Annotated in this window: 48 protein-coding genes and 1 pseudogene (1 of these 49 running past the window's edge); 15 read left to right on the top strand and 34 right to left on the bottom strand. The window is 71.4% G+C overall.

Annotation, left to right across the window (positions count from 1 at the left end; genetic code table 11):
* The 3 genes from ACGFR7_RS34040 to ahcY form a co-directional block, all read left to right on the top strand.
* Nucleotides 1-448, top strand: the 3' end of a protein-coding gene (locus tag ACGFR7_RS34040) for a PLP-dependent aminotransferase family protein (protein WP_393326887.1). It extends 767 nt beyond the left edge of the window; only the last 448 of its 1215 coding nucleotides appear in the window; the start codon falls outside the window, past its left edge; it ends in the stop codon at nt 446-448.
* A 47-nt stretch (nt 449-495) separates the two neighbouring features.
* A complete protein-coding gene (locus ACGFR7_RS34035) occupies nt 496-1176 on the top strand; it encodes an RraA family protein (protein ID WP_393326884.1) in 681 nt (226 codons plus the stop codon).
* A 117-nt stretch (nt 1177-1293) separates the two neighbouring features.
* Entirely contained in the window at nt 1294-2763 is a 1470-nt protein-coding gene (gene ahcY / locus ACGFR7_RS34030; protein WP_393326881.1) for an adenosylhomocysteinase, read from the top strand.
* A gap of 184 nt (nt 2764-2947) precedes the next feature.
* Here the strand turns inward: ahcY and ACGFR7_RS34025 are convergent, their stop codons facing one another.
* Both ACGFR7_RS34025 and ACGFR7_RS34020 read right to left on the bottom strand, forming a co-directional pair.
* A complete protein-coding gene (locus tag ACGFR7_RS34025; protein ID WP_393326878.1) occupies nt 2948-5461 on the bottom strand; it encodes an ABC transporter permease in 2514 nt (837 codons plus the stop codon).
* Nucleotides 5461-6204: an ABC transporter ATP-binding protein gene (locus ACGFR7_RS34020; RefSeq protein WP_393326875.1), complete on the bottom strand. Its 744-nt coding sequence runs from the start codon at nt 6202-6204 to the stop codon at nt 5461-5463. Before ACGFR7_RS34020 ends, ACGFR7_RS34025 begins: the two co-directional genes overlap by 1 nt.
* 152 nt (nt 6205-6356) lie before the next feature.
* Between ACGFR7_RS34020 and ACGFR7_RS34015 the strand changes: the two genes are divergently transcribed.
* Both ACGFR7_RS34015 and ACGFR7_RS34010 read left to right on the top strand, forming a co-directional pair.
* Nucleotides 6357-7598, top strand: a complete 1242-nt coding sequence (locus tag ACGFR7_RS34015) for a sensor histidine kinase (RefSeq protein ID WP_393326872.1) — start codon at nt 6357-6359, stop codon at nt 7596-7598.
* Nucleotides 7576-8223, top strand: coding sequence for a response regulator (locus ACGFR7_RS34010; RefSeq protein WP_393326870.1), 648 nt, complete (start codon nt 7576-7578; stop codon nt 8221-8223). The genes ACGFR7_RS34015 and ACGFR7_RS34010 overlap by 23 nt, the downstream gene beginning before the upstream one ends.
* A 136-nt stretch (nt 8224-8359) precedes the next feature.
* On the opposite strand, the gene ACGFR7_RS34005 is transcribed toward ACGFR7_RS34010, so the two are convergent.
* The 7 genes from ACGFR7_RS34005 to ACGFR7_RS33975 are packed head-to-tail and all read right to left on the bottom strand — an operon-like array spanning nt 8360 to nt 16012.
* Nucleotides 8360-9712: an NADase-type glycan-binding domain-containing protein gene (locus ACGFR7_RS34005; protein ID WP_393326867.1), complete on the bottom strand. Its 1353-nt coding sequence runs from the start codon at nt 9710-9712 to the stop codon at nt 8360-8362.
* Between the two features lie 3 nt (nt 9713-9715).
* Nucleotides 9716-10273: a phage tail protein gene (locus tag ACGFR7_RS34000; RefSeq protein ID WP_393326864.1), complete on the bottom strand. Its 558-nt coding sequence runs from the start codon at nt 10271-10273 to the stop codon at nt 9716-9718.
* Nucleotides 10270-12297, bottom strand: a complete 2028-nt coding sequence (locus ACGFR7_RS33995; protein WP_393326861.1) for a putative baseplate assembly protein — start codon at nt 12295-12297, stop codon at nt 10270-10272. The genes ACGFR7_RS34000 and ACGFR7_RS33995 overlap by 4 nt, the downstream gene beginning before the upstream one ends.
* Nucleotides 12297-12737 carry a GPW/gp25 family protein gene (locus tag ACGFR7_RS33990; RefSeq protein ID WP_393326859.1) on the bottom strand — a complete coding sequence of 147 codons (441 nt, stop codon included), beginning with the start codon at nt 12735-12737 and terminating at the stop codon, nt 12297-12299. The genes ACGFR7_RS33995 and ACGFR7_RS33990 overlap by 1 nt, the downstream gene beginning before the upstream one ends.
* A gap of 57 nt (nt 12738-12794) precedes the next feature.
* Nucleotides 12795-14714, bottom strand: a complete 1920-nt coding sequence (locus ACGFR7_RS33985; protein ID WP_393326856.1) for a VgrG-related protein — start codon at nt 14712-14714, stop codon at nt 12795-12797.
* Between the two features lie 16 nt (nt 14715-14730).
* A complete protein-coding gene (locus tag ACGFR7_RS33980) occupies nt 14731-15573 on the bottom strand; it encodes a LysM peptidoglycan-binding domain-containing protein (RefSeq protein ID WP_393326853.1) in 843 nt (280 codons plus the stop codon).
* A gap of 1 nt (nt 15574) precedes the next feature.
* Nucleotides 15575-16012 carry a phage tail protein gene (locus ACGFR7_RS33975; RefSeq protein ID WP_042160550.1) on the bottom strand — a complete coding sequence of 146 codons (438 nt, stop codon included), beginning with the start codon at nt 16010-16012 and terminating at the stop codon, nt 15575-15577.
* A 3070-nt stretch (nt 16013-19082) separates the two neighbouring features.
* Here ACGFR7_RS33975 and ACGFR7_RS33970 point away from each other — a divergent pair.
* A complete protein-coding gene (locus ACGFR7_RS33970; protein WP_393326850.1) occupies nt 19083-19391 on the top strand; it encodes a hypothetical protein in 309 nt (102 codons plus the stop codon).
* 222 nt (nt 19392-19613) lie between these two features.
* On the opposite strand, the gene ACGFR7_RS33965 is transcribed toward ACGFR7_RS33970, so the two are convergent.
* From ACGFR7_RS33965 to ACGFR7_RS33940, 6 genes are all read right to left on the bottom strand, one after another.
* Nucleotides 19614-19772: a DUF6760 family protein gene (locus ACGFR7_RS33965; protein WP_085927347.1), complete on the bottom strand. Its 159-nt coding sequence runs from the start codon at nt 19770-19772 to the stop codon at nt 19614-19616.
* Nucleotides 19769-20182 carry a hypothetical protein gene (locus tag ACGFR7_RS33960; RefSeq protein WP_393326847.1) on the bottom strand — a complete coding sequence of 138 codons (414 nt, stop codon included), beginning with the start codon at nt 20180-20182 and terminating at the stop codon, nt 19769-19771. The genes ACGFR7_RS33965 and ACGFR7_RS33960 overlap by 4 nt, the downstream gene beginning before the upstream one ends.
* Nucleotides 20182-20625 (bottom strand): phage tail protein, encoded by a 444-nt coding sequence (locus ACGFR7_RS33955; protein WP_018087540.1) that lies wholly within the window; start codon nt 20623-20625, stop codon nt 20182-20184. Before ACGFR7_RS33955 ends, ACGFR7_RS33960 begins: the two co-directional genes overlap by 1 nt.
* Nucleotides 20626-20769: 144 nt before the next feature.
* Nucleotides 20770-22350, bottom strand: a complete 1581-nt coding sequence (locus tag ACGFR7_RS33950) for a phage tail sheath family protein (protein ID WP_393326844.1) — start codon at nt 22348-22350, stop codon at nt 20770-20772.
* Nucleotides 22351-22446: 96 nt separating this feature from the next.
* Nucleotides 22447-22989 carry a DUF4157 domain-containing protein gene (locus ACGFR7_RS33945; RefSeq protein ID WP_393326842.1) on the bottom strand — a complete coding sequence of 181 codons (543 nt, stop codon included), beginning with the start codon at nt 22987-22989 and terminating at the stop codon, nt 22447-22449.
* A 122-nt stretch (nt 22990-23111) separates the two neighbouring features.
* Nucleotides 23112-24398 (bottom strand): hypothetical protein, encoded by a 1287-nt coding sequence (locus ACGFR7_RS33940; RefSeq protein ID WP_393326839.1) that lies wholly within the window; start codon nt 24396-24398, stop codon nt 23112-23114.
* Between the two features lie 347 nt (nt 24399-24745).
* On the opposite strand from ACGFR7_RS33940, the gene ACGFR7_RS33935 reads away from it, so the two are divergent.
* A complete protein-coding gene (locus tag ACGFR7_RS33935) occupies nt 24746-27925 on the top strand; it encodes a BTAD domain-containing putative transcriptional regulator (protein WP_393326836.1) in 3180 nt (1059 codons plus the stop codon).
* A gap of 74 nt (nt 27926-27999) precedes the next feature.
* Nucleotides 28000-29364: a hydrogenase expression protein gene (locus ACGFR7_RS33930; RefSeq protein ID WP_393326833.1), complete on the top strand. Its 1365-nt coding sequence runs from the start codon at nt 28000-28002 to the stop codon at nt 29362-29364.
* 52 nt (nt 29365-29416) lie between these two features.
* Here the strand turns inward: ACGFR7_RS33930 and ACGFR7_RS33925 are convergent, their stop codons facing one another.
* The 7 genes from ACGFR7_RS33925 to ACGFR7_RS33895 all read right to left on the bottom strand — a co-directional run bounded on the left by ACGFR7_RS33925 (nt 29417) and on the right by ACGFR7_RS33895 (nt 37453).
* Nucleotides 29417-31636, bottom strand: a complete 2220-nt coding sequence (locus ACGFR7_RS33925; RefSeq protein WP_393326830.1) for an ATP-binding protein — start codon at nt 31634-31636, stop codon at nt 29417-29419.
* On the bottom strand, nt 31633-32292 hold the full coding sequence (locus ACGFR7_RS33920) for a DUF4255 domain-containing protein (RefSeq protein ID WP_393326827.1): 660 nt from the start codon (nt 32290-32292) through the stop codon (nt 31633-31635). Before ACGFR7_RS33920 ends, ACGFR7_RS33925 begins: the two co-directional genes overlap by 4 nt.
* Nucleotides 32293-32527: 235 nt before the next feature.
* Nucleotides 32528-33229: a LuxR C-terminal-related transcriptional regulator gene (locus ACGFR7_RS33915; protein ID WP_393326824.1), complete on the bottom strand. Its 702-nt coding sequence runs from the start codon at nt 33227-33229 to the stop codon at nt 32528-32530.
* A gap of 131 nt (nt 33230-33360) precedes the next feature.
* Nucleotides 33361-33975, bottom strand: a complete 615-nt coding sequence (locus ACGFR7_RS33910; protein ID WP_393326821.1) for an ATP/GTP-binding protein — start codon at nt 33973-33975, stop codon at nt 33361-33363.
* Entirely contained in the window at nt 33923-34408 is a 486-nt protein-coding gene (locus tag ACGFR7_RS33905) for a DUF742 domain-containing protein (RefSeq protein WP_393326818.1), read from the bottom strand. The genes ACGFR7_RS33910 and ACGFR7_RS33905 overlap by 53 nt, the downstream gene beginning before the upstream one ends.
* A 47-nt stretch (nt 34409-34455) precedes the next feature.
* On the bottom strand, nt 34456-34932 hold the full coding sequence (locus tag ACGFR7_RS33900) for a roadblock/LC7 domain-containing protein (protein WP_393326815.1): 477 nt from the start codon (nt 34930-34932) through the stop codon (nt 34456-34458).
* Entirely contained in the window at nt 34913-37453 is a 2541-nt protein-coding gene (locus tag ACGFR7_RS33895) for an ATP-binding protein (RefSeq protein WP_393326940.1), read from the bottom strand. Before ACGFR7_RS33895 ends, ACGFR7_RS33900 begins: the two co-directional genes overlap by 20 nt.
* A gap of 573 nt (nt 37454-38026) precedes the next feature.
* Here ACGFR7_RS33895 and ACGFR7_RS33890 point away from each other — a divergent pair.
* A complete protein-coding gene (locus tag ACGFR7_RS33890) occupies nt 38027-39163 on the top strand; it encodes a substrate-binding domain-containing protein (protein ID WP_393326813.1) in 1137 nt (378 codons plus the stop codon).
* Nucleotides 39164-39323: 160 nt separating this feature from the next.
* A complete protein-coding gene (locus ACGFR7_RS33885) occupies nt 39324-39866 on the top strand; it encodes a putative immunity protein (protein WP_393326811.1) in 543 nt (180 codons plus the stop codon).
* Between the two features lie 211 nt (nt 39867-40077).
* On the opposite strand, the gene ACGFR7_RS33880 is transcribed toward ACGFR7_RS33885, so the two are convergent.
* Entirely contained in the window at nt 40078-41598 is a 1521-nt protein-coding gene (locus ACGFR7_RS33880) for an amino acid permease (protein ID WP_393326808.1), read from the bottom strand.
* An 80-nt stretch (nt 41599-41678) separates the two neighbouring features.
* Complete coding sequence (locus ACGFR7_RS33875) at nt 41679-42620, bottom strand: hypothetical protein (RefSeq protein ID WP_393326806.1); 942 nt, start codon at nt 42618-42620, stop codon at nt 41679-41681.
* 1250 nt (nt 42621-43870) lie between these two features.
* Between ACGFR7_RS33875 and ACGFR7_RS33870 the strand changes: the two genes are divergently transcribed.
* Nucleotides 43871-44641, top strand: a complete 771-nt coding sequence (locus ACGFR7_RS33870; protein ID WP_393326803.1) for a DUF3761 domain-containing protein — start codon at nt 43871-43873, stop codon at nt 44639-44641.
* A 629-nt stretch (nt 44642-45270) separates the two neighbouring features.
* Nucleotides 45271-45417 carry a hypothetical protein gene (locus ACGFR7_RS33865; protein ID WP_393326801.1) on the top strand — a complete coding sequence of 49 codons (147 nt, stop codon included), beginning with the start codon at nt 45271-45273 and terminating at the stop codon, nt 45415-45417.
* A gap of 90 nt (nt 45418-45507) precedes the next feature.
* On the opposite strand, the pseudogene ACGFR7_RS33860 reads toward ACGFR7_RS33865, so the two are convergent.
* Nucleotides 45508-45969: pseudogene (locus tag ACGFR7_RS33860) on the bottom strand (SDR family NAD(P)-dependent oxidoreductase); the annotation flags it as partial.
* Nucleotides 45970-46444: 475 nt separating this feature from the next.
* Here ACGFR7_RS33860 and ACGFR7_RS33855 point away from each other — a divergent pair.
* On the top strand, nt 46445-48664 hold the full coding sequence (locus ACGFR7_RS33855) for an NADP-dependent isocitrate dehydrogenase (protein ID WP_393326798.1): 2220 nt from the start codon (nt 46445-46447) through the stop codon (nt 48662-48664).
* 183 nt (nt 48665-48847) lie between these two features.
* Nucleotides 48848-49246: a VOC family protein gene (locus ACGFR7_RS33850; protein WP_393326795.1), complete on the top strand. Its 399-nt coding sequence runs from the start codon at nt 48848-48850 to the stop codon at nt 49244-49246.
* 40 nt (nt 49247-49286) lie between these two features.
* Here the strand turns inward: ACGFR7_RS33850 and ACGFR7_RS33845 are convergent, their stop codons facing one another.
* The 5 genes from ACGFR7_RS33845 to ACGFR7_RS33825 form a co-directional block, all read right to left on the bottom strand.
* Complete coding sequence (locus ACGFR7_RS33845) at nt 49287-49994, bottom strand: HAD family hydrolase (RefSeq protein WP_393326792.1); 708 nt, start codon at nt 49992-49994, stop codon at nt 49287-49289.
* A complete protein-coding gene (locus tag ACGFR7_RS33840; RefSeq protein ID WP_393326790.1) occupies nt 49991-50728 on the bottom strand; it encodes a phosphatase PAP2 family protein in 738 nt (245 codons plus the stop codon). The genes ACGFR7_RS33845 and ACGFR7_RS33840 overlap by 4 nt, the downstream gene beginning before the upstream one ends.
* A 142-nt stretch (nt 50729-50870) precedes the next feature.
* Nucleotides 50871-51806 carry a M56 family metallopeptidase gene (locus ACGFR7_RS33835; RefSeq protein WP_393326787.1) on the bottom strand — a complete coding sequence of 312 codons (936 nt, stop codon included), beginning with the start codon at nt 51804-51806 and terminating at the stop codon, nt 50871-50873.
* Between the two features lie 184 nt (nt 51807-51990).
* Nucleotides 51991-52590, bottom strand: a complete 600-nt coding sequence (locus ACGFR7_RS33830) for a DUF5134 domain-containing protein (RefSeq protein ID WP_393326784.1) — start codon at nt 52588-52590, stop codon at nt 51991-51993.
* Nucleotides 52591-52704: 114 nt separating this feature from the next.
* A complete protein-coding gene (locus ACGFR7_RS33825; protein ID WP_393326781.1) occupies nt 52705-53091 on the bottom strand; it encodes a VOC family protein in 387 nt (128 codons plus the stop codon).
* A 140-nt stretch (nt 53092-53231) separates the two neighbouring features.
* Here ACGFR7_RS33825 and ACGFR7_RS33820 point away from each other — a divergent pair, with 140 nt between their 5' ends.
* Complete coding sequence (locus tag ACGFR7_RS33820; RefSeq protein WP_393326778.1) at nt 53232-53780, top strand: GNAT family N-acetyltransferase; 549 nt, start codon at nt 53232-53234, stop codon at nt 53778-53780.
* Nucleotides 53781-53784: 4 nt separating this feature from the next.
* On the opposite strand, the gene ACGFR7_RS33815 is transcribed toward ACGFR7_RS33820, so the two are convergent.
* From ACGFR7_RS33815 to ACGFR7_RS33800, 4 genes are all read right to left on the bottom strand, one after another.
* The gene (locus tag ACGFR7_RS33815; protein WP_393326775.1) at nt 53785-54597 is read right to left on the bottom strand and encodes an amino acid ABC transporter ATP-binding protein; all 813 of its coding nucleotides are present in this window, start codon (nt 54595-54597) and stop codon (nt 53785-53787) included.
* A complete protein-coding gene (locus ACGFR7_RS33810) occupies nt 54594-55490 on the bottom strand; it encodes an amino acid ABC transporter permease (protein WP_393326772.1) in 897 nt (298 codons plus the stop codon). The genes ACGFR7_RS33815 and ACGFR7_RS33810 overlap by 4 nt, the downstream gene beginning before the upstream one ends.
* A gap of 14 nt (nt 55491-55504) precedes the next feature.
* Entirely contained in the window at nt 55505-56386 is an 882-nt protein-coding gene (locus tag ACGFR7_RS33805; RefSeq protein WP_393326768.1) for an ABC transporter substrate-binding protein, read from the bottom strand.
* A gap of 250 nt (nt 56387-56636) precedes the next feature.
* Nucleotides 56637-57320, bottom strand: coding sequence for a glycerophosphodiester phosphodiesterase family protein (locus ACGFR7_RS33800; protein ID WP_311623889.1), 684 nt, complete (start codon nt 57318-57320; stop codon nt 56637-56639).
* Nucleotides 57321-57671 lie beyond the last annotated feature (351 nt).

Raw genomic sequence — 57671 nt, 5'->3', positions numbered from 1 at the left:
GGCCGCGCCGGCCGAGCTCGTCGGCCAGCTGCTGCGCGCCAAACAGAACACGGACCAGTGCACAGGAGCGCTGGGGCAGTTGCTGCTGGAGGACTACGGGCGCTCGGGCAGGTTCGACCAGGGGATCGCCTTCTCGCGGAAGTTCTACCGTGAACGGCGCGACATCATGGTGGACGCGTTGCGCACGCATCTCCCCGAGAGCATGACCTTCACCCGTCCCCTGGGCGGCTTCTTCAGCTGGATCACGGCGCCCGCTCACCTGGACACCGTGGCGCTCCAGAAGCAGGCACTCGCCGAGAAGGTCACCTATGTCCCCGGCGCCGCGTTCTATCCGGACGGCCGTGGCCACAACCAGCTGAGGCTGGCGTACAGCCGGGTTCCCGACGAGAAGATCACCGAGGGAGTGCGCAAACTGGCGGGCGTGCTCGACCGGGCGGGCGGGGCGTAGTGCACCCGGCAGCGGGACATCCGGCACCGAACGGAGAGGACGTAAAGATGCAGACCGTTCACCATGAGCTCGTTCGGCCGGCCCAGGAGAAGGTCGACGCGCTGCGGGCGCTGCTGTTGCCCGAGTACAGCCCGAGCTGCCTGGTCGCCGATGCCGGGCCACGGATCGGCGCGATCGGCGGACTGCTGTCGGTCAAGCGGGAACACCGCGCCATCGGCCCCGCGCTCACGATCGACCTTCCGGAAGACGGCCTGGTCGACATTCTGCCGGTGCTGCCGACGGCGAAGCCCGGCGACATCATCGTGCTCGCCTGCCACGGCAACACCCGGATGGCGATGTGGGGCGGGCTGATGGCGACCCTTTCGCAGATGGCCGGAATCGCCGGTGCCGTCGTCGATGGTGCCATTCGCGATGTCGACGAATTGCGGGACCTCGACTTCCCGATCTGGTACCGGGCCACCATGCCGCGTCGCTGCCCTCCCGCGGCACCGCCGGACGCCGACGGGCCCGTGCAGGTCAATGTGCCGGTCCGCATCGGCGGGGAACTGGTCGAACCCGGCGACATCGTGGTGGCCGAGGAGAACGGGGTGGGCGTGGTTCCGCCGCAGCTCACCGACGAGGTGATTGCGGCGACAAAGCAGCTTCTCGCCAAGGAAAGCAGCATCCGGGACCAGATCAACGACGGCGCCACACTGGCCGAACTCCTCGCTCAATTCGGCCATCTTTAACTGCCGATCTCGTAGTGTCCTCGGGCGGCGCCCTATGCCATGCTCGCAGGTGCAACGTGCTTGTCAGGAAGATGAATTGATGGGACATCACTCGTGTTACGAGACAAGGAGAATGACGTGACGGCTAGCTTGACCGTCGACAGCGCCGGATCGGTCACCGACTTCAAGGTTGCCGATCTCTCCCTTGCGGCGCTCGGCCGCAAGGAGATCGAACTCGCCGAGCACGAGATGCCCGGACTGATGGCGCTGCGCCGGGAGTTCGGCCCTGAGCAGCCGCTGGCCGGCAAGAAGATCGCCGGCTCGCTGCACATGACCGTCCAGACAGCGGTGCTCATCGAGACGCTGGCCGCGCTCGGCGCCGATGTCCGCTGGGCGAGCTGCAACATCTTCTCCACACAGGACCAGGCCGCCGCCGCGGTGGTGGTCGGCCCGGACGGCACCGTGGACGAGCCGGCGGGCAGCGCCGTGTTCGCCTGGAAGGGCGAGACGCTGGAGGAGTACTGGTGGTGCCTGGAGCAGGTGATGACCTGGCCGGACGGCTCGGGGCCGCACTCCATCGTCGACGATGGTGGTGACGCCACCCTGCTGGTGCATCTCGGGGCCGAGTACGAGGCGTCGGGTGTGGTGCCCTCCGCCGACGAGAACGACCCGGAGGACCACCGGCTCCTGCTCGACACCCTGCGCCGTTCGCTGGCCGACAACCCCACGAAGTACCGGGAGATGGCCAAGAGCATCGTCGGTGTCACCGAGGAGACCACCAACGGCGTCAACCGGCTGTACCAGCTGGCGCGGGAGCACAAGCTGCTGTTCACCGGGATCAACGTCAACGACTCGGTGACCAAGAGCAAGTTCGACAACAAGTACGGCATCCGGCATTCCCTGGTCGACGGCATCAACCGGGGCACGGACGTGATGATCGCCGGCAAGCTCGCGGTGGTCTGCGGTTACGGCGACGTCGGCAAGGGTGCCGTCGCTTCGCTGCGCGGCCAGGGCGCGCGCGTGGTCGTCACGGAGGCCGACCCGATCTGCGCGCTGCAGGCCGCGATGGACGGGCTGCAGGTCGTCACGCTGGACGACGTGATTTCCTCCGGTGACATCTTCATCACCACGACGGGCAACCGCGACATCATCATGGCCGACAGCATGGCCAAGATGAAGCACAACGCGATCATCGGAAACGTCGGGCACTTCGACAACGAGATCGATATGGCCGGTCTCGCCAAGGTCTCCGGCATCAAGAAGATCGAGATCAAGCCGCAGGTGCACGAGTGGGTCTTCCCCACCGGCAAGTCGATCATCGTGCTGAGCGAGGGCCGGCTGCTCAACCTGGGCAATGCGACCGGACACCCGAGCTTCGTGATGTCCTGCTCGTTCGCGAACCAGACGCTGGCGCAGGTCGCGCTGCACACCAAGGGCGAAGAGTACGAGACCAAGGTCTACACGCTGCCCAAGCATCTTGACGAGAAGGTCGCGCGCTTCCACCTCCCCGCTCTCGGCGCCAAGCTCACGGTGCTCACCAAGGTGCAGGCCGAATACGTCGGCGTCGACGTGGAGGGCCCCTTCAAGCCGGATCATTACCGCTACTGAGCCGATGCGTTCGTGCATAGGTGCATAGGTGCATAGGTGCATAGGTGCATAGGTGCATAGGAGACTCCTGCGCCGGTCGCTGCACAAGGGAACGTCCGTTTCCGGTTTGCCGGGAGCGGACGTTCCCTTGTCGCTGTGGGCTCCGCTCATCCGCTCAAGGCCGCTGCAGCATGCGCGACGAGCACTACTCGGTGGCGATCGCGGCCGGCATGTTCGTACGGGCCGCGCTGCGGGCCGGCCACATTGCGGCCAGTACCGCGGCGATGGCGATACCTGTCAGCGACAGTCCGATGACTCCGGTGGGGAGCGAGAAGTCCCACAACTGCTGTCCGAACATGGCGTGTTGCATCACGGCACCCGCGGGGACACCCACCACCACGCCGAGCAGGGCACCGAAGAGCGATATCACGATGCTTTCGGCCCGGATGGACCTGCGGACCAGGAGGCGGGTGGCGCCCACCGCCCGGATCACCCCGATCTCCCGGGTGCGCTCCATGACCGAGAGCACCAGAGTGTTGACGACACCGAACACCGCGATCAGGATCGCGACGCCGAACATCGCGTACATCAGGGTGAAGGCCAGCGACTGCTGGTCGACGCCCTGCTTGACCAAGGTCTCACGGTCTCCGAGGGACACGTCCGGACGGTCGTGGAAGGCTGCCCGGATGCTGTCCCGCGCCGCGGCCGGGTCGGGCCCGGAGGCGTACAGCGTGGTGATCTGCTTCCGGAGCGACGCGGGTGCCTTGGCCACGTCCAGGTAGATGCTGGCCTGGAGTTCGGTGGCATCGTAGATCCCCACCACGGTCTGGGTGACCGAGTGCGTGGCATCCAGATGCAGCGTGATCGTGTCGTTCATACCCAGGTCCATCATGTCGGCCTGGTTCTGTGAGATAACCACGCCACGCTTCAGGTCGGGGCTGCCTGCCGTGATGTTCGGGGTGAGCACACCCTTCAGGCCGGCGGGCTCGATGGCGGAGATCCGACGCTCGGTCCTGCCGCCCTTGTAGGTCAGCCCGACCAGTGCCTCGCGGCTCCCGGCCACCTGGGAGACTCCCCGCAGCTTCTTGACCCGGTCGGCCTCGGCGGGGGTGAGCGACGACTCGCCTCCGGCCGCGGACTGCAGGACCGTGGTCGTCGTGGGCACATTCGCCCGGGTCGTCGAGGCGATCAGCGCGGAGAACGACGCACTGAGGGTGGCGAAGGCACAGACCAGAGCCAGGCCGACGGTGATGGCGGTCGCCGTACCCGAGGTGCGCCGCGGGTCGCCCCCGGCGTTGCGCAGCCCGAGTCGGACAGCCGGCCGCGACTCTGTCCCAAGGAGGCGCGTGAGCGGCCGCAGCAGCACCCCGGCGAAGAAGGGCGCGAGTGCGATCGCGCCGATCACCCCGAGGACGGCCCCCACCAGCGCGATGATGCGCGCGAGGTTGGACGCACTGGGGTCCGCCGTCCCGGCGACCATCACCATGGCGACGACGACGCAGCTCAGACCTATGACGTTACGTCTCCGCTTCGTCTCGCGCGGCACCACCGCGTCGGTGCGTAAGGCGGCGACCGGCGGTACGGCCGCAGCCCGTCGGGCGGAGTGGTATGCGGCCGGCACGGTCACCAGCAGGGCGACGCCGTAGCCGAGCAGGACGGCCACCGGACTGACGGTGAAGTCGACGTCGGCACCCGGACGCATCACGGAGATCATCGACGGTCCCAGCGCCACACCCGCCGGCATGCCGAGGGTGCCGCCGGCCACTCCGAGCACAGCGGCCTCGGCGATGATGCCCTTGCGCACCTGGCTCTTGCGGGCACCGACCGCCCTCAGCAGCGCGAACTGCCGGGTCCGCCGGCTCACCAGCATGGTGAAGGTATTGGCGATGACAAACACGCCGACCAGGAGCGCGACCGCCGCGAAGGGCAGCATCGTCATACGCAGTTCCTGCGCCTCGGACTCCGACTGCTGCACGGCCGCGTCGTTCAGGGCTGCCCCCGTCTCGACCAGGTAGTCGCCGGGTACGGCATGCCGCACGGCGGCCTTGATCGCGCCGGCACTCGCGCCGGCTGCGGCGGTCAGCTCGATGCGGTGGAAGCGCCTACCGAGCAGCTTCCCGGCGGTGGCCGTGTCGTACGCCATCACCGGCTCCGCGTCGGATACCCCATGGGAGTTTGAGGTGGCCTCGGGGCCCAGACGGCGGTACGTGAACAGGGCGCTCACCTCGGGGCTGTCCGAACGGCCGTCGGACAGCAGCACATGGACGGTGTCACCCACCTTGATACCGGCGCTGTCGGCATCGGCCTTGCTGAGAGCGACCTGGCCCGGACCGGCAGGCGGCCTGCCCGCGTTCACGACGAAGCGCTTGTCGTTGCTCCAGTTCGTGCCGGCCCGGTCCAGAACCGTCGTGGTCTTGACGAACTTGCCGCCACGGCCGACCAGTCCGGCGCGGCCGACGATCACACCGTCGGCGCGCCCGACGCCGGGCGTCCTGGCCAGCCGCTCCCGGTCCGCGGAGGTGAGCAACGGCTCCTTTCCGGGGCTCTGTACCGACACTCCTACGTCGTTGCGGGTCTCCTGACCCGCGAGCGTGGCGGCGATGGAATCGCTCACCACCCAGCTTCCGACCGTGGCGGTCACGCCCAGAGCGATGGCGATGAGCGTCATCACCACACGGCCTTTGTGCGCCAGCAGGTCGCGCAGCATCGCATGGAGCATCAGGCGGCCGCCTTTTCGAGGGACTTCATACGCTCCAGCACGCTGTCGGCGGTCGGTGCATGGATCTCGTCCACCAGGTGGCCGTCTTTGAGGAAGAGCACCCGGTCCGCGTAGGCGGCCGCACTCGGCTCATGGGTCACCATCGCCACCGTCCTGCCGAGAGCGTCGACGCTGCGGCGCAGGAACCCGAGCAGTTCCGCGGAGGAGGAGGAGTCCAGTGCGCCGGTCGGTTCATCGGCGAACACCACCTCGGGCCGGGTGACCAGCGCCCGGGCGCAGGCCACACGCTGCTGCTGGCCGCCGGAGAGCTGGCTGGGCCGGTGGTGCAGCCGGCTGTGCAGGTCCAGCGCGGCAACGACCGTGTCCAGCGCCTTCCGGTCGGGCTGACGGCCGGCCAGATCGAAAGGGAGCGTGATGTTCTCGAGGGCGGTGAGCGTGGGGAGAAGATTGAACGCCTGAAAGATGAATCCGACGCGGTCACGGCGCAGATGAGTGAGCGCGTCATCACGCAGGCCGGTCACCTCGGTGTCCCCGATCCACACCGTGCCCTCGTCCGCCCGATCGAGGCCCGCGACGCAGTGCATGAGCGTCGATTTGCCCGAGCCGGACGGCCCCATGATCGCGGTGAACTCACCGCGTCGGAACTCCACATCGACACCTGCGAGAGCGACCACACGGGAGTCGCCCGCGCCATGACGTTTGGTGAGCCCGGTGGCCCGGACGGCAGCTGTTGTCTCTGTCATGGAAGGAATTCTGTGAGCGCGGACCACGTCGGCACCTCGCCAAAAAGTCCATGAATTCGGTGACTTGAGTTGAGGCAGCCCTGAACCTTGGTGGGGTCAGGAGCAGACGAACGACAGAAGCCGGGACCATCGTGACCAACTAGGCTCCACATGTGGCACAAAGCATGGAGAAAGCACTCCGTCAGCGCCTGCGACGCATCGTGGACCGTTGGAGCAGGAAGAGCCTGGCGGCGGTGGTCGCCGTCGGCGCCTTCCTGCCGATCGATGGCCGCCCGATCCCTCTTCTGCAGGCCGGGTGGGGCGTCACCCCGATGCTCGCTCTCGTCCTGTCAGTGGTCGTGGCGGTAGGGTCCGCCACCGCGGTCCTTCTGCTGTCGCGCATACGGTGGCCGCTGATCAGCATGGGACTTCTCGCCTGGATGCTGCTGTCGGTGTGGGTGACGCTGGGCGTGGGGTCCTATGTCGTGGCCCGCAGTGCACGCAGACCGCTGTATCCGGTCTGCTACCTCGTGGGTGCCGGCACGGTCGCCGTCCTGCCGATGACCACGGGCGTGGCGATCGGGATACCGGGCCCGGACCGGGAAGACCTGCTTTCCTCGCTCGGCGGTGCCGTGCTGTTCGTCTGGCTGCCCGCGGTGCTGGGCCTGTGGAGCAAGGCACGCCGCGAGGTGATCGAAGGGCTGGAGGAGCGCGCCGCGCACCTGGAGCGGGAGCAGGCCGCCCGCGCCGAGCAGGCACGGGCGCAGGAGCGCGCCCGGATCGCCCGGGACATGCACGATGTGGTCGCGCACCGGGTGTCGCTCATGGTGCTGCACGCAGGCGCGCTGGAGGTCAACGCAAAGGACGAGGAGACAGCCGCCGCGGCCGAACTCATCCGCACCACGGGCAGGGAAGCGCTCACCCAGCTCAGGGACGTCATCGGCGTCCTCAAGAGCGCGAGCGACGAGCACGGACCCAGCCTGGGGCCGCAGCCGACTCTGGTGGATCTCGACCGGCTGCTCGATCAGTCCCGGGCCGCGGGAATACCCGTGGAACGCCACGACGAGGGGACGGCGCAACGGCTGCCGACCCTGCTGGAACACGCCGCCTTCCGTGTCGTGCAGGAGGCCCTGACGAATGTCCACAAGCATGCCGGTACGGCCCACACCGATGTCGTCGTGCGCTACCTGGACTCGGACCTGGAAATCACGGTGTCCAATGCGGCCCCGTCAGCCCCCGTCGAGTCTCTGCCGGGCAGCGGCAGGGGACTCGTCGGTCTGCGTGAGCGGGTCGCACTGCTCGACGGCGAGTTCGTGGCCACGGCCTGCCAGGGCGGCGGATTCACCGTGTCGGCCCGGTTTCCCCTCTCCCCGGATGCCTGGAGGAACACGCGTGATCCGCGTCCTGTTGGTTGATGACGAAGCGTTGGTCCGGACCGGTCTGCGCATGATCCTGGAACCGGCCGAGGGCATCGAGGTGGTCGCCGAGGCGTGCGACGGCGGCGAAGCCCTCACCGCCGTCGCCGAACACCGCCCGGACGTCGTTCTCATGGACGTCAGGATGGCGGGTATGGACGGGCTGACCGCCCTCAAGGAGCTGCGGCGCTCGTTGCGCGCCCCCAAAGTGATCATGTTGACCACGTTCGATCTCGATGACTATGTGCACACCGCACTGCGCAACGGCGCGGCCGGTTTTCTCCTCAAGGACACCTCCCCGCGTGAGCTGGCCCATGCCGTCCGTACGGTCGCGGAGGGCAGCGCCATGCTGACGCCGAGGGTCACCAAACGCCTGATCGACACCTTCGCGGAACTGGAGTCGGAGGGCGCCGCCGAGGCACGTCGGCGACTGGCGGAGCTGACCGACCGGGAGGGAGAAGTGGTCCGGTCCGTGGCGAGAGGACACTCGAACGCCGAGATCGGGCGCGAGCTGGCCATGAGCGAGGGCACGGTGAAAGCACATGTCAGCCGTGCGCTCGCCAAACTGAATCTGTCCAACCGGGTGCAGATGGCACTGCTGGTCCGTGACGCGGGGATGAAGTAGCCGTCGACCGGGTGGCGGCCAACATTGCGGGGCCGCGCGCGACGCGCGTCGCGCGCGGCACCACCCCTCGGCACGGCTCTCCCGCCTCCGCGCAGACTCTCCCGCCTTCGCGCCGGTTCTCCTGCGTCCGCGCCGGCTATCCCGCCGACCGGCCGAAGAACTCCATCTCGGCGATGGCCACTTGCTTTTCGTCGGTGGCGCCGTACGCGGTGTGCAGCACCAGCCGTACGGTCATCGCATCCCGTACCGCCGCATCGATGCTCTGTGCCCCGCCGTCATTGAGCCGGTGTTGCGAGACGTGCTGTTTGCCCGCCGAGTCGGTCACGATCAGGTCGAACTCGCGCGGACGGGCCGGGTCGGCGGCCTGCGGGGTGCGTCCCGAAGCTCCGGAGGTGATCACTATGTTGAGGAGGTCGGTGGGCTGGCCGAATCCGGCCTCCAGGTACTGGCCGTCGGACGTGCCCGAATAGCCCGTCCCCCACCAGGTGTTGGAGTAGCCGTCGAACGCGAGCTTCACGCCGTGCTGGGCGCCGGAGTGCGACGCCCTCCAGGTGGCGGGGGCCACGGGGACGCGCTCGGCGAAGTGGTCCTGTACGGCCCGCGCGGCCGGCGGCCCCCCGATGATTCCCCCGGCCACGGCGGCCGCGATCACCACCGCCACCACTGCCCGGGTGATCCACCGGGCGCGGTTGTGATGCAGCCGCGGCCGCTCCCCGGCATACGGGCCTTCGGCGGCCTCCGGCGTGGTGTCGGTGAGGAGGGTGGCGCAGCTCCGGCAGAAGTGCCGGCCCGGTGCGTTGAGCGTTCCACAGCTCCGGCACGGTGCGCCGTGCTCGGGCTCGGGGGCCGCCTGCGGGGTACGCACCCGGGGGCGCGCCGCATCGGGCCGTCCCGGTAGCACGCTCCCGGGTGCCCCGGGGGACGGGATGGGGGAGGCGTCCGGCACGGGGACCAGGAGGGCGCGGATGCCGGTCTCGGAGATGCCCCTCCCGCCGGCCGGACGGGGGGCGGACGGGCTGTTCGGGTTGGGCGGGCTGTCCTGGCTGCCGTGGCCGTCCCGGCTGTCCGGGACACCCGGGGTGCGCTGCGACCGGCCCGCGCCCCCGTCACTCGCGGAGGTTGACGGAAGCGGGACGGTCGGCTCCGCGGCGGTGCCCTGCTGCGGGACGGCGGCCGGGTGCGGACTGTGGCCGGTGGCGGGAGCCGGAGTGGCCGTGGGGGCGGAGGGGCCCGCTGCGGGTGGGGTGGCGTCGGACCGTGCAGGGCGATCCGTGGCGCCCTGGCCGGGGGCGGATTCCGGGACGTCCGCCCCGGCGGGGGCGGGGGGAGCCGGCTGCGCCGCGGCGGCCGTACGTCCCCGGTCCGCGGCGGGCGAAGGGTGCGCCGGCCGGTCCCAGCGCAGGAAGGCACCGCAGGAGTCGCAGAAGGACTGGTCGGACTGGGGGGCGGGGGCGCCGCAGTCGGGGCAGGTGAGGTGGTCGGTGGGCATGGGTCAGGTTCCTCGATGAGTGAGCAGGTGGGTCACCTCGGCCGTGAAGGGGAGGTGGGCGGGGCGGGCCGCGGCGACGACGGCGTGCAGACGGTGCGGGTCGAGGGCGGACGGATCGTGGACCCGCAGGATCACCCGCAGACCGGGGCTCGGTGAGCCGGGGAAGGGGCCGAGGGGGCGCGCGGACCAGGTCGCGCCGCCGCTCTCGGTGATCTCCGGGCGTACCCCGAAAGCCAGTTGGACGGCGTTGGACAGGCCGCGCCGGGTGCCGCGTACACGGTGCAGCGAGACGGCCTCGGCCACCGCGATGCGGCGGGTGGCCAGCGGTTCCGTCCCGTCGAGTTCGGTGCCGACCCAGGTGGTCAGCCAGTCGACGAAGTCCTCGGGCGCGAGGGCGGGCGTGAAGTAGCTCTCCAGGCAGTCCAGGACGTTGAAGAGGGGGGCGAGGACGACATCGAGACCTTCGACGAAGCGCTGGGCGAAGTCGTCGTCGGCGTAGACGGCGGGGAGCTGACCGCCCAGTGGGTGCGGGGAGGCCATCCCCGCGGGCGTGCCCCTCATCGGGCCTCGATGACGCGGACGCGGTGGTCGAAGGGGAACAGGAGGGCGGACGGGGCCAGCTCGATGCGGTCGGTGGCGTCGCCGCGGCGGCCGGTGAGCGGATCGGCGGGGTGCAGAAGGACCTCGTCGACGAGTTCCACGCCGGGTACCCGCTGCAGGGCCGCGAAGATCTCACCGGAGCGCAGCGGACGGCCGAAGGGCCAGCCGTCGCCATGGGCTCCGCCGGTCAGCGGATCGAGGTAGGCGTAGAGCGCGTCCAGAGCCTCGGACCGTACCCGGTCGGCCCGCGCCGCCCGGAAGGAGTGCAGCGTCGCGACCACCGTGACGCCCTGGTAGAAGGGCGGCCCGACCGCGAGGCGAGTGCCCAGGGGGCGCCGCTCGTCGAGGAATTGCGTGACCCGTCCCAACAACTCCTCACCGGGCACCAGCTGTTCGAAGCGGAGCCGGCCGCCGCGGTCGGGGACGGCCTGGGGGACCACCAGGACCCGGACGGCGTTCTGCCCGGTCTGACCTGCCTGCTCGGGGTGACCGTTCTGACCGGTCGGGCCCGCACCCGCGCCTGTCCCGCCCGCGGCGCCCGCGGCGGGATCGACCGCGAGACAGGCGATACGGGCGGCCTCGGGGGCCGCGCGCCGCGCCAGCTCCTCGTAGTCGCGGGCAGTCACGGCCCGTTCCTGCGCGCGCAGCGCGATCGGCGCGCGCACCTTCGCCTCCTGCACCGTCTCGCCGTCGACCCCGCCGCGCGCCGCCTCCCGGTTCTCCACGCGCGCCACATAGGGGATCGAGCTGCGCAGTACCTGGATCGCGCCGCGCGCCACATTGCCTGACCGCCCGCCGCCGGTGCGGTAGTGCGGCGCCCGGATCACCGAGCCCTTGACCGGTACGCCTCCGAACTGGCGCACTGACCCGTCGGGTTGGCGCACCGAGGGGCCGAACGCGATCTCGCCGGTCGCCTCTTCCAGAGTGATGTGCCGGTCGTGCGGGCCGGAGGACGCGAAGTCGGCGACGACCTGCCACTCCTGCCAGCCGTCCCCGTCCGAGACCTCCAGCCGCAGCGGCGGGCGGTCGGCGACGACGGGCGCGTGCGCCAGGCGCAGCCGCTGGCCGGGCACGCCCGTGGACTCGCCGAGCGGCTCGTCCCGTACCACCTCGGCGTGCGCGACCCTCGTCGTGCCCCCGATGGTGAACGCGGAGGCGGCCCGTACGGTCGGTGAGGCGCTGTAGAACGGCTGGCCGGGCGCTGCCTCGACGACCCGGCAGCGCAGCCACGCGGCATCCGCCCTGCCGACGCGGGAGACGGTGTGCCCGGCCGGGATGTGCAGCACGACCTCACCGGGCCGGTTGAGGCCGCCGGTGGAATCCTCCGCGACCTCGCACTCCGCCCATCCGTCGGCGGTCCATGCCTCCCAGCGCAGCGGCGGCTGGCGCGGGTCGACGCCGACCCCGTCCACCCGGCTGTCCAGCCGCAATACCGCCGCGCACCGCGGTACCGCCGCCGACAGCCCGAACAGGAGGGTGTCGCCCGGCTGCGGGGCGGCCGCGAAGACGGCCACATCGCGGCCGCCGAAGACATCCTGGCCGCAGTCCTCGGGGGTGGTCCCCGACTCCTGCCGCAGTACGGCCTCCAGCTCGCAGGGCACGACGGTCAGATCGTCCTCGGTGGCGAAGGCCACCGCCTCCTCGGTCTCGGTCCGGCCGGTGGCCACCTCCGTCCCGGCGGGCAGCACGACCGGCTCGGCCTGCGGGGCGGAGAGCCAGAAGGTGACGTCGGCGCGGGCGGCCGAGGGCGGGAAGAGGGTGACACCCAGCAGGTCGAGGAAGGCCAGATGGTTCTTCTCCGGCACCCGGTTGAGCCGGTAGACGATCTGGTCGGCCATGTGCGCGACGGCCTCGATCAGGGTGACCCCGGGGTCCGAGACGTTGTGGTCGGTCCACTCGGGGCAGCGCTGTTGGATATAGCGCTTGGCGTCGTCGACGAACTGCTGAAAGCGACGGTCGTCGAGATGGGGTGCGGGCAGGGCCATCAGGCTTCGCTTTCGGTGGACGCGGCGGACGCGGTGGAGGGCGATTCCGAGGACGGGATCACATAGAAGGGGAAGACGAGGCTGCGCGGGTTGTTGGTGCCGCGCACGCTGTAGCGCACGTCGATGAACAGCACGGACGGATCGTCGGGCGCCGGGGTGACCTCGACGTCCTGCACCTCGATCCGCGGCTCCCAGCGATCGAGCGAGGACCGCACCTCGTAGCGGATGCGCCCGGCAGTCGCCTCGTTGACGGGGGCGAAGACCATGTCGTGGACGGCACAGCCGAACTCCGGCCGCATCGGGCGCTCGCCGGGCGCGGTGGCGAGGACGAGCCGGATCGACTCCTCGATCTCGCGCTCGCGGCGGGCCAGGGCGATACCGCCGGCCGCGTCCGTACGCAGCGGAAACGTCCAGCCCGCGCCGACGAACTGTTCACTCATGTCCGGTGACCCCCCTTGAGATGCATGTCCCTCAACTCCCTCAACTCCCTCAAGCCCCTAGAAAGGAATGCCGTTGCGCAGGACGGCCGGTGCGTTCAGCGTGACCGTGGCCGGCGAGTTGATGGCTGCCGCGGCGCCCGCATTGACGGCCACCGCGCCGACCGCGGAGACGGAGACCGCGCCGACCGAGTTGACGGCCACCGCGCCGGCCGACTTGAGGCTGATGGCGCCCGTCGCGTTGATGTCCGCCACGGCGCCTGCCATGACGCCGAACTTCGCGCCCGCCTTGATGTCGACCGCCCCGCCGGCGCTCATCGTCAGCGAGCCGCCCGCGGCCAGCGACAGGTTGCCGCCCGCCTTGATGCTCACATTCCGGGTCCCGGTGATGGAGACGGAGCCGTCGCTGCGGATGGTGACCTGGGTGCGCGTCTCGTCCATGTGGACGGTGAGCCTGCCGTTGCCGGTCTGCAGCCGGATCCCGCTCTTCATCCGGGACTTGGCGTCCAGCAGCTCGACGGTGTGCCCGCTGCGCGAGGAGAAGCTGCGCCAGTTGACCCGCCCGCTGGTCGGGTCGACCGCGGGGAGACCGTCCGGCTCCCGGGGCGGCTTGTCCTGGCCGTTGTAGAGCCCGGCGAGGACGTACGGATGCTCCAGCGAGCCCCGGTCGAAGGCGCACAGCACCTCGTCGCCGACCTCCGGCAGGACCAGCCCGCCGCCCCGTACGCCGCCCAGCTGCGCCACCCGGCACCAGTCGCTCTCGTAGGTGTCCGACAGCCAGGGGAAGCGCAGCCTGACCCGGCCCAGTCTCAGCGGGTCCTTGGCATTGCTGACCAGGGCCATCGCCACGCCCGGCATGGGCGGCGCGGCTTCCGCACCGCCGGACGCGAGCCCGTACAGGGAGCGGAACTGCCGCCCCGAGACGGTCAGCCAGGTGGTGAACTGCCGCCCGGATTCGAAGACATGGCGGACGCCGGTCGCGGTGTACTTGCCCTCGAAGGGGAAGCCGGCGCCCTTGAGCGCGACGGGCAGGCCCGGCTTCAGCTTCGGATTCCCGGTGACCGCCACCTCCAGCTCCGCGAAGGAGCCCGCCACATCGTCGGCAAGCGCGCGGGCCGCGTGGGTGACCTGGGCCTGCGTGGTGAACGGCGTCTCCGTGGCCGTCAGTTCGGCCATCCCGAAGGGCTTGCTGAGCGCCGCGGGCGCGATATCGGCGACGATGTCCTTGCTCGTCGTGGCCGGGGACTGTGCGGACAGCGCGCGCTTGGCCCGCATGTCCCAGCCCCGCGCGCCCGCCTTGTTGACCTGCCCGGCGGCGGTGACGGCGATCCGGCTGTGCAACGCGTTGTGGCCGAACTCCAGGATGTACGGGCTCTGCGCGGCCGGTGTGGTGTCGGCGGGCGCGGACGCGGCCGGGGCCAGCTTGCCGAACTGCAGCTTTCCCTTCGGGTCGAAGGAGAGATGGACGTCGTTCTCCTGGGCCAGACGGGTCAGGAAGTCCCAGTCGGTGATATTGGGCTGGGTGGCCAGCTCGTAAACGGTCCGGGTGGCCTCCACCTTGCCGAGGGAGAGCCTGTTGAGGCCGGCGAGACGGCGCACGATGTCGCTCGCGGTCATGTTGGGGTAGCCCGCGACGCGGTGATTGCGCAGCAGCCGGTGCCCCGGGTCGTATCCCCGTACGACCAGCGACTTGCCGCTCGCGTCCGCGTCGACTTCGAGAGCGGTGACCTCGCCGGTCAGCATGGGGGTGCCGCGCTGCCCGTCCGTGAAGGGGGACAGCACCACCTTGGCGCCGATCTTGATCTGCGGGAACGTTTTGAGGATGTCCGAACCCGTGTCACTGAAGGTGAGCTGGAAGGCGGACGGCACATTGACGCTCGCGTCCACCCAGCCTTCGGTGAGGAGGGCGGCGAGCTTGTCGGGCAGCGGCGTGCCGCCGATCTCGGCGTGCAGGACGCTGGTGTACGTCTTCTCGCTCATCGGATGCTCTCGCTGGTCATCTGGCGGCCTCCTGGGTTGTCGGGCGACCGGTGGGGTGGCCGGTGGAACTGTGCGCGGGACGGCTTCGGGGCCGGTCTTCAGACCTGGCTTCGGGCCGGTCCTCGGGCCGGCCTTCGGGCGGGGCCTCGTCGGCGGCGGGCAGCAGCAGCTCCGTGCCCGGCCGGAGCCGCATCGGGTCGTCGATCTCGTTCGCCTCCGCGATCAGCCGCCAGCGGGTCGCGTCCCCGTACTCCCGCCAGGCCAGCGAGGCGAGCGAGTCACCCGCGACCGTGCGGTGGATGCGGCGTGCGGAGAGCGCGCCTGAGGTGGGGTTCTGGCCCTTGGTGGGCATGGCCACCTCGGTGAGGGACAGGGTGCAGGTGGCACGGATCGGTTCGCCGGTGGGGTTGAAGAGGGTGTACGTGGCGCTGACGCTCGTCACGTACGCCACGAACTGGACCGTGTTGAACGACCCCCAGGAAAACCGGACCCAAGGCGGCGACGGCCGCTTGGAATTGACGCTCTGTGCCGTCACCTCGCAGCAGGACAGGAGCAGTTCGATCTGCTTCTGCACCTTCCCGGAATTCGGGGTGCCGGAGGCGTCCAGAAACACCTCCAACTGGAGTGTGGCGGGCCGGGTGCCGGTGAACTTGGGCGGTGCACCCCGCATATAGGCGACCGCGGCCTGGGTGTGCCACTCCGCCTCCCGCCCCAGTTGCAGCTGGGTGGGATTGAACTGGAACTCCACCTCACCGATGCGGCCGCCCATGGAACCACCCAGGTCGGTCGGTGGCTGATGGATCGCCAACGCGGCCCGTACGAGGCTGGCGCCCGCCTTCCCGCCGGTCGGTGCGGCCACCTCAGGCACCTCCCGCGTCGGTGAACCCGTGGTGTGCGATCTCCAGCGTCTCGGTCGCCACGCCCGGGCTGGCCGGGTCCAGGCTCGGCCCCTGCCAGCGCACGGGCAGCACCTCCACCAGGCCCCACTGCGCGACGACCGAGCCGTCGGCGCGGAGGGCGGCGATCTGGGCGGTGGGCCTGCTGATGCCGGTGGCGAGCGACGAAATCCAGGCGGCCACCCGGGAGGTGTCGGCGGTGAGGGGGCGGGTGAGACGGATGGTGGAGAACGTCACGCGGGTGGGCAACTGCCAGACGAAACCGTTGTTGCCGCCCTCCTGCCGCTGCTCCACCTCCACCTCGGAGGCCAGGCCGTCACAGCCGTTGAACAGGCCGAGGTCCTGGCCGTCGATGGTCAGCTTGAAGAAGACGGTGGAACCGGGGTCCTGGGCCTGGGGCATGGTGGGTGGTCTTTCAGGTGGGGTGGTGTGGTGTGGTGTGGCGAGGCTGGATGGGGGTGGTAGGGACGGGTGCGAGCGGTGTGAGCGGTGTGAGCGGTGCGAGCGGGTGTGGGTCGGAGGCGGGCGCGGGTCAGCGGCCGTGATCGCGTAGTCGGCCGATGCGTTCGCGGTCGCCGCGCAACTCGGCGCGGAGCAGCCGTGAGAGAGGGGCTACGAGCCGGCGGGCCAGGGCGTCCAGGGCGGCGGGGTCGGTGGGGTCGGCGGGGTTGGCCGGGATGGTGGGGTTGGCTCCTGCGGGTGTTGGCGGCGTGGGAGCGGATGCGGAGGAGCTGCCGGCGGCGCGCTGGATCGGCCGGGAGGCTCCTGCAGGGGTGGGGCCGGGGGCGGTCGCTGACGGCGAGGGACGGGGGACGGCGGGTGGCGCTAGGGGCCGAGGAGCCGGAGCCCGAGTCGCGACCGGAGCCGGGGCAGGGGTCTGGGGCGGAGCGGGGGCCGGGGCCGGAGCCCCGGGAGCGGCTGGTGCACGCTGCACCATGGGCATGCCGGGGACGACCGGGGCGGTCCGGACCGTACGAGGCGGAGTGAGCGACCGGCCCGGTGTCCGTGCCGGGGTCAGTGGTGCCGGTGCCGGTGCCGGTGCCCGTGGCGGTTTCTGTAGGGGGACGGCCGGGACACTCGCTCGTAGGGGCGCCGGCCTTCTTGCGCCCGCTGTGCTTGCTGTGCCTGCTGTACTGGCTATGCCTGCCGTGCCTGTTGTGACTGCTGTGCTCGTTGTGCCCACCGCGTCGACTGTGCGCGCCGCGGTGCGTAGGGGGACGGCCGGTGCGGGCTGCACACTTGACCGCTGTACCGCAGCGGGGCCGGCGGGCTCCGGTGCCGTCTGCCCGGTGGGCCGCTGCCGGGCGGACGGGTCCAGCGCACGTGCCGACGCGAGCGGCGCTCGCCGGACGGCGAGTGGAGTGGGGGCGCTGGTCGTCAGCGCTCGACGCGTCGGCATACGGGCTTCCCCGAGGGGGGATTCCCCAGGGTGGGACTCCGCCGTACGGGATTCCGGGGTGCCGCTCTCCGGTGTATGCCTCTCCGAGGTGTGTGTCGTCACCAACGGGCTTGAGGACACGGGAAGTTCGATGGACGCCGCGGAAGGCTGCTCTTGGGCCCGGGCCGTGGCCGGGGCCGTGGCCGTTGCTGGGGTTGAAGTTGTCGTCGGTGCTCGGTTCGGTGTCGAAGCCGGAGTATGGGCCGTTGCAGGGGCAGGGGCAGGGGCAGGGGCAGGGGCAGGGGCAGGGGCAGGGGTTGGTGCTTGAGCCGTCGCCGGCGTCGTTGTCCCTGTACGCGTCGGCGTCGGCGTCGGGGCAGGGTCCTGGCGTCGGATCGCGGTGGACTCGACAGGTGCGCCGATCAGTGGCTTGCGTTGGACCGTGGGCTGCGTGGGCTGCGTGGGCTGCGTGGGCTGCGTGGGCTGCGTGGGCTGCGTGGGCTGTCCAGGGCCACGTGTGCGGCCGTTGGCGGGCCGAGGCTGGTCCGGCTGTGCGTCGGCCGCAACCGGCACGTCCTTGGCCGGGTCACCGGGGCCCGCGGTCGGGAGCAGCGGAGCACCAAGTCCCAGGCGCTGACCACCCATTCCCGTGGACCGTCGCGCGGGCCGCTGCGCAGGTTGTCCAACTGCTCGCTCTACTGGCTGGCGCGCTTGGTCGCCGGAGCTCGTGGACGGTCCCGCGGACGACCTCGGGGCCAGGTGATCGCTGGTGCCGGCGTCCGCACGCGGGCGTGTGTTCTCGGACGAGGAGGTATGCGAGGCCGGTCGTGGGGTGAGGGCGGGGCCCGCGCTGGGCGGTGTACCTGGAGCCGGCGAGGCCGCGTCACCACTGGGCGCCGGCGCGACGCCGGGTGCCGTGTCCCTGCTCGAAACCTCCTCCGATGCGCTGCTTTGCTTCGGGGAAGCAGGCCGAGCCGGGCCAACGGCACGCCGTTGTACTGACCGTTGGGGGACGTCCGGTCGTACGGATGCGGTGGCCGGTGCGGCTGCACCCTCGCCCGTCGGCTCGGCGGCAGAGGTGCGGCGGGGCGAGGAAGAAGCAGGGGGCGGCGCCGTTTCGGACCTCGTGGTGGATGTCGCTGTCGCTGTCCCTGTCGGTGCCGATATTGGTGCCGGTGCCGGTGTGGGTGACGACGCTGCTGCTTCGGTGCGTTGCACAGGAGTGTCGGTGGGCGAGGAGGCGGGGGAGGGCGTGGTGCCGCTGTTCCTCGTATGCGACGTGATGGCGGTCCGCAGCTTGCGCGGCGGCATTGCGACCCTGCCCGCCGAGGTGAGCGGGGACCGCATTCCGGCAGCCTTCCGCACGGGCAGGGTGACGGGCATGGCTGAGGGGCGCGCAGCGGGCTTCGCCCCATGCGAAGCGGAGCGAGCGGCTTCGCCCCCGCCACCGGTAGCGCCCCCGCCACCGGCTTCGCCCCCGCCACCGGCTTCGCCCCCGCCACCGGTAGCGGCCCCGCCACCGGGCACGGCCTTCGCACCAGGCGCGACCGCGGCACCGGGCACGACCGTGTCACCGCTTCCACCCGCCTGGCCCGCGCCCCCGGCCGCCGACTCGGCCACCGCCGACCCGGGCCGACCACCTCGCAGAGGAGCGCCCGACGGTGTGACGGACGGCGTGCTGGACGGCGTGCTGGACGGTGTGACGGACGGCTGGGCGGGCGAGAGGGGAGACGGCTGGGCAGATGGCGGGGCAGGCGGTGTGACGGCCGACGGCCCGGCCGCCGAAGCGGCCGGAGGCGTGCTCGGCGTGCTGACCGATGCTGCGCCCGGCGCAGCGTTGCGCGAGGCCGCGGCCGACGCCTCGCCTCCCGAAGACGGCTGCCGAGGCGCGCGTGAGGTAGTCGTCGGTGTACGCGGCGCGCCACCCGGCGACGCCGTCCGCTGTACGACACCGGCACCCCGGGGCGCAGGACGTGCCAAGCCCCCGGGCTCCGTAGTTGCCGCACTCCGGGGCTCAGTATGCGCCGCACCCCGGTTATCCGTACGTGCGCCGCCCCTGCCCCCCGGACGCACCGCACCCCCGAACTGCCCGGCTTGAGCCCCGGAACGCCCTCCGACGCCCTGCCCGGCACCGACGCCCTGCCCGGCACCCGCACCCGCGTCGGCGCCTCGCCCCGGGCCCGCCCCCGGCGCGGCAGCGAACCAGGAGACCGCACCCCCGCTCCCGTCCTCGCCGCCATCCACCCGACCCGCGACCGGAAGCCGCTGAATCGGCAGTCCGAGGTCGACGGGGCGGCCCACGACGGGAACCAACGCATCGCGCAGCACGCCACCGGGAGCCGAGGCGCGTACCTCATGCCCCAGCTCCCCGCCGAAGGAGGGGTTGCGGTGCGCGCTCAGTGACGCGGCGAAGCCGGCCTCCGCGATGGTGCCGGGCGCCTCCAGGACGCGCTGAATGGGGGGCACGGCGGACCAGCCGCCACCGCTACCGCCGCCACCGTCCGTGCTCTCGGCAGAAGCCTCCGCAGCCGCCCCGACCTCAGGCCCGCGCGCACGCTGCGCACGCCGCTGCGTACCCTGCGCGCCCCGCGACCCCCGCCGCCACCCGAACAACCCCATCCTCCGTCACTGCTTCCCTTCAGCCCGCTCCACCAGGGCGGCGATCTGTGACACGTACGCGCGCCGGTCGGCGTGTTCGAGGTCGAGGATGTCGTCGATGCCCCAGTGGAAGTGGTAGGCGAGATAGGCGACTTCCTCCTCGATACGCCCGGTCGCGTACGTCACGATTCCCCCAGGCGGCTCCCGGCCAGCTCCACTTCGAAGGGCTCCTCGCAGTGCGGGCAGGACACCGCGGCGCGCGAGTGCCCCTCCGCATTGATCTGCCGGTAGAAGTCCTGCAGAAAGGCCAGGTCGGATGCGAACATGTTCTCCACCGTTCCGTCGTGCACGGAGGCGAGCGTCCCGAGCCGGGTGATGACCCGGCCCAGCAGCACGACCGACAGATACGCCGGGTTCTCGCGCACCCGTACATCCCGCAGTGGGATCAGCTCGTCCCGTGCCGTTGCGAGCCGCATCGCGCCGTTGCGGTGGACGGTCCCGGACTCGTCCACGAACCCGCGCGGCAACTCGAACTCGAATTCCGTACGCAAGGTCTCGCGCTGCTGAGGTGCCCCCGCCGGGCCGTCGCGCCGCATTACTCGATGACCAGCTCTTCGAAGACGATGGTGACCTGCTCGGTCAGCGCGGCGGCATCGCCCGCCTTGACCCCGCTGGTCTCCACCTTGCTGCACCATGCGTTGCGCATGTTGTAACGCTTCACGGGGTTGTTCTGGTAGTCCATCATCATGATGGTGGCGTTCTTACGGGCGGAACCCATATCGCCCGCAATGGACTTGTTGATCCATTCGCTGAATGCGCCGCTCTGCGTCATACCGCGCGTCACCGTGCATTCGCCGGCCTTCTTCGTGCCGGGCATCTTCTTGACGACGGGCTTACCGTCCGCCGAGACCTGCTGGTATTCGATGACGTCCTGCTCCATGGTCAGGCCACTGACCTCCTGCAGGTATTCGACCATCACGCCGTCGATCTGCAGGCCGAAATTGTGTGAGGTGAGGGCATCACCGGGCTGAAGGGACAAGGTGGTTCACTCCTGTGGAAAGTAACGTTCTGCGCGGGTGGAGAGGGAGAGGAAAGGGAGAGGAAAGGGAGAGGAAGGGGAGAGGAAAGAGGGTGGCCCGAGAGAGGCCAGGGGAGTTATGGGGTCGGGATGCCGCTGATATTGCTACTCCTCCAGCTCCCCGCCGCCGCCCGAGAACTGGGCCAGCCGGAAGACCACGAACTCGGCGGGCTTGACCGGCGCGATGCCGATCTCGCACACGACACGGCCCAGATCGACGGACTCGACAGGGTTGGTCTCCGCGTCACACTTCACGTAGAACGCGTCCTCGGGCCGCTGTCCGAACAGGGCGCCCGAGCGCCACTCGTTCACCAGGAATGCCGAGATGTTGCGCCGGATCCGGGCCCACAGCGCCTCGTCGTTCGGCTCGAACACCACCCACTGGGTGCCGATGAGAATCGACTCCTCCAGGTAGTTGAAGTACCGCCGTACGTTCAGGTAGCGCCAGGCCGGGTCGGAGGCCAGGGTCCGCGCGCCCCACACCCGGATTCCGCGTCCGGGGAAGGCCCGGATGCAGTTCACCCCGACCGGGTTGAGCAGGTCCTGCTCACCGCGGGTGATCTGCAGCTCCAGGTCGACCGCCCCGCGGACGATCTCATTGGCCGGGGCCTTGTGGACGCCACGCTCGGAGTCGTTACGGGCCCACACGCCGGCCATGTGGCCGGACGGCGGAACGATGCGGGTCTGGCCCGTCGCCGGGTCGAAGGCCTTGATCCACGGGTAGTAGAGCGCGGCGTAGCGGGAGTCGTAGCCCGCGACCTCCTGGCGCCACTTGCGGATGTCACGCGCGTTGAGCGCCGGCGGCGGGTCCAGGACCGCCATCCGGTCGCCCATCAGCTCGCAGTGCGCGACCAGGCCCAGCTGGACGGCCTTGACCTGCTCCAGGTCGATCAGACCCTGCTGGTAGGCGGCCATCAGGTCGGGGACGGCCACCATGTTGACCTCGTCGAGCGCCTCCAGGCCGCCGAAGCCGGTGCGGTCGGCGGAGTCGCCGATGAACTGGCCGGAGGCCAGCCGCTCGCCCGCGCCGGACGTGGCGGGGGCGGCGGGTGCCGGGGCGGGCGGGGCCAGCGTGACGCTCTGTGCGTCCGGCTTGGCCAACTGGCCTGCCGGAACGGCCTCTTCGACGACGATCGCCTTGGACCGCTGCTTCACCTGCGTGACGACATAGTTCCGCGAGCTCTTCTTCGCGCTGACGTCGAAGCTCTCGACGACCTTGTCGCCGTCCCTGACGACCAGCTTGAACCGGTCGGCGCTGCCCTCGCCCTCGACGTCCTGCACCTCGACGGTGAGCGCCCCGGCGCCCGCGGAACCAGCCGCGATCGCCGCGACCTTGAAGGACCCGAGCACGGTCGGCTCCCCGGCCGTCAGCGCCCTGGGCGCCCCGGCCGCCACGGTGGCCTGCCGCTGCTCCGCGTCGCCGGATCCGCCGACCCGCACCACATACGCGGCCGTTCCGCCGTTGTTGAAGAACCCGTACACGGAGTGCGCGAGGTAGTACCCGTCCGTGAACTCACCGAAGGCGGCCACGTACTGGGACCAGTTCGTCACCAGCGTCGGCTCGTTGAGCGGGCCGGTGGGCGCCAGGCCGACGAAGGCCGCCACCGACGTCCCGACCCCTTCAATGGGCCGCGATCCGCTGGCGACTTCCTCGACGTAGACGCCGGGGGACAGGTAGGTGGGCATGTTCTGTTACTCCCTGGATTCGGTACTCGGCCTGCTGGCCTTTTCTACGGTGGTGGCTCGGCGACGCGAGAGCGTGCCGTGTGGGGACGAGGGAATTCAGGGCATCGCGCACGCGAAGGCGGAGGTGAACGAGCCCATCGAGGTGGCGGCGGTCTTGTGGCACCCCGCATGGCACTCTTCCTCGTCGTACGGGTCGAAGCCGTTGGCGGAGACCACTTGCGTGCGTGCCCGGTACTCGCCGACCGCGCGCCTCTTGAAGTCCTCGTCGTCCTGGTCCACATCCCCGGCCGGCAGGTGACGGCCCGCGGCGGACGACGCGTCATACCGGCGGTGCTGGAGGACGATGCGCGCACCGGACGTAGAGGCATGGGCGTTGACCGACTCGGCGGACCCGTGTGCGGCGGCGTCCGCGCGAAAGCGCACATCGGAGAAGCCGGCGCCGAGGAGGGAGTCCCTATCCGTACGGACCGGATCGTCGAGGGGGCGTCCGGGGGTGCGCGGTACGTTCTGCACAGCGGAGCGCCGTACGGGCAGGGGTGCGGTGTGGCAGGCGCGTACGGGCGGGAGCGCGGTGGGGCAGGCACGCGGCGTCCTTGCCCGGCCGTTCCCCGGGCCGGGATGCCGGTCCTGTGCCCGCATGACGTACCTCCCCTCACCACTGATGCATTTCTGCGCCTTACTCTCTCGACCCTGTCCGATGGGCGGCCCCGGCTGTAGAGACGAACGGGCGCCGTCGGGGGCAGAGCGCGCTGCCCGTTAGGTCATGTGGCGGACGCCGACCGCTCCGCGTAGGCCAGGTTCTGTGCGCGGATGGCCGTGTCGAAGGACTGGTCGGTCCCGGCACGGCCGTACAGCGCGAAGTAGCCGAGGGACTTGCCGTGCTGCAGCGCGCTGGTGCGGTCGGCGGCTGCCTCGTACGTGAGGGTGTCGTCGCCGTCGCGCAGGATGACGGAGGCGAAGTGGTTCGCCCAGCCGTCCTGGGCGGCTCCGGTCAGGTCGATGAAGTGGTTCTCGCCCACGGCGGGTGCGGGGCGTCGCACGCTGAGGCCGCCGTCCGCCGGCCTGCCGATGAGCTGCGCCGCGGCTGCCTGGCAGTCGTTGGGGAGGGTGATCAGCAGCTCGTGCACGACGGCCTCCTGGTTCTCGACCGCGGGGAGGCCGGAGAGGAATTCGGCGGTCAGACCCGGCATCAGGACCGCGAGGTCCGTCAGCCCCTCCCGGCCGGCACGTTCCGGGTAGGGGAACCGCGCGGCGATCCAGCCGCCGCCCATCGTGGCCAACGCCAGCTTCATGGCTTCGGCCCGCAGGCCGTCGACGACGGGGCCCGGAGGTTCGGACCGTGCCTGGAGTGCCGTCACGATGCGCTGGGTGAGCGCGACGAGCCGCCGGACTTCCGGGGGGTCGGTCAGGGAGCGCTGATAGGCGGCATGCTTTTCGCCGCGCTGTGCCGTGCTGTCCCCGCGCACGGGCTCGTGACCGGCGCCCTCCGCATTCCGGCCCGAGGCCCGTACGGCGGCCTCCGCCCGCGCCGCGTCCTTGTAGACGGGCAGGACCCGGTACAGCGTGCGGTCGCCGACATGCACCGCTGCGCCGCGCTCCAGGGTGATCGCCACCCGGTCCTGAGCTTCGAGGTCGCGCGCGGCGGCCGTGATCATGTCGGCGTCGGCGTATGCCTCGTAGCGGCCCCGGATCGCGATGCGGCCATTGGCGGAGACCTTGTCGAAGCCGAGGGCGGCCTCTCCCTCCGCGTACCGCTGTAGGTGCTGTGTGCGCTGGGGGCGCTGTGTGTCTTGGGCGTGGGGGTGTTGGGGGCGCTGTGGGTGCTGGGGGGCTCTTGCGTTCTCCGGGGACGGGGCCGGAGCCTGGGCCGGTGCCGGGGTCAGTGCGCGGGTGACCGCCGCGTTGCCCGCTGTCCGTTGGAGGGCGCGCAGGGCGTCCGGCCGGTGGGGAGAGGGGGCTGAGGCGGGGGTGCGGGGGCGTTCGGGTCCGCGGACCGCGGTGCGCTTCGCCGATTCCTCTCCCGCGGTCCGCCGTTCGTGTGTGTGCACGATGGCTCCGTTCTGGCGGCCGGTGGTTCGTGGTCCGTTCTGGGTGGCCCCGCTGCGATTTTCGGCCGCAGTGGTGGCCGCATCCAGAGGCGGGAGGGAGGGCGAACGGGCAGAGCGGTTGCCCTGCCGAACACCGGTGACTGTCGGCGCGTACTGGCGAAGCACCGGCGAGGGCCCGCGACAAGCCCTGATGGCCGGAGAAAATGGGAGGATTTACCGTTGGGCCAATATCAGACATTTTCCCGTCTGTTCTGTCCGTGCCCTGAGCTAGTTTGGTAAGGCCGGTACATCAGTGCTGGTCCAAAGGGTGGTGTACAGGTCGACGTGGGCAGGGGAGCGAGCTGGCAGTGCTCGGCGACGCGGACGATGCGGACGAGTTGGAGGGCCGGGCGGAAGCGAGCAGCCCGGACCATGGGGGCCGGTTGCGGTTTCAGGTGCTCGGCCCGGTGCGGGCCTGGCGGGGAGACTGTCCGCTGAATCTCGGCCCGGCGCAGCAGCGCGCCATGCTGGCGGTGCTGCTTCTGCACGGGGGCCGGCCGGTATCGATACCGCAATTGGTGGACGCGCTGTGGGGCGAGCGGCCGCCGCCGCGGGCGGTGGGAACGCTGCGGACATACGTCTCACGGCTGCGCGGCCTGTTGGAGCCGGACCGTAAGCCCCGTCAGCCCGCCCGCCTGCTGGTGTCGTTGAGCGGCGGTTACGCACTGCGGGTGGCCGCCGAGGCCCTGGACGCTGCCGGGTTCGAGGAGCGGCTGGTCACCGCGCGCCGGCTGCGGGGGGCGGGCGACACCGCCGGTGCGTGCGGGCAGCTGAGGGGGGCGCTGGCGCTCTCGGAAGGCGTGGCGCTGGCCGGGCTGCCCGGACCGTACGCACAGCGGCAGCGTGACCGGCTCACCGAGCTGTGCGTCACCGCCCAGGAAGAACTCTTCGACTGTGTCGTGGAGTTGGGCCGGCATGCCGATTCGATGGCGGACTCGATCGCCGGACTGCGTGCCTTCGCCGCCGAGCATCCGCTGCGCGAACGGGCCCAGGCCCTGCTGATGCGGGCTCTGCACCGGGAGGGCCGTCAGGGGGAAGCCCTCGCGGTGTACGCGGCCACCCGCCGCACCCTCGTCGCCGAACTCGGCACCGAGCCGGGAAGCGAACTCCGCGCACTGTACGAGGAGTTGCGCGTGCGGGCGGGCGGCAAAGGGCCCGGGGCAGGCGCCGCACCCGGGCCGGGTGCCGGGGCGGCTGCCGGGTCCGGGTCCGGTGCCGGGTCCGGGCGTCGTTCCGGCCCTGTTGCCGAACGGGTCCGCCCCGACCGTGACCGCAGTGCTGGCCAGCGGGACCGCTATGGCGGCGATGCTTGTCATGGTCGCCACGACTGCCATGACTGCTGCGACAGCCATGACCGCCGGCCTCGCCCGCATCGCCCTCCCCGGGACACCTCACCTCTCGGCCCGCCACCGCCCGTACCGGCTCAGCTCCCGCCCGACATCGCCGATTTCGCCGGGCGCGCGATGGCCGTCGCGCACCTGGCCTCGGCGCTGCGCGGGGCGGCCGGGGGACGGGCACCGGTGGTGGCCACGCTCAGCGGGCTCGGCGGGATCGGCAAGACGGCGCTGGCCGTGCATGTCGCCCATACCGTGCGGACCCACTTCCCCGACGGGCAGCTGTATGCGGACCTGCGGGGCACCGACCTGGCTCCGGCCGACAGCAGCGCTGTTCTGACGCACTTCCTGCGCGCCCTCGGCGTCCCCCAGAGCGCCGTTCCGGACGGCCTGGAGCAGAAGGCCGCCCTGTACCGCTCACTGCTCGCCGACCGCGGGGTCCTCGTGGTCCTCGACAATGCCCGCGACAGTGCACAGGTGCGGCCACTGCTGCCCGGGGCACCGGGGTGCGCGGTGCTGGTCACCAGCCGTGTGCGGACGCTCGCGCTGCCCGGTGCCCGCTGTGTCGACGTCGAGGTGATGGACGAGGGGGAGGCGCTGGGGCTGCTCGGCGCGATCGTGGGGGCCGAGCGGGTGGCCGCGGAGCCGGACGTCGCCCGCGAACTGGTCGCCACCTGCGGCGGGTTGCCGCTCGCCGTGCGTATCGTCGCCGCCCGCCTGGTGTCCCGGCCGGGCCGGTCCATGGCCGACCTCGTGGCCCGGCTGAGCGATGAGCGGCGGCGGCTGGACGAGCTGCGGGTGGGCGACCTGGGCGTGGAGGAGACCTTCCGGGGCGGCTACGAGGCGCTGGGTCCCGGCCTCGCCCACGCCTTCCGCGCCTTCGCCCTGTGCGGCATGCCGACCTTCTGCCGGGGTGCCGCGGCCGCGCTGCTGGACACCACCGACGACGAGGCGGAGGCGGCGGTCGAGATGCTGGTCGATGCCGGGCTCGTGGAACTGCACGGCGACGACCGCTACCGCTATCACGACCTGGTCGGGCTCTTCGCGCGGCGGCTGGGCGAGGCGCATGACAGCCCGGGGGAGCGGGAGGCGGCGCAGCACCGCTTCTTCGACTATGTGCTGGCCACGGTCCTGACCGCGGGGCGGCTGGTCAGGCCGCGGCACACCCTGCCCGATCTGCTGCGCCGCCCGGACTCGCCGGGCCGTGCGCTCGCCGGCGCCGACGCCGCGCGCGACTGGCTCGGCATCGCGCACACCCGGCTGTACGCGGCCGTGGAGAAGGCCTTGGACGCGGCGCCCCGGCTGCTCGGGCCCGCCGTGGACCTCCTCACCGCGTGGTCCCATGCGCTCAGCGGTACCGCGCGTCACCACGACCTCGGACCACTTGTTCGCCGCGCCGTGGACAGCGCCCGGCGGCACGGCGGCGACATGGCCACGACGCGCGCCCTGCGCCTTCTCGGAGCCCCGCACCACGGCACCGACGCGCCTGCGCCGGCGGAGCGCGCGCCGGCGGCGGGCCCGCGGCGGGCCACCTCGTCCGGCGATCCGCTGACCAGCGCCGAGGCCGCACACGAACTGGCCGTCGTGCTCGTGGCGATGGGCCGGGAGCGGGCGGCGCTGCCCCTGCTGGCGGCGGCCAGGGGCCGGTTCGCCGCCCTGGGGCGCGAAGCCGAGGTGAACCGAGTCCTCGCGCATCTGACACACACGTACGTGGCCCTGGACCGTTCCGGGGAAGCGGATGCGGATGCCGCCGACGACCCCGGCGCGGCCCCTGACGCGGCCCCTGACGCGGACCCCGACGCGGCCCCTGACACGGACCCCGACGCCGAACCGGCTGTCACCCATGCGGCCGTCACCAAAGCTGCTGTCGCCGAACCGGCTGTCGCTGAAGCGGCCGTCAGCAAAGCTGCCGCCGGCAAACCTCTCCGGGGTACGGAAACCGGCGAGCGAGGGCACGCGCGCGCGGGCCCGGCACCAGACCGGCGGTGCGCTGCCGCCGGACGGACCTTCGTGGCAGGCGGCGGCCCCGCTGCGGCGGTCGCCGAGGCAGCCGCGTCGGGGGCCCGCCTTGAGCAGGCACCGGGCCCCCGTCCTCCCGGGATGCGGTCCGGTGCGGTGCGGCCGGCGAGCCGTGGCGCCCCTGCGGAGCCGTAAGGACATCCGGCTCTGCCCCCGGCTCTGCCCTTACGGACGCTGACGGGGGCCGGCTTCGCCGGTTTACTGCCCAGGTGAGCATGTGGACTTCCCTGGAACCGGCCGCGATCACCGTCGACCCCGGTTCCGTCGCAAGCGTAAGGCTGCGGGTACGCAACACGGGCGACACCGTCGAGGAGTACCGGCTGCGGCCGGCCGGCGCCGCGGCCGGCTGGACACGGGTGGAGCCTGACGTGCTGCGGCTGTACCCCGGGGCCGAGGGCACGGCGCAGGTGGAATTCTCGCCGCCGCGGACGTCCGACGCCGTGGCCGGTCCGACGCCCGTCGGGATACGCGTCGAACCGGCCGAACACCCCGAGATCCGTGATGTCGTCGAGGGACAGGTCACGGTCGGTCCGTTCGCCGAACTCCGCTGTGAGCTGGTGCCCCTGGCCGTACGCGGCCGCTGGCGCGCCAAAGCGGCGGTTGCCGTCGACAACCTCGGCAACCAGCCGCTGACGGTCTCCCTCTCCGGCCGTGAGAACGGCGACGCCCTCACCGTCGAGCCCGAGCCGACCTCGGTCCAGGCCGCCCCGGGCCGCGCCGCCTTCGCGAAGCTCAGCATCCGTCCCGGAACGGTCAGTTGGGTCGGCGGCACCAGTAAGCACCCCTTCACCCTCTCCGTGCTGCGCGCCGGAGCGCCGGAGCCGACCGAGCTGCGCGGCACCTACATCCAGCCGTCCGTGCTGCCGCGCTGGGTGATGGCGGTGCTCTCGCTGCTGCTCGTGGCGGCACTGGCCTTCGTGGCGCTGTGGTTGAAGGCCGCGCCCGAGCTGCTGACGAGCGCGAAGGAGAAGCCGGCCCCGGCCGGGAGCAAACTCCCGCAGGAGGGCGAGAAACCCGAGCCCGGCCCGTCACCGTCCGACAAGCCGACGGAGAAGGCCCCGCCTCCGCCTCCGCCTCCGCCTCCGCCCCCGGCCGAGGAGAAGAAACCCGAGGAGGAGGGCCCGAAGGAGCAGACCATCCGGTCCAACATCAACGGCGGCTGGTACCTCCAGGCCAACGGGGGCAGCCAGGAGGACGGCACCCAGATCGGCCAGAGCCCGCAGTGGACGGGTGACCAGTTCGGCCGCAACCAGTGGTGGATCATCCACCACTACGCCGAGGACAATACGGTCGCCCTGGAGTCGGCCAGCGCCCCGGGCAGCGTTGCCCAGCTGAAGCCGGACACCAACGAGGTCGAGCTCTGGGCGGCCGACCCGGAGCAGCTGAAGTCGGGCAGGCTGCCGCCCCACCAGAAGTGGCGGCTGGCGGATGCGGCCGACGGCCGCACCCGCATCATCAACATGCGCAACCAGGAGTGCCTGACCGACGTGCAGAACGACAAGGGCTCGCTGTCGACGGGGTGCGCCGACGGGCCCTGGGACCGGCAGGACTGGAAGATCGCCGACGGGCAGTGAGGCCGGCCGGGGCCGGGCGACACCACGCCCGGCCCCGGCCGCACCCGCAGGTTCAGTCCCACAAGGGTGACGCGTCCGGCACCAGCCGCCCCATCTTGCGGTACTCGCGCCTGGCCCCGGCCCGTACGTCCTCGGCCGACACCGCCTCGCCGCGGCCCGCCGCGAGGTATCCGGCGGTCACCGCGGCCGACCGGATCGCCCCGCCGGACAGCTCGAACTCCTTGGCGCAGACGTCGAGTGCCAGCTCGTCCGCGCAGGGGGTGGCCGCCAGGCAGGAACGCCACAGCGCCGTCCGCTGTTCGGCGTCCGGAAACGGGAAGTCGACCACCAGATCCAGCCGCCGGGTGAACGCATCGTCGATGTTGGCCCGCAGGTTGGTGGTGAGGACGGCGATCCCGTCGAACGCCTCCAGCCGCTGCAGCAGGTACGCGCTCTCCAGGTTCGCGTACCGGTCGTGCGAGCTCTTGACCTCCGAGCGTTTGCCGAAGACGGCGTCGGCCTCGTCGAAGAGCAGCACGGCGTCCGTGCGGTCGGCCTCGGAGAAGATCTGCTCCAGGTTCTTCTCCGTCTCCCCGATGTACTTGTCCACCACCGCCGACAGTTCCACCACATAGAGATCCAGGCCCAGTTCACCGGCCACGACCTCGGCGGAGAGCGTCTTTCCGGTACCGGACTCCCCGGCGAACAGGGCCACCACGCCCCTGCCGCGCCCACCGCCGGTACGCAGCCGCCACTGGCCCAGCACCTTTTCCCGATGCCGCGCCCGCTGCACCAGTTCGTGCAGCAGATCCAGTGGTCCGGGCGGCAGGACGAGCCCGTCGAAGCCGACGGCGGGCCGTACGCGCCGGGCGTGCCGGTCCAGCAGCGGCGCGGACTGCTGGCGTGCGCTGTGCTGGATGTGGGCGGTGGTCAGCGGCGTCCCGTCGAAGGCGGCGAGGGCGGTGGCCGCACGGGCCGCCCGCCGGATCTGAGCGGCGCCCAGCCGGTACGGCGCAACGGCCGCCGCGAGGTCGAAGCCACCGGCCACGTCCACAAAACCGAGTTCCGCGCTCCAGACCTCGCCCGCCGCCGCCCCGTCGTCCGGCGCGTCCAGCGCGAACAGCCCCGAATCGGGAGCCCAGCCAGGGTCGTACGGCTCGCTTCCGAAGAAGACCACCGGAACGTCCCCGCCCGCCAGCGCCCTGACGAGCCCCACAGGCCGCTCCGGCAGCGGACCCACGACGACCGCCGCCCGGCGCAGCCGCGCCTCCCGCAGCAGCGCGCCCACGGGGCCCGCCCCCGCACCGTCCCGGCCATCCGGCCGATACCGCAGCACGGGCAGGCCGGCGCTCCGCAGCCCGTCGGTCACCGGCGCGGCGGCGGTACCGGGCCGGCGCTCCCGCAGGTATACGGCGAGCGGCCGCTCGCTCGCGAGCGCGGCGAGCCGTCCGGCGAACGACGGGTCTCCGGTACGGGCACCGCGTCCCGTCCGGCCGGCAGCTCGCTGTTTTGCCGACAGCAACTCCACCTCGCTGCCGCTGAGTTCCGGGTCCAGGCCGTCGTCACCCAGCAGATGGGCCACCACCCGCTCCGGCACCCGCAGCGCCCGTCCCGGCAGGGGCCGGTCCTCGTCCTCGATGACGAGCAGCCCGCCGGACAGCAGCGGCGCGGCGGGGTGGAAGCGGGCACGGGCCGTTGGCTCGTACGGCCCGCTACCCGCGAGGTCCAGCGCCAGCGCGACCGTGGCGCGACGTCGTCCGACATCGTCGTTGAGGTAGCCGTACAGCGGCTCGAAGCCCCGGTCCACGTCGGGCGCGAGCGCGGCCAGGAGGATCTGCAGGTCCAAGGCCGACAGGCCGAACCGCGCGGCGAGCGCAACCGGTCGGTCCGAGGAGCCCGACGCAGCTGAGGAGTCCGATGCCTCCGAGGCGTCCGGCACCTCGCCATGGGGCTCCTCGCCGTCCGACGCCCCGGTATACGCGTGATCCGCATACCGCCCGCCCGCCGTATCGACCGCCCCGCCCGTGCCGTCCATCGGTGGCAGCGCGGCCAGCCGCCGGGCCGTCTCGGGGGTCACATACAGCCCGCGCAGCGGGTCCGAAGCCGTCGGATCGTCGGCGCTGCGCCGCTCGACCAGCCCGGCCACCCGCTCGCGCAGCCCCGCCAGCCGGTTGAGCAGCGCGAAGCTCGCGTTCTCGCTCGCCGCCGTGCCGGTGCCCTCCGTGCCGTTTGCTGCCGTGCCGTTCCCCTCCGTGTCGCTTGCCGTCGTGCCGTGCGCCGTCGTGCCGCTCACCCTTCCTCCTCGCCGGCCGTGGTGGACGGCGAGGCGCCCGGAGCGGACCGGAGCATCCGGGGCTGGGAGTCGCCGGGGATGTTGTCGAGCCCGCGGACGACCGCGACCGCGCCCTCCGTCACCGGCGGCGCCACCTCGTACGAGGGCGAGACCGGGAAGGGCACGGTGATCACCACGTCCAGGGACGGCTTGAGTTCGCCGCCGAGCGCAGACCAGATATCGGCGATCGAGCGGGACTCGGCGGGCGGCACCGCAACCGTGAGCGGAATGCTCGCCTTCAGCGCGCGGAGCGCGTCCGGCAACGCGGCCACCGGCAGCATCTCGTGGGAGAGCAGGCACCCCAGCGCGGCCGACAACAGCCGGTGCTCGTCCTCCGGGCGCGTGGTCCACGCCGTGACCAGGTAGGACAGCCGGAACCAGCGCGGCGGCTGATGTCTGCGCACGACCACACCACTGGCGTCCCGCTCCGAGATCGCTCCGCGCTCGCGGCGGGCGACCTCCTCGCGTATGTCGTAGAGATACGCATTGAGCGTGGGTGCGTTGCGCCGCGCCGCCCAGTCGCGGGTCGGCGCCTCGAATGCGATGTCCCCGGAACCGTCCGGCAGCACCCCGCCGCGCAGCACCCTCCGCATCGCCTCATCGACTTCGTGAATCACCGCTGTTCCCCCGCCCCGTGCCCCGGCGCCCGGACTTCCCCGGAGAGCTCCGTCACCGCGTCGCCCTCTGCTTTCGCACCCGTACCTGAAATCTCCGCACCCGTTTCCCTGACTGCTGCCGCATCTGCATCTGTCCCCGCACCCGCGCCCGCACCCGTGCCCGCATCCGGACCCGCACTCGCGCCCGGACCCTCACCCGCCCGGGCAGTTGCGTCCGTGCCCGCTTCCGGCCCCATCAGATGTATCCCTCCCGCAGCGCGTACGCGACGGCGTGGGCGCGGTTGTGCAGTTGGAGGCGCGTCATCACGGCGTGCAGCACGTTCTTGACGGTGCGTTCGGAGTAGGCGAGCTTCTCGGAGATCTGCCGGGTGTCCAGCCCGTCCGCGACCAGCCGCAGCACATCGACCTCGCGCGGCGCCATACCGACCGTCGGCGCCCACGCGACAGAGGCGGAGGTCACCGCCGACCGCCGCAGCCGTCCCACCTGTGTGAGCAGTTTGCTGATCAGGTCCGGCGGCAGGTCGCCCTCGCCGCGCGCCGCACTCTGCACCGCCCGCAACAGCCGCTGCGGGGTGGCCTGATGACGCCAGAGGATGGCCCGCACGCCATACTCCACGATCGTCATCAGATCCGGCTCGCGCAGGTCCCGGGCGATCAGCACCACACGCTGCTCGCCACCCCGTGCCAGCCGTCTCAGCTCTACCGCGGCCATCTCGTCGAACCGGTCGATGAGCGAGATCGCCACGGTCCCTGCCGCTTCCCCACCCCCTTCCCCCGGTCTCCCGCTCTCTGTCGTATCCACCCGCTCCCTGGCCGCCGCGCCGCCCTGGTCCTGGACGATCTCGACGCTGGGCTGGTGCTGCAAGTGGCTGACGACTCCGGCCCGACCGAGCGGGTCGGAGGCGTGCACCGTCACTGTGACACGTGTATCCAGCACTTACGTTCCTTGCCTCGCCCCCGTTTACCGACAGCCGCAGGGTCCGCGAAGGCAATCAACAAACGCTTACCGCGGGATCAACGCCGGAATCCAACCCTTCGGTCGGGAGAGCCGGGAAGGCGGCCCGGAAATCAGTCCACGGCCGTACTCTGTGCGCGCGAGAGGGCGACTTCGAGGACGACCAGCAGTGCGTCCCGGACCGAGCCCGTGCGGCGTGCGTCGAAGACGATCAGCGGTACGTGGTCGGAGACGTCCAGCGCCCACCGCACCTCGTCGAGGTGGTGCTGGACCTCACCGTCGAACGCGTTGACGGCGACGGCGAACGGAATGCCCTTGTGCTCGAAGTAGTCCACCGCGGCGTAACAGTCGTCCAGGCGGCGGGTGTCCACGATCACCAGCCCGCCGAGAGCGCCCTGGACCACGTCGTCCCACATGAACCCGAACCGATCCTGGCCCGGCGTGCCGAACAGATAGAGCTTCAGCGTCGGGTCGATGGTGATGCAGCCGAAGTCCATGGCGACCGTGGTGGTGGTCTTGCCGGGGGTGTGGGAGAGATCGTCCACGCCCGCCGCGACCTCCGTGATGGCGGCTTCCGTGGTCAGCGGCCGGATCTCGGAGATCGAACCCACGGCCGTGGTCTTGCCGACGCCGAAGCCGCCGGCGATGACCAGCTTGACCGGTACCGGCGGCTGTTCAACCGCTGTCACGGAGTGTGTCCCGTGAGTCGGGGACGGTGCGGAGACCATCAATAACCCTTCGCAGTACGGAGATGTCCTGGGCTGTCCTGGCGTCCGGGACGTGGACCGCCAGATGCCCGGCGGTGCACAGGTCCTCCGCCAGTACCCGGACCACATTGAGGTGGAGGCGCAGCCGGGCGGCCAGTTCCGCCACCGACTGCGGCCGTCGGCAGGCGGCGACGATGTCGTGTTGTTCGAAGGCCAGCGAGCCCAGGACGCGCAGACCGGACGAGGTCGCCACGACCTGGGTCTCGACCGGGAGCGGGGGGCCGGTGCCGCCCCCCGCCACCCGGCCGGCGGTCAGCAGGAAAGGCCGGATCGCGGGAGCGCGGCCGGCGGGCTCCGACGGACCCGGGGCGCTGCCCTCCCCCGAGCTCTCGGCTCCGCTCGAGCAGAGGGGACCCCCACCCTCGTCCGGCCCTGGTCCGCCGTCCGCCATCATGCTCCTCTTCTCGAACCCTGACCCCTGCCTTTGTGGTGTGGGACGCGTCAGCGGGCCGGTGCGGCGCCGGTGGTCCTCTTCAGCTCCAGCACCAGCTGGGGGGTGAGCGCGCTGCCGGCCCGGTTGGCGAAGAGGGTCATCTCGTAGGCGATGTTGCCGAGCTTCGCCTCCTTCGACGTCACCACGCCGAGGACGGCACCGCAGCCGATGGCCGACACCAGCACATGGCCGCCCTCCAGATCGATGATGACCTTGTTGAGGCCGCCGAGGCCGTAGTTGCCGGACGCGCCGGCGGCCAGACTCGTCACGCCCGAGACGATCGCGGCAAGCCGCTCGGAGTCCGCCTGCTCGCGCAGTTGGGAGACGGCGATCAGCAGGCCGTCGGAGGACACCGCGATGGCGTCGACGACGCCGGCGGTCTGCGTGGCGAACCGGTCGAGCAGCCAGGTGAAGTCGGCCGCGGCGGCTGTCAGATCAGTGGCTTCCTCCCGCTCGGAACTGGTCTTACCTGTCGGCGTGTTCACTGCCCGACTCCTTCCGGGGTTGCTGGTGTGGCGATGGCGCCGGGTCGCTCGGGGCAGCGGCAACTTCTTGCTCCGCCTCTTGCGCTGTTTCTTGTTCCGCCCTGCGTACGGCGGCCTCGAATTCGTCGAGTTCACAACGGACCGCCTCGGCGTCGACGGGCCGGCGCGCGGCCTGCGAACCGAGGCCGGCCGCCGGGGCGGTCATGTCGAGGGTCGCTCCCCGTACCCGCCGTCGCAGCGGCCGGCCGGACGGCGCGGGGTGCGGCTCGCCCGCGGGGGCGGTCTGCTCGGTGTCCGCACGGGGCGGGAGGCGCCGGGGCAGCTCGCCTCGTGGCGAGGGGGCGGCGGGCCGCCGCCCGGGCGTGGCGGCGGGCGTCCGCACCGGCAGGGGGGCGGCGGCCGGTGCGGACCCGCGGCCGGACCCGGTGGGCGCAGGCTCGGGCGCCGCAGGGTGCTCTGACGCGGCCTCGGCCGCCCGCTCGGACTCGCCCTCGGCGACATCCACAGCCGCAGCTTCGGCCGCAGTCGGAGACGGGGTGACGGCCGCCGTCTCCGCCGCGTCCGCAGCCGGGGGCGCTGTGGCGGCCGGGCTCTCGGTCAGCAGCAGTGTGGAGGGGAGCCAGACGGTGCCGGTGACCCCGCCCCCCGGCGTACGGCTCAGGGTGACCCGGATGCCCGAGCGCCGGGCGAGGTTTCCGACCACGAACAGGCCGAGCACCTTGGTCGGGACGAGGTCGAGCCGTTCCCGGCGGACCAGCCGGGAGTTCTCCTCGTCGAGGCGTTCCGCACTCATGCCGAGACCGTGGTCGATGACCTCGATCAGGGCACCACCGTCCGAGGTCACGTCGGTGCCGGGCCGGACGACGACCTCGACCGGTGTGTCGGACGGGGAGAACGAGACGGCGTTCTCCAGCAGTTCGGCGAGCATCAGGGTCAGATCGTCGACGATGTCGGGCGCGACGGTGACCTCCGTCTCGGACCGCAGCGACACCCGCTGGTATCCCTCGATCTGGCCGAGCCCCGCCCGTATGACATTGACCAGGGTGGTCGGCCGGGCGTCCATCTCCAGGTCCCGGATACCGGCGAGCAGCATGAGGCTGTCCGCGTTGCGCTGGAGGCGTACGGCGATGTGGTCGATGCGGTACATCCGCTCCAGGACGCCGGGGTCGGTTTCCTCCCGTTCCACGGCGTCGATCAGCATGAGCTGGCGGCTGGTGAGGTTGCTGACACGGCGTCCGACGTTGCCGAACATCTCGGCGACGTTGTGGCGGCTGAGCACCTGTCGCTCCAGCAGCGCCGCGGCGGTGACCTGCACCTGGTTGAACGCCTCGGCCAGGTGGCCGATCTCGTCGTGGACCGGGACGGGGATCGGCCGCGCCCGCAGCGGAGTGCGCTCCGCCGACTCGTCGTCCTCGACCTTGGCGAGCTCTTCGCCGGCCACATCCACCACCTGCTGCGCGGCGCCGGTCAGGGCCGACAGCGGACGTACGACCGAGCGCCGGACCAGGACGGAGAAGGCCAGCCAGGAGGCGAAGCCGAGCAGGGCGAGGCCGAGCATCGCCAGGGCGTTGTACAGGGCACCGCGGGAGAGACCGTCGGCCCGGGCGGCGATCTGGTCGATCAGCGACCGGGTGATGTCCAGGCGGGCCTCGGCCTGCCGGGTGCCGGCGCCGATCGCCTGGCGCAGCTGATGCGGCGTCTGGCCCTGCAGGGACCCCGGATCGATCTGGAGCTCCGCGAACTGGGCCTCGACGCCGTTCTCCTCGGCATCGCGCTCGATCCCGCCCAGGCGCAGGACCTGCTCCGGGTCGGCGATCCTGCCGAAACGCTCCGTCTGCTCCTCGTAGAGCTGGTGGGCGCCGACCGCGCGGGTGTACTCGGTGAGCGCGTTGGCATCCCGGGTCTGGGCGGAGAACACCCCGCTCTCGAAGGCCGCGTGGGCGGCGTCGGCGCGCAGCACCGTGTCGAGGAGGTAGGTGACCGAGGACGACGATGTGCCCACGAAGCGGTCGAGACCGATCCCGTCGATCAGGTAGCCGACCGCGGCAGCGTACGCGGGGTCGATGCCGGCGGCCGGAACCGAGCCCCGCTCGGCCTTGTCGCGCAGCACGGCAAGGCCCCGGATGTAGTCGAGAGCCCGGCCCTCCTCCTTCGGCAGGCCCGCCCCGAAGGAGGAACGCACGGCGGTGACCTGCTCATCGGTCGCGCGCTGTGTCTGACGGTAGGCGGCGGTGGACGGCAGCGTGGCGCCGGGCCGGGCCGACTCCTGTTCCACGGACAGCAGGAGTGCCTGCCGGTGTTCGGCCTGTACGTCGTTGATCAGCTTCGTGACCTGCTTGCTGTCGCGCACGAGCTCGGCGCTCCGGCCGGCGTCCCGGGCCTTCTCCATCTGGGTGCTGACGCCGATGGCCAGCAGCACGCCGACGACGGCGACGGGTGCGATCACCAGCACGTTGAGCTTCCGGCGGAACGGCCAGCGGTCCAGGAAGGCGCCCGACTGCCGGCGGAACCGCGGTCTCATCGGTGAACGCAGGGACGGGTCCCGTTCGTGTGGCGGGTCCACCGTGTCCACTGACACCCGGGCTCCTTACGACGTGCTTCTGAGCGGTGACCGAGGTGGTGTTGTTGCCGACCGCCGACAGCGGGGGAGCATGAGGCTTACGAGGTTTTCGCCCCAGGAGAGCGAAAAGATCGCGCCACATGCCCAACCGGCCGCGAACATTACCGCTTGTGCACGCGCATGCAACACATGACCACCAATGGCCAAGCGGAATTCAACTCTTTGTCACGTTTGGCCGGTTACTCCCTTGTGGAGCGCCATTGCCGGCTGATGGTTCGACGCCCACAGGGGAGCAGGGCGTGGCCGGATCGTTTCCCACCGATTTGGGTCCCGGCCCGACTTCTGCCCGGCCCCGGCCCGGCCCCGGCCCCGGTCCTCCGTCCGCTCCCGCCCCCGGCCCCGGCCCCGCTCCCCGTCTCTCCCCGGCGGCGTGGCCGTACCTCCCGAAGGCGGCTGCCCTTCGTTGAATCGCCACCCGTAACCTGTCTCCCCCCACCCCAACCCGTATCCTCATCCTGCCCTGCGAGGAGACCCGTGCAGCCCACCCGCAAGGCGGTCGCGACAGCCGCCGCACTCCTGGTCATGGCCACCGCCGGCTGCGAATCCGGCAGCGGCACCACCGCATCCCACAGGAGCTCCGCCAAGCCCGGCTGCCCCGCCGCCCTCTCCAGAGCCAGGCAAGCCGTCAAGAAGGCCGAGGAGGTCAACGCCCCCTGGAAGGGCCCCACCACCGGGCCCCGGGCCGTCCACGACAAGACCGTCGTCTACATCGCCCAGACCCTGACCAACCCCGGCGTCACCGGGGTCGCGCAGGGCGTCCAGGAAGCCGCCAAGATCGTCGGATGGCACGCCCGCACCCTCAACGGCCAGGGCACGCCCGATGGCCTCCGGGCCGCCTTCAAGCAGGCGCTCCGCCTCAAGCCGGATGGCATCGTCCTCAGCGGTTTTGACCCCGGGACAGCCGCAGCGGAGGCCAAAAAGGCTCGTGCGGCGGGAATTCCACTGATCGGCTGGCACGCCACCGCGGCTCCCGGCCCCAGCAAGGATCGGCAGCTCTTCACCAACATCACCTCGCGGGTCGAGGACGTCGCGAAGATCAGCGCCGACTGGATCATCGCCCGCTCCCACGGCCGCGCCGGCGTCGTCCTGTTCACCGACGCCTCGGTTCCCTTCGCCAAGCACAAGTCCGATCTGATCAAGAAGCAACTCGCCACCTGCTCGGGCACCAAGCTGCTGAGCTACACCAACATGCCTATTCCCCAGGTCAACAGGCGCTCCATCGGGGAAGTCCGCTCCCTGTTGTCCCGTTTCGGCCGCAAGTGGACCTACTCCGCCGCCATCAACGACCTGTACTTCCAGCACGCCGCCCCGGCCCTGCGTGCCGCGGGCAAGGACGGCGCCGGCGCACCGTTCAGCATCGGCGCAGGTGACGGCGACCCGTCGGCCTTCCAGCGCGTCAACGGCAAGGAGTTCCAGGCCGCCACGGTGCCCGAACCCCTCTCCGAACAGGGCTGGCAGATCATCGACGAGTTCAACCGCGCCTTCACCGGCGCCCCGGACAGCGGGTACGTCGCCCCCGCCCACATCGCCACCGCCGCCAACACCGGCGGCGCCCTGTCCTGGGACTCCGAGGGCTACCGGCAGGCCTACCGCAAGATCTGGGGCGAGTGACGCCTGGGCGTGCGGAGCACCCCGGGGAAAGCCGTGCCGGTGAAGGCTGAACCCGTGGGGCCGTGGCTATGGTCAGGCCCCGTGGTGGGCACGGCCTCGCGCCCGCACCCGGTGGCGCGACGGGCGGTCGGAGCGGAAGCCCGGTGAGATGCTTGATGTCATGACGGTGACCGTGTCCGGTGACTTCGAGCTGACCATGGACGAGCTGCGAGCCGTAGCACGCTACGTGGCGGAGGCGGCTCAGGAAGTCCTCCCTGTGTTCGAGGACGCCAACCCCGGTGATCCCCGGCCTCGCGCAGCTCTTGATGCCGCATGGGAGTTCGTCAACGGTGCGAAGAGGACCAAGCTGCAGCGCGTCACCTCGTTGGACGCACACCGGGCAGCGAAGCAAGCGTCCACCGAAGTCTCGGGTCTCGCCGCGCGCGCTGCCGGCGATGCCGCATCCGCCGCTTACCTCCACCCGATCGCGAAAGCTCACCAGGTGGGCCACATCCTGCGCGCCGCCGCAAGCGCCGCGCGCCTGGCCGAAATCAACGCGGGCGACGATCCCGAAGTCGGCAGCAGGATGATCGAGCAGGCTCGACGGCGCGCCACACCGGTCGTGATCGATGTTCTCCGTCGGTATCCCGTCGCGCCGGCCGGCAAGAACCGCGTGGCGCAACTGATGACCACCTTGGACGCTTCTCTGCGCGCGTCCCGCTGAGGGCTCCCTCCCGAACTCCCGACAGCCGGCCACTCTTCGAGCATTGCTGATCAATCCGTCCCGCGGGGCGAAGGCTTCGAGGGGGTCTGCGTCGGTCGCGGGGGGGCGTGCGTGGTCGCCGGGGCGGCCCGCCGCCCCGTGCGCAGGGAGCAAGACCCTGGAACGGGGCCGCGGGCCGTGGGCTGTTGGCCGGAGGGGCGGGCGAGGGCGCCTACGGAGTGGAGGCCGCTCGCTCGGGGGCCGAGGTCTGCGACGGGTTGTTGCGCGGGTGCCGCGGGTTGAGGAACCACTTGCGGGCGGAGACGAACCACCAGGTGCCGGCGAAGACCAGCACCACACCCACGGTGATGGGCGCGTAGTTGAACGTCTCGATGGTCACCGGGCTCTGCTGGGGCAGCATGAACAGCACCGTGATGACCACGACCCAGCCGACCGCGATCAGGCCCACGGGCCTGGACCAGCGCCCCAGATGCCAGGGGCCGCGCTTGAAGCGCTCTCCCTGGCGCAGGCGCAGCAGGGTCGGCACCACGTATGCGATGTAGAGGCCGATCGTCGCGATGGACGTGACGGCGGCGTACGCGGTCGTGTTGAACAGGTACGGCAGGCCGAGGAGGAAGGCACCACCGGCTGCCAGCCACACGGCGTTGGTGGGGGTGCGGGTCCCCGGGTGGAGCTTGTGCCAGACGGTGGAGAACGGCAGCGCCCCGTCGCGGGAGAAGGCGTAGATCATGCGGGAGTTGGCCGTCACGGACGCCATACCGCAGAACAGCTGGGCGCCGATGATGACGAGCAGCATCAGCTTGCCGGTGCTCGCACCGAGGGCGTCCAGGAAGATCTGCGCCGGCGGCACACCGGTCGCCGACTTCAGGGCGCCGGTGTAGGACTGGATGGCGAAGGTCAGACCGAAGAGAAGCACGAATCCGGCCGCCCAGGACACGACGATCGAGCGGACGATCCCCTTCGGCCCCTCGACCGAGGCGTTCTTCGTCTCCTCCGTCATATGGGCGGACGCGTCATAGCCGGTGAAGGTGTACTGCGCCATCAGGAGGCCGATGAGCGCGACGTAGACCCCGGAGCCCCAGCCGGTGTTGTTGACGAACTCGGTGAAGACGAAGCCGGGGGACTGGTGCTTGTCGGGGATCACCAGCAGGGCGCCGACGATCACCACGACGCCGATCAGATGCCACCACACCGAGATGGTGTTGAAGAAGCCGACGACGCGCACCCGGAAGGTGTTCACGACGGCGTGCAGCAGAAGGATCACGCCGAAGAGCGTGATCGTGTGGGCGGGGGTGGCGGCGTAGCTGAACTGGAGGTTCAGGTAGGCGTTGAGGAAGGACGCGGCACCGAAGTCGATGCCCGCGGTGACGGCCACCTGGCCCAGCGTGTTGAACCAGCCGGTGAACCAGGCCCAGGCCGGAGCGGACTTCTGCGGGGCGAGCTTGTGCGCCCAGAAGTAGAGGCCGGCGGAGGTCGGGTAGGAGGAGCAGACCTCGGCCATGGCCAGGCCGACGAACAGGGTCATCAGGCCGACGAGAACCCAGCCCCACATGATCAGGGCCGGCCCGCCGGTGTTCATGCCGAACCCGTACATGGTCAGGCAGCCGGACAGGATGCTGATGATGGTGAACGAGACGGCGAAATTCTGCCGCCCGGACATCGAGCGGTCCAAGGTCTGGGTGATCCCGAGTTCGGCGAGGCGTTCCTCCTCCGTCTGCGTGACGCTTGGCATGTCCAATGGCATGGCTGGGCCCTCTCCTGGTGATGGCGCATTGCATGGCGGCACAACATCGGTCTGCTCGGCCTCGGTCGCTACGGCGCGGCCCCCTTCACCGCCCACTTCCGATGACGGGTGAAGAGCTGCTGGGCGTCCCCGCAGTAGCTCCACGGCACATCCGTGGCGAACGGGCCGATGGCGTCGAACACCTCGGCCGCCGCCCGGTGCCGATTCGCGAAGGACAGTGCGTGGGCCAGGTAGTTGGCGTCCTCGTGGAAGGCGGCGTGCGGCAGCGAAGGGGCCCGGTAGGTCCACCAGTTCGCCCACGCCTGCTGGGTCGACGGGTTGTCCGTCCACGGATGGACCGTCAGGCCGTACCGGTGCCCTTCCTTCTTCATCCGCGTGCGGTGCGACTCGGCCAGCGCGACCAGCGGCAAGACGTGCAACGGCATCCCGCGGGGGACATGGGCGCACCGTTCCTGCGCCCAGTGGAACATCTCGCCCGCCACGCCGTGCCAGTCGGGGAACATGTAGGTGAGGATTTCGTGGTGCGCCTCCCTGTTCCACGGGTCGCGGGCCTCGACCTCCTGCCACACACTCTGCACCGTCTCCCGCCACTGCCGGTCGCGGTCGGGGGAGTGGTAGCGCAGCAGGGCGAGCATGACGACGTAGGGCGTGGGATCGGCGGGCAGGGTGTCAGCGGCGGCATGGCAGCTCTCCCAGGCCTCTTCCATCTCCGCGCCGCTGCCCTGTCCCCGTGGACCGGCCATCGAGCGCAGGGCCTGGACGGTGGCGAGGAGGGCCAGGGCATGCGGCGAACGCGGTTCGGCCTGTGCCCAGGTGTCGGCGAAGGTGAGCCGGGCCCCCGCGCGGGCGAGCACCTGGAGGCGGAAGATACGGCGGTCCCAGTCGGCACCGGTCGCCGCCAGCAGTTCGCGTGCGCTCTCCCATCTGCCCATGGCGGCGTCCTCCACGACCGCGCGCAACCGGGAGTCGTCCCGCGCCGGATGCCGGTCGAAGGCCGGCTGACGTCTCACGGCTGCCCCGTCACGGTCTTCTCGGGTGAGGGAGGCAGTTCCTCACCGTGCGCAGGGACGGTGTGAACAGGCACTGTTCAGGCCTCCGGGTGGGCGTCCGCCACGGCGGACGCCGACGTAGGGGGGAGTGCGTCGTGCCGAGGGGAAGGCCGGGGGGCCGGCGGGCCTCGGATGCCCGGCGTGCTCGAGAGGCGCGAGGGCGCGGGTGCCGGGCGGCACGGCAAGGGCACGCGGTGTACCGACGACGATGCTGGTCGGGGTGGGGTCGCACCGGTCCGGCGCCGCTGGTGGGGTGCCTGACGAGCCGACGCAGAGGGGGCGCGGGAGCGGTGTCCGCGAGCGCTGGGCCCGGCCCGTGCCGCGATGCCGTCTCGTCCGTAGGCGAAAGCCCGAGGCGACCTTGAGGGGCAATCACCGGAATCTCCTGTACGTGGGGGTACATGGGCCTGTGCAAGCCGGCTGTCAACTTCAGTCATGAAGTGCTGACTTGAGAAAGAAGACTATTCACTGATGCGCGGTGGCGCACATTCCTTTGGCGATAAAGCTCAGGCGTGGGGCACCCGGGGAGGCGCGGCGGGGCGGTGCGCTCCCGGTGAGTCCGGCCGGTCGTGCCGCGGGGCGAGGTGATTGCTCTGGTGCTGCCGCGCCGTGGCCAAGGCTTCTTGGACCTGCCGGTCCGCGGTCCGCCGGGCGGTCTCGTTCGGCAGCCCGGAGGTGCCCGGCCGGGCGGTCGTGTCCAGCGGCCGGGAGGTGCCTGACGTGGTCGTGTCCAGCGGCCGGGAGGTGCCTGACGTGGTTGCGTCGAAACGCCCCGGGTCTGCGCCCTGCGGAGTGGCCGACCCATTTTGGTCACGACATCATCACAGGTTCTTCACTTCATCTACTTCGACGTTCAACCACTCGCTACTGTCCCGGTTCCAGGCGCCTTGGGGGGATCGTGATGAATCAGCAGTATCCGGACCGGTCCGGGCAGCAGCCGCCGATGCCGGTCGGCATGTACGCGCCGCCGCCACCCCCGAAGAAGAGGGGCGCCGGCGCAAAGGCCGGCATCGGGTGCGGCGGAACCCGCGGCGCGGCGAGAAGAGCGGCGGGCCTCGCCGTCCGGCGTGAGGTCGGCTTCGCCGTGCCTCGCTTCACGTGACATCACTCGCTGCACCACTTGCCTCTCCGGTTCCAGCCGGACGGCGGCTCGCGACCGTGGGCAGGGCCATGCACACAGGAGAGTGTGCAGTCGCAAGGCGGGGGGCTATATGACGGGAAACCAAGGGCCGATGTCGCCGGAGGACAAGAAGAAGGCCCGGCTCGGCTGTGCGCTCATCGCGGTCTTCGTGCTGCTCGTCGGCGGGTGCGTCAACCTGATGGACGGGGACGACGAGACGAAGTCGTCCGCCGCCACGTCCGTCTCCGACGCATCCGGCAGCCGGTCCGGCACATCCGAGGCGCCTGACGCATCCGAGGCGCCTGACGCATCCGGCAGCCGGTCCGGCACATCCGATGCGCCTGACGCATCTGGCAGTCAGGGTGGTGACACCGTCACGGTGCCGGACTACACCGGCCGGAATCTGCAGGAAGCGCAGGATGCCGCGCAACGTAAGGGCATTCACCTGCTCAAGAGCCGGGATCTGTCCACGCGGAAACGCCCGCAGGTGTGGGACCGGAACTGGCAGGTCTGCGATCAGGAGCCGGCTGCCGGGTCGGTCATGCACGACACCGAAACGCTGACGTTCGCCGTCGTGAAGGCCGATGAGAGCTGCGAGGCACCTGACGCGACGGGGTCCACGAGCGGCGCCGGTGGATCCGGTACGGACGGGGGCGGCTCGTCCGGCGGTTCCAGCTCCGCCGGGGGGACGGGGTCCGGGGGCGGCAGCAGTTCCACGAGCGGCGACGGAGGGCGGGAGCAGGCTCCGGCGGGCGCCTCCGCGCAGTGCAACGACGGGACGTACAGCTACAGCGCGCACCGACGAGGTACCTGCAGCCACCATCACGGAGTCGCCGTCTGGCTGAGGAGCCTGCCGGCCTGACGCCGGCCGGGACCAGGGCGGCCGGACGCGCGGGCGGCCCGGGTCCGGGGGCGGCCCGGACCTGGGCCGATGGCGGGTGAGAGGTGCGTGGCGCGCGCGGACACCTGGCCGTACAACCTTCGACGGCAATGGGCGGTCTTCACGACACCATCACAGAGGAACGGGGGATCGTGTATGTCGCACTCGCAGCAGCCCGCGCCGTTCGGTCAGCAGCCCCTCCTGTACGCCCTTCCGTACGCGCCACCGCCATCCGCACCGCCGTCGTCCGCGCAACCTCCGAAGAGCCCGCACTCCGCACTCCGGATCGCCGTGGGCGTGGCCTGCGCGCTCCTCGTCCTCGGGCTCGGAGCCGCGGTCGGCAACGGCGGTAACGGCGGCGACGGCACCAGGACGACCCGGACGAAGCCCGCCCCCACCGTCACGGGCACCGTCACGGCCAAGGCGGCCAAGACCGCCGAAGCATCCAAGGCCGAATGGGAGAAGCCGGAGAGCGCCACGAAGGCCGCGGAGAAGGCACCGGTGCCCGCGGGCCCGGCCGCCGTGGCCGGCCAGGGCGGCCACCTCGTGGGGGAGGGCATCGCCGCCGGCACCTACCGGACCGGCGGCCCCGTCCCGTCCGATGCCCCGCTGTGCTCCTGGGTGCGCGCAAGGATGCCGGCGGCGGGCCGGACAGCATCATCGCCCAGGGCTCCTCCCGGGGCCCGGCCCGCGTCACCGTCCACCAGGGGGAGACGTTCGAGACCCACGGCTGCAAGGAGTGGACGCAGCTCCGGTGACCGGCCGCCGCTGCCCGGGGCGCGGTCTTCCGCGGCCGCGCCCCGTCGCCGTGCGGACCCGTTCGATCTGTCCGGTGGCGCGCCCGGCGGTTACGTCACCGAGAATCCACCGTCGACGAACACCGTCTGGCCCGTCACATACGCCGCCCCCGGCCCGGCCAGAAACACCGCCGCACCCGCGAAATCGTCCAGTTCGCCATTGCGCCCGGCCATCGTGCGGCGCGCCATCGCCTCGGTGCGCCCGGGATCGGCGAAGACCGCCTCGTTCAGCGGGGTGCGGACAAAGCCGGGGGCGATCGCGTTGACGCTCACCCCGTACCGCGACCAGGCCTCCGCCTGGGAACGGGTGAGCGCGGTGAGTCCCGCTTTGGACACCCCGTACGGACCGCTGTTGCCGAATGCCCGGACCGACTGCTGTGAGGCGATGTGGATGATCCGTCCCCAGCGGCGTTCCGCCGTACCGGGCCCGAAGCGCTGGCCGAGCAGGAACGGCGCATCGAGGTTGACGGCCATGGTGCGGCCCCAGTCGGACGTGGTCAGTTCGCCCATCGGGCATGGCGGGGGCTCCTGGCGGGGCCGGTGCGCCACTGGCCCCGCCAGGACGATCATGCTCCGTACCGGTGCCGGGCAATCCTGCCGCGCGTCCCCCGGTCTCCTGGTCCCCAGGTGGATGCCGCCGGCCATGACTGCCCCTCGCTTGCCCCCTGTCATACAGGGGACACGGCCCGTGGGCGCCCGGGGGTGAGATCTCGCCGTCGACCGGCTGATACCGGTCGACAGCGCACCGCGACAGCGCACCGCGCAATGCCGTGCGGCCCGGCCCGCCACCTCCCCGCAGCGCCGGGAACGCACCGGGGCAGCCCCGGAACGCCGTGTCCGCCCCGCTGGTCGGGCAGCCGTTCCCCCGGCCGGATCCGATCGGAACCAATTCCTCCACTCTCGCCCGTGGCGGGGTCCTGTCGAGAGGGGGCCGGTCACGAGATATCTTGATGTCGAGCAATGTTGCAGACGTGGAGCGGAGCACCCGGTGACTGACTCGACCATCATCTACACCCACACTGACGAGGCCCCGGCCCTGGCGACGTATTCGTTCTTGCCTGTGATCCAGGCATACGCGTCGACGGCCGGCGTCAGCGTGGAGACCCGTGACATCTCCCTGGCCGGGCGCATCATCGCGAGCTTCCCCGAGCGCCTGGAGGAGGGCCAGCGCATCGAGGACGCCCTCGCCGAGCTCGGCCGGCTCGCCAAGACGCCCGGCGCGAACATCATCAAGCTGCCGAACATCTCGGCCTCGATCCCGCAGCTCAAGGCCGCGGTCGCCGAGCTGCAGGAGCAGGGCTACGCGCTGCCCGACTACCCGGACGACCCGAAGACCGACGAGGAGCGCGACATCCGCGCCCGCTACGACAAGGTCAAGGGCAGCGCCGTCAACCCGGTCCTGCGCGAGGGCAACTCCGACCGCCGGGCGCCGGCGTCGGTCAAGAACTACGCCAAGTCCAACCCGCACCGCATGGGTGCCTGGACGGGCGACTCGAAGACGAACGTCGCCACCATGGGCGTCGACGACTTCCGCTCCACCGAGAAGTCCGCGGTCATCGAGCGCGACGGCTCGCTGCGCATCGAGCTGTCGGGCGATGACGGCTCCACCACCGTCCTGCGTGAGTCGGTACCGGTCCTCGCGGGCGAGGTCGTCGACGCCTCCGTGATGCGGGTCGCCGCGCTGCGCGAGTTCCTCACGGCGCAGGTCGCCCGCGCCAAGGCCGAGGGCGTGCTGTTCTCGGTGCACCTGAAGGCCACGATGATGAAGGTCTCCGACCCGATCATCTTCGGCCACGTGGTCCGCGCCTTCTTCCCGAAGACGTTCGCCCAGTACGGCGAGTCGCTCGCGGCTGCCGGCCTGACCCCGAACGACGGCCTCGGCGGCATCTACAAGGGCCTGGAGTCGCTGGCCGACGGCGCGGAGATCAAGGCGTCCTTCGACGCCGAGCTCGCCGAGGGCCCGGAGCTCGCCATGGTCGACTCCGACCGCGGCATCTCCAACCTGCACGTGCCGAGCGATGTCATCGTCGACGCCTCCATGCCGGCCATGATCCGCACCTCCGGCCACATGTGGGGCCCGGACGGCGCGGAGGCCGACACCCTCGCGGTCCTCCCCGACAGCAGCTACGCCGGCATCTACCAGGCCGTCATCGACGACTGCCGGGCGAACGGCGCCTACGACCCGTCGACGATGGGCTCGGTGCCGAACGTCGGCCTGATGGCGCAGAAGGCCGAGGAGTACGGCAGCCACGACAAGACCTTCGAGATCCCGGTCACCGGTAGCGTCCGGGTCCTCGACGAGAACGGCAACGCCGTCCTGGAGCAGGTCGTCGGCGCCGGCGACATCTTCCGTATGTGCCAGACCAAGGACGCGCCGATCCGTGACTGGGTCAAGCTCGCCGTCACCCGCGCCCGCGCCACCGGCGACCCGGCGGTGTTCTGGCTGGACGAGAACCGTGCGCACGACGCGCAGCTGATCGCCAAGGTCAAGGCCTACCTCCCCGAGCACGACACCGAGGGCCTGCAGATCGAGATCATGTCGCCGGTCGACGCGATCACGTTCTCCCTCGACCGCATCCGCCGCGGCGAGGACACGATCTCGGTCACCGGCAACGTGCTGCGTGACTACCTGACCGACCTCTTCCCGATCCTCGAACTGGGCACCAGCGCAAAGATGCTCTCGGTCGTCCCGCTCATGAACGGCGGCGGGCTGTTCGAGACGGGTGCCGGCGGCTCCGCGCCCAAGCACGTCCAGCAGCTGGTCAAGGAGAACTACCTGCGCTGGGACAGCCTGGGCGAATTCCTGGCGCTCGCGGTCAGCTTCGAGCACCTGGCGCAGACCACGGGCAACGCGCGCGCCCAGGTGCTCGCCGACACCCTCGACCGCGCCACCGGCACCTTCCTCAACGAGAACAAGTCGCCCAGCCGCAAGCTGGGTGGCATCGACAACCGCGGCAGCCACTTCTACCTGGCGCTCTACTGGGCGCAGGAGCTGGCGAAGCAGACCGACGACACGCAGCTCGCGGAGGCGTTCGCGGCACTCGCCAAGACGCTGACCGAGCAGGAGCGGACCATCGTCGACGAGCTGATCGCGGTGCAGGGTTCGCCGGCCGACATCGGCGGCTACTTCCAGCCGTCCGTGGCGAAGTCCTCGGCGGTCATGCGCCCGTCGACGACCTTCAACCAGGCCCTCGCGACCCTCAGCTGATGCGGTAATCGCGGAAGGCCCTTCCGCCCCGGCCGGCGCCCTGCCGGCCGGGGCGGTTCCGTTTCCGCGGACGGCGTTCACGAGGCTGCGGCAGTGGGCGGCGGGGCCGGCGGAGGACGGCGCAAGGTGAAGGCGTAGCGTCGGCCCGCACGCCGACCGGCCATCACTCACGGGGGTACATCGATGGAACTCACCCAAGTCCGCCTGCTCGTCACGGACTTCCGTGGCTGCTACCGCTTCTACCGGGACGTGCTGGGCCTCGAGCCGCAGTTCGAGGCGCCCGAGGGCCCGTACGCCAAGTTCAGCTGTGCCGACGGCTCGGCGGGTATCGCGTTGCAGGAGCGCGCACAGATGGCCGAGGTGCTCGGTGAGCTGGGTGCGGCGCCGGACGGATACCGGTCCCTGGTCGTCCTGCGCGTCGACGACCTCGACGGCTGCTGCGCGCAGCTCACCGGGCGAGGCGCCGTCCTCGCACACGGCCCGGCTCCGATGACGGACCGGATGCGGGTCGCCCACCTGAAGGACCCCGACGGGAACATCGTCGAGCTCCAACAGTGGCTACGGCCGCGCGCAGCGGTCTGACCCGCCCCGTCCCCTCAGCCCACGAGGTCCGGAACGGGCCTCAGCCCACGAGGTCCAGCACGGGCCGCAGCCCGTCCGGGCGCCGGTCCACCGGCAGATGGTCCACCGGCAGGTACGAGCAGCCCAGCGCCGTGGCGGCGCCGTCGGCCGTGCGGTCGTCGCCGACCATCAGGACGGCTGCCGGGTCGAGCCCCAGCTCCCGGCAGCCGAGGGCGAAGAGCCGGTGGTCCGGCTTCTGGATGCCGTGTTCGTAGGACAGCACATAGATGTCGACATAGCGGTCCAGGCCGTGGGCGCGCAGCACCGGCCGCAGATCCCAGCCGATATTGCTCAGGACGCCGATACGGATGCCGCGCCGGTGCAGCTCCGCAAGCACCTCGGCGGCGTCGGGGTAGAGCTGCCAGGCCTCCGCCGCTCTGGAGCGGTCGTAGAGCGCGTCGTACAACTCCGGCTCGGGGAGCGGAACTTGACGGGCCAGGCCGGTGTACAGCGCCCGGTGGTGGCGGGCTTCGCAGTCACGGATCTCCCACAGACCGGCCAGTTCGGCGGGGACCTCGACGGGTGAGGAGCCGCCGGGGAGTGCGCCGGCCCGTTCCAGTGCGGCCGCCGAGCGGGCGATCTCGGCCTCGTCCATGGCGGTGCCGGAAGCGGTGAGCGCCGCACGCAGCCATGACTCGGTGGACTCGATACGCAGCAGGGTTCCGGAGAAGTCGAACAGCACACCCTTGGTTGTCGTCATGACCGTCATTCTGCCCGCGACACGGCGCCGGGCACCTTTGCCCGGGACGCGTGGTGAACGCCGTACACCGCCGCGGATCCGGCCACCAGGGCCCCGCCCAGCAGCCAGCCCCCGACGACATCCGACAGCCAGTGCACGCCCAGATACAGCCGGGTGAAGGCGACACCGACGACGGAGACCGTGACCACCGCCCGGGCCGTCCAGCGCCACAGCGGCCGCGCCCCGGCCAGCCGCAGCAGCCACAGCACGAGGGCGCCCGCGACCAGCGCGGACAGCGCATGCCCGGAAGGGAACGCCGCGTAGTGCGCAGCGGCCACCGGGTCCGGCCAGGCGGGACGCTCCCTGCCGACCAGTGCCTTCACCGCCTGCTGCAGCCCCGTGCCGGCGAGCGCGGTGGCCGCCACCCAGAGGGCGAGCCGGCGTTCGCCACGCCGTACGAGCAGCAAGACCGCCACCGCGAGCACCGCGCGCATCGTCCACGGGTCCCAGACCCAGTCGCTGAACACCCGGATGAGCCGGGTCCAGCCGGGCGCGGCCACGGCCGTCCGGTGCAGTGTGCCGGCGAAGGCCGTGTCCAGGGACATCAAGGGGCCCCAGCGCGCCACGACGAGGATGAGCAGCAGGCCGAAGAGGAGCGTGCACAGCACGGCACACGAGAGGCGGGGGAGGAGCGGGGCGGATGCCCGGGGGCTGGCGTCGTCCACGGCGGACGTACGGGCGGTGGGGAGCGGCGTCGACGGCATGGGGCGATCCTCGCCCATGACCCGCGCCCCGGGCGAGGACCCGAGCCCTGGCTCATGTCCGGCGTCCCGGGCGAGGAACCGTGCCCTGATCTCTGTCCCGCGCCCTGGCCCATGTCCCACGCCCCGGGCGGGGAATTGCGACCTACGTCAGCGCCCTCAGGCCGGGGACGAAGGTGACCAGCAGCGGCACGGCCGGCACCAGCGTCGCCACCGCCGTCATCCGGAGCCGGCGGCCGGGGGTGAAGCGGGGCGCGGGGGCCAGCAGCCGGTCCACCCGCTGGGGCACCTGCGCGAGTTGCGTCGGGCAGGGGCCGAACACACCGCGGTCCTCGTTGAGTTCGACCAGGGCCAGGGCGATCGTCAGCCGCCCGAAGCGGCGCGAGGCCACATCGTCGGCGGCCAGCTCGACCAGCCGGTGCACCTGGTCGCGGAACGCGGCGAAGACCGGGATCTGCGGAAAGCCGACGGCGAGTGCGGAGGCGCTGTACAGCAGAAGGTCGTGCCGGGCCCGCGCATGGCCCTGCTCATGGGCGATCAGCGCATCGAGCTGACGGCCCTTCAGGCGTCGCAATGCCGAGGTGGTGATGACCAGTTGGGGCGAGGAGTGCTGCAGCCACCAGGCCTCCGGGCGGTCACCTTCCAGGACGACCAGACGCTCCTGGCGGGGCTCCTCGCCGGGCAGCAGCGGTACGCGGCGCAGGAGTTCGGCCCGGCGCTGGCGGCGACGGGCGCGCGCCGCGCGTACCTCGCGGGTCAGGGTGACGGCCGTCCAGGCGCCGCCGCCCGCCAGGAGCAGGGCCAGGACCCCGGCCCACGGCCCGTACCCCTTGAGCGCATACGCCTCGACGACCACCCGGGGGGCGAAGCCGAACACCGGGCCGCGGACGGCCTCCCAGGCGGCGGCCGCGCTCAGCGACATCGCGAGCAGACAGCACAGCAGAACGCCGGCCACCACGCACTGCCACACCCACAGGGCGAGCACCGGTTCACGGTCGGGCCAGTCGGAGCGGGCCATCAGGCGCGGCGCCATTGCCGCGGCCAGCACGCCGAGAATCATCAGCGCGAGAGGGACCATCATGCCGTCAGCCTATGAGCGTGCGGCTACTCGTAGGTACAGCCAGGCCCGGGATGTGACCCATACCACCCACGTCACAGGTGTGAACCGCCTACCCCCGCGCACCCCCGCGCGCGCCCCGCACACCGACGCCCCGCAGGCCGTATCCGCGGCAGCCGTGCGCGGAAGCGTTGTCACCGCCCCGCGCTCACAGCGCCAGCAGCATCGCCAGCATCCCGATGCCCATCGCCACCCGGCAGGCCCGCAGCACACCGGGCGGCCCCGCGTCCACCGGCACCAGCCGGACCCCGGCAGCGATCACGTACACCGTGTAGTAGGCGAGCAACAGGCCCGTCAGCAGCGGCACCCCACCCGGCCCGGCATGCTCCATCGCACCCATCGCACCCATCGACTCCGCCGGCCCCATCGACCCCATGGATCCCATCGAGCTCATCGACCCCGTCTGGCCCACCGAGCCCGCCGCGTTCATCCGGTCCGGCGGCACGGTCATCGCGAGCGCCATGTACACCATGGCGAACGTGCCCACCGCATGATGCAGATGCCGCCGCGCCAGCGCCCACACCCCGGCCGCCGCGAAAGCCGCGGTGAACATCCAGGGCGACCACGGGGGCGGTGTCACGGCCGACGCGGGCAGCGCCATCGCCGCCATGCCCAGAGCCATCAGGCCTTCGCCGCGGGCGTCCCCCCGGTAGGCGTCCGGCCCGGTACGTGCCCGGACGAGGCAGTACGCACCGGCCGCGGCACACAGCAGCACCAGCAGCCAGCCGACCAACGGCGGTGCGTGCACGGCCCACCTCCCCGAGTACCGCCTGTCCCACGGATCGGGTGCAGAATGCCCGGCCGGGCCCCGGCACACGGGAGCGCACGGACGCATGGAGGGGGAGCGCGCGGCCTCTCGGGCTCAGGGCCGGTAGCGCAGCGGATGGTCCGCCGGAACCTCCGTCAGCACGATCCGATGACCGTCCGGGTCGGCGATCCACATCTCGATGAGCCCCCACGGCTCCTTCACGGGCGGCCGCAGCACCTCCACCCCGTGCGCCAGGAGCTCCTGGTGCGCCGCTGCCGCGTCCGCCACCCGGAGCCACAGCTGGAGGGTGTCGCCGGCCGGAGCCGTGGCGCGGCCGGAGACTTCCAGGAAGCCGCCGCCGAGGAAGTAGACCGTGCCGCGCTCGGGCCCCGTACCGAATTCCCGGTAGATCTCCAGCCCCAGCGCCGTGCCGTAGAACGCCCGCGACCGCTCGGGGTCGGACGGCCGCAACAGCACCCTGCTGCTCAATACGTGCACCATGGCAGGACCCTACGCCGCCGGAGTCCCGCCGCCGGGCCGCTGCGCCGGAAGGTCATGACGAATGGCCCTGACATGACGCCCATGCCGCTTGTTAGCCTCCGGTCAGCCCTTCGTCCGGCCCTGAGAGGACTTCGCACACCATGCCCACCAGCGAGCTGACCTTCCGTGCCGCCCACGACGCCGATATCCCCGGGCTCGTCGACCTCATCGAGTCGGCGTACCGGGGGGACGCGAGCCGGGCCGGCTGGACGACGGAGGCGGACCTCCTGGAGGGACAGCGCACCGACCCGGAGGGCGTCGCCGCCGTGGTGCGGGGCAAGACCGGCCGGCTGCTCATCGCCGAGCGGGATGACGCCCTGATCGCCTGCTGCCAGCTCGAACACCGCGGGGACCACGTGTACTTCGGGATGTTCGCGGTGCGCCCGGAGCTCCAGGGCGGCGGGCTCGGCAAGGTGATTCTCGCGGAGGCCGAGCGGACCGCCCAGGACCTCTGGAGCGCCGGCGAGATGCGGATGACCGTCATCCGCCAGCGCGACGAGCTGATCGCCTGGTACGAGCGCCGCGGCTACCGGCGCACCGGGCAGCTCACCCCGTTCCCGTACGGCGACGAGCGCTTCGGCATTCCGCAGCGCGCCGACCTGGAGTTCGAGCTGCTGGTCAAGCCGCTCGGCCGGCCGGGCGCCTCCTGACGGCTCACAGCCGTCCCGCCTGGATGATCCGCCGCAGGAACTGCCGGGTGCGGTCCTGCTGCGGGTCCCCGAAGACCTGCTCCGGCGTCCCGCGTTCCACCACCACCCCGCCGTCCAGGAAGCACACCTGGTCGGCGACCTCCCGCGCGAAGCCCATCTCATGGGTGGCGATGACCATGGTCATGCCCTCCTCCTGGAGATCGCGGACCACACCGAGGACTTCCCCGACCAGTTCGGGGTCGAGCGCCGCGGTGATCTCGTCGAGCAGCAGCAGCCGGGGCCGCCCGGCCAGCGCCCGGACGATCGCGACCCGCTGTTGCTGACCGCCGCTGAGCCGGTCCGGGTACTCCCCGGCCCGCCCGCCGAGCCCGAGCCGGTCCAGCAGCTCCCGGGCCCGCGCCTCCGCCTCGGCGCGCGGTACCCCGTGCACCCGGCGGGGCGCCAGCGTGATGTTGTCCAGCACGGTCATGTGCGGGAAGAGGTTGTAGGCCTGGAAGACCACGCCGATCCGGCGGCGCACCGCGTCCACGTCCGCCCTCGGATCGGTGATCTCCGCACCGTCCAGGAAGATCGCACCGTCGTCGATCTCCTCCAGCAGATTCGCGCAGCGCAGCAGCGTGGACTTGCCCGACCCCGAGGCGCCGATCAGCGCCGTCACGGTGTGCGGCGGGACCGCCAGATCCACATCCCGCAGCACGACCGTGCCGCGTCCGTACGTCTTGCGCACGGACTCCAGCCGCAGCACCGCCCCGCCGCCGGGCGGCGCCGTCCCGGCCGTCCCGTCGGCCGGCCGCGGGGCGTCGTCCGTCGTGCTCATACGAGTCCTCCCTGGGCGCGCCTGCGGTCCATGCGGGCCGTGACCCAGTCCGTGCACCGCGTCATGGGGATCGTCAGCGCCACGAAAACGAGCCCGGCCACGACATACGGAGTGAAGTTGAAGTCCTTGCCGGCGATGATCTGCGCCGCGTAGACGGCATCCACCGCACCCGCGATGGACACCAGACCGGTGTCCTTCTGCAGCGAGACCAGATCGTTCAGCAGCGGCGGCACCACCCGCCGTACCGCCTGCGGCAGCACCACGTAGCGCAGCGCCTGGCCGCTGGACAGACCCAGCGACCGGGCCGCCGCCCGCTGTGAGGGGTGCACCGATTCGATGCCCGCCCGGAAGACCTCGGCGACATAGGCCGAGTACGTCAGCACCAGCGCGGAGCCGCCGAGCAGCACGGGATCGGTGGTGACCCCCTGCAGCCGCAGCGCCGGCACCCCGAAGACCACCATCAGCAGACAGATGATCAGCGGCAGGCCGCGGAAGAAGTCGGTGTACGCGGCGGCCAGGGCGCGCAGGGGGAAGAAGACCGGGCCGCGCAGCGTCCGGGCCACCGCCAGCAGCAGCCCGAGCACCAGCACCGCCGCCCCGCACACCACCAGCAGTCGCAGATTCAGCAGCAGCCCCTCCAGCACCTTCGGCAGCGCCTTGGCGGCGTACTCGGCGCTGAAGAACGTCTCACGGGTCCGCGGCCAGCCGGGGGAGCGGGTGATGACGAGGTAGAGGACGGCGGCGGTGACCAGGGTGCTCAGCGCGGCGACGGCGGTGGCGCGCCGGGTCCTGGCCCGCCGGAAGCGCTCCCGCTCGATCCGCCGCTGCGAGGGCACGTATCCGTCATCGGCCCCGTCATCGGCCCCGTTCCGTGCCGTCCGGAGCTTCGGCACACCTCCTCCGTACGTCACTTGAGCACCGGGACGGACACGGCGTCGGTCAGCCACTTCTTCTCCAGCGCGGCGAGGGTGCCGTTCTTGCGCAACGCCTCCACCGCGGCCGTCACACACCCGGTGATCCGGCTCTCCTTGTCCAGGACCAGGCCGAACTGCTCCTCGTCGGCGCCGGTGGCCGCGAACTGCCCGACCACCTCGGCGTCCTTCACCTCCGCCGAGGTGATGTAGAAGGCCGTCGGCAGATCGGTGAGGATCGCGTCCACCTGACCGTTCTTCAGCGCGGACTTGGTGAGGTCGTTCTTCTGGAACACGGCGGGCGGCTGATCCGGCCGGACGGTGTCATTGATGACGTTCAGACTGGTGCTGCCGACCTGCGCGCCCAGCTTGAGATGACGGAGGCCGGCGATGCTCTTGGCATGCGCGGCCCGGGAGCCCTTGAGGGCGGTGACCGCCTGGCGCACGTCGTAGTAGCCGGCGGAGAAGGCGACGGCCCGTTTGCGTTCGGGGCTGATGGAGACCTGGTTGATGTCGAAGTCGAACTTCTTCTGGCCGGGCGCGAAGGCGTTGGCGAACGGCACGGTCTGCCAGCGCACCGCGCCCTTGCCGTAGCCCAGTTGGCGGGCGACGGCATAGGCGACGGCCGATTCGAAGCCCTTGCCGCCGGCCGGGTCGTCGTCCTGGAACCACGGTGCGTAGGCGGGCTTGTCGGTGCCGACCGTGAGCTTGCCGTCCGCCACGGTGGCCAGCTTGCCGCGGTCACAGCTCTGTTCGCCCCGCCCGGCGGCCCGCTGACCACCGGGGGGCGCGTCCTGCGGGGCACAGCCGACGGCCGCGGCGAGCAGCGCGACGGTGGCGCAAGCGGCAAGGCGGAGAGGGCGGTTGGCGAGGCGCATGGCGGGAGAGTGGCAGGGCGCGAGGCCGTCTGTCGAGATCACCGCGGGAAACGTCCGCATGGTGGAAGTGCGTTGCGGCACTGTGAACGGCACATTTCCCGGTTGCCGAGGTGGGCCCGAAGGGTTGGAAGAACCCGAAGAGCCGGTACGCCCCACCCGGCTCCCCACCTCCCGCGCCGCCCTACGGCATGAGCCGGAGCCGCTGTACGGCGTGAGCCGGAGCGGCCTCACGCCGTGAGCCGGCGCCGCCTCACGCCGTGAAGCGGACCGCCCGCCGGATCTCCGGCTGGTCGGTCACCACGCCGTCCAGACCGAGCCCGCGCGCGAGGCGCAGCTGATCATGCGTGTTGACCGTCCAGCCCACGACCTTCAGATGCGCGGCATGCGCCCGCTCGACCAGCTCCAGGGTGAGCCTGCGGATGTTCAGCGAGAGCATCGTCGCGCCGACGGCCTGCGCACGGTCGACCACGTCCGCGCCGTACCGGCTGCCGACCAGCGCGGTCCGCACCCCGGGCAGCAGGGTCCGGATCGCGGCCAGCGCCTCGTCGTGGAAGGAGATCACATCGACCCGGCCGACCAGATCGCGCGACCGCATCACCTCGGCCAGTGCCTGCGCGGCCGCCACGTCCTTGATCTCGGCCTGCAACGGCGCCTTGACCGCCTCGACGACCTCCTCGAAGACGGGGATCCGCTCGCCCCGGCCGGCATCGAGTTCGCGGAGTTCGGCGAGGGTGCGCTCGGCGATCGGGCCGGCGCCGTCGGTGGTCCGGTCCACATCCGCGTCGTGCATCACCACGAGCGCGCCGTCCTTGCTCAGATGCAGATCGAGTTCGATGACATCGAGGCCTTCGTGCTCGGCGCGCACGAAGGACCGCAGGGTGTTCTCCGGCTCCACGCCCATCATCCCGCGGTGTCCGATGGTGAGAAAGGACAAGGCTGCCTCGCTTCTGTCGGCTCGGTGCTGGTGTCGGCTCTGTACCCGTGCCGACCGTCGGGTGTCGGCAACGGCGCTACGAAACGGCGCACAGCCTAACGGGACCGACCGGCGGAAAACGGGCTGCCGGACCGGACCGCGGTGTGTCCAGTACGGGTACCCGCCATATCCGGCTTCAGACCGCCTCACCCTCGCGTGGGCGAGTCCCTGCCGCGCTGACGGCGTGGGCCGGGCCCGCCCCGGCCCCGGCCCCCCCCCCCCCCCCCGGGTGAAGACCCACCGCGGGGGGGGGTGCGGGCCGCCGCAGGCCCCCGCGGCCCCCCCCAAACACAAGGCGGTGAAGGGGGGCGG

The organism is Streptomyces sp. NPDC048516 (assembly GCF_043199875.1).
In the GTDB taxonomy this organism is placed as follows: Bacteria; Actinomycetota; Actinomycetes; order Streptomycetales; family Streptomycetaceae; genus Streptomyces.
The sequence above is the reverse complement of the archived record's forward strand: the minus strand, read 5'-3'. Positions and strand labels throughout refer to the sequence as shown.

Bases quoted from the DNA above. Each gene is read 5' to 3' on its own strand.
- ACGFR7_RS34035 (WP_393326884.1), top strand. From the start codon at position 496: ATGCAGACCGTTCACCATGAGCTCGTTCGGCCGGCCCAGGAGAAGGTC.
- ACGFR7_RS34025 (WP_393326878.1), bottom strand. From the start codon at position 5,461: ATGCTCCATGCGATGCTGCGCGACCTGCTGGCGCACAAAGGCCGTGTG.
- ACGFR7_RS34020 (WP_393326875.1), bottom strand. From the start codon at position 6,204: ATGACAGAGACAACAGCTGCCGTCCGGGCCACCGGGCTCACCAAACGT.
- ACGFR7_RS34005 (WP_393326867.1), bottom strand. From the start codon at position 9,712: ATGCCCACCGACCACCTCACCTGCCCCGACTGCGGCGCCCCCGCCCCC.
- ACGFR7_RS34000 (WP_393326864.1), bottom strand. From the start codon at position 10,273: ATGAGGGGCACGCCCGCGGGGATGGCCTCCCCGCACCCACTGGGCGGT.
- ACGFR7_RS33995 (WP_393326861.1), bottom strand. From the start codon at position 12,297: ATGGCCCTGCCCGCACCCCATCTCGACGACCGTCGCTTTCAGCAGTTC.
- ACGFR7_RS33990 (WP_393326859.1), bottom strand. From the start codon at position 12,737: ATGAGTGAACAGTTCGTCGGCGCGGGCTGGACGTTTCCGCTGCGTACG.
- ACGFR7_RS33985 (WP_393326856.1), bottom strand. From the start codon at position 14,714: ATGAGCGAGAAGACGTACACCAGCGTCCTGCACGCCGAGATCGGCGGC.
- ACGFR7_RS33975 (WP_042160550.1), bottom strand. From the start codon at position 16,012: ATGCCCCAGGCCCAGGACCCCGGTTCCACCGTCTTCTTCAAGCTGACC.
- ACGFR7_RS33960 (WP_393326847.1), bottom strand. From the start codon at position 20,182: ATGCGGCGCGACGGCCCGGCGGGGGCACCTCAGCAGCGCGAGACCTTG.
- ACGFR7_RS33950 (WP_393326844.1), bottom strand. From the start codon at position 22,350: ATGCCCACCTACCTGTCCCCCGGCGTCTACGTCGAGGAAGTCGCCAGC.
- ACGFR7_RS33945 (WP_393326842.1), bottom strand. From the start codon at position 22,989: ATGCGGGCACAGGACCGGCATCCCGGCCCGGGGAACGGCCGGGCAAGG.
- ACGFR7_RS33910 (WP_393326821.1), bottom strand. From the start codon at position 33,975: ATGGTCTCCGCACCGTCCCCGACTCACGGGACACACTCCGTGACAGCG.
- ACGFR7_RS33905 (WP_393326818.1), bottom strand. From the start codon at position 34,408: ATGATGGCGGACGGCGGACCAGGGCCGGACGAGGGTGGGGGTCCCCTC.
- ACGFR7_RS33895 (WP_393326940.1), bottom strand. From the start codon at position 37,453: ATGAGACCGCGGTTCCGCCGGCAGTCGGGCGCCTTCCTGGACCGCTGG.
- ACGFR7_RS33885 (WP_393326811.1), top strand. From the start codon at position 39,324: ATGACGGTGACCGTGTCCGGTGACTTCGAGCTGACCATGGACGAGCTG.
- ACGFR7_RS33880 (WP_393326808.1), bottom strand. From the start codon at position 41,598: ATGCCAAGCGTCACGCAGACGGAGGAGGAACGCCTCGCCGAACTCGGG.
- ACGFR7_RS33870 (WP_393326803.1), top strand. From the start codon at position 43,871: ATGACGGGAAACCAAGGGCCGATGTCGCCGGAGGACAAGAAGAAGGCC.
- ACGFR7_RS33850 (WP_393326795.1), top strand. From the start codon at position 48,848: ATGGAACTCACCCAAGTCCGCCTGCTCGTCACGGACTTCCGTGGCTGC.
- ACGFR7_RS33845 (WP_393326792.1), bottom strand. From the start codon at position 49,994: ATGACGGTCATGACGACAACCAAGGGTGTGCTGTTCGACTTCTCCGGA.
- ACGFR7_RS33840 (WP_393326790.1), bottom strand. From the start codon at position 50,728: ATGCCGTCGACGCCGCTCCCCACCGCCCGTACGTCCGCCGTGGACGAC.
- ACGFR7_RS33835 (WP_393326787.1), bottom strand. From the start codon at position 51,806: ATGATGGTCCCTCTCGCGCTGATGATTCTCGGCGTGCTGGCCGCGGCA.
- ACGFR7_RS33825 (WP_393326781.1), bottom strand. From the start codon at position 53,091: ATGGTGCACGTATTGAGCAGCAGGGTGCTGTTGCGGCCGTCCGACCCC.
- ACGFR7_RS33820 (WP_393326778.1), top strand. From the start codon at position 53,232: ATGCCCACCAGCGAGCTGACCTTCCGTGCCGCCCACGACGCCGATATC.
- ACGFR7_RS33815 (WP_393326775.1), bottom strand. From the start codon at position 54,597: ATGAGCACGACGGACGACGCCCCGCGGCCGGCCGACGGGACGGCCGGG.
- ACGFR7_RS33805 (WP_393326768.1), bottom strand. From the start codon at position 56,386: ATGCGCCTCGCCAACCGCCCTCTCCGCCTTGCCGCTTGCGCCACCGTC.